At 53.6% G+C, this 57671-nt stretch carries 50 protein-coding genes and 1 tRNA gene (2 of these 51 running past the window's edge); 6 read left to right on the forward strand and 45 right to left on the reverse strand.

What is annotated here, in order from left to right:
* On the forward strand, positions 1-774 hold the 3' portion of the coding sequence (gltA, locus tag P1U45_RS13130) for a citrate synthase (RefSeq protein WP_022695474.1). The gene continues 531 nt to the left of window position 1, outside the view; the window shows 774 of its 1305 coding nt (coding positions 532-1305); its start codon lies beyond the left edge, outside the window; its stop codon occupies positions 772-774.
* Positions 775-825: 51 nt separating this feature from the next.
* On the opposite strand, the gene lpxB is transcribed toward gltA, so the two are convergent.
* The 40 genes from lpxB to glmS all read right to left on the reverse strand — a co-directional run bounded on the left by lpxB (position 826) and on the right by glmS (position 45349).
* Positions 826-1977 carry a lipid-A-disaccharide synthase gene (gene lpxB, locus P1U45_RS13135; protein ID WP_301059472.1) on the reverse strand — a complete coding sequence of 384 codons (1152 nt, stop codon included), beginning with the start codon at positions 1975-1977 and terminating at the stop codon, positions 826-828.
* The gene (gene lpxI, locus P1U45_RS13140) at positions 1974-2816 is read right to left on the reverse strand and encodes a UDP-2,3-diacylglucosamine diphosphatase LpxI (RefSeq protein ID WP_301059473.1); all 843 of its coding nucleotides are present in this window, start codon (positions 2814-2816) and stop codon (positions 1974-1976) included. The genes lpxB and lpxI overlap by 4 nt, the downstream gene beginning before the upstream one ends.
* 9 nt (positions 2817-2825) lie before the next feature.
* The gene (gene lpxA, locus P1U45_RS13145; protein WP_301059474.1) at positions 2826-3614 is read right to left on the reverse strand and encodes an acyl-ACP--UDP-N-acetylglucosamine O-acyltransferase; all 789 of its coding nucleotides are present in this window, start codon (positions 3612-3614) and stop codon (positions 2826-2828) included.
* A gap of 5 nt (positions 3615-3619) precedes the next feature.
* Positions 3620-4630 carry a UDP-3-O-(3-hydroxymyristoyl)glucosamine N-acyltransferase gene (lpxD, locus tag P1U45_RS13150; RefSeq protein ID WP_301059475.1) on the reverse strand — a complete coding sequence of 337 codons (1011 nt, stop codon included), beginning with the start codon at positions 4628-4630 and terminating at the stop codon, positions 3620-3622.
* 14 nt (positions 4631-4644) lie between these two features.
* The gene (locus P1U45_RS13155; RefSeq protein ID WP_301059476.1) at positions 4645-5235 is read right to left on the reverse strand and encodes an OmpH family outer membrane protein; all 591 of its coding nucleotides are present in this window, start codon (positions 5233-5235) and stop codon (positions 4645-4647) included.
* A 19-nt stretch (positions 5236-5254) separates the two neighbouring features.
* Positions 5255-7798, reverse strand: a complete 2544-nt coding sequence (gene bamA / locus P1U45_RS13160) for an outer membrane protein assembly factor BamA (RefSeq protein ID WP_301059477.1) — start codon at positions 7796-7798, stop codon at positions 5255-5257.
* 44 nt (positions 7799-7842) lie between these two features.
* Positions 7843-9036 carry an RIP metalloprotease gene (locus P1U45_RS13165; RefSeq protein ID WP_301059478.1) on the reverse strand — a complete coding sequence of 398 codons (1194 nt, stop codon included), beginning with the start codon at positions 9034-9036 and terminating at the stop codon, positions 7843-7845.
* Positions 9037-9056: 20 nt separating this feature from the next.
* Positions 9057-10229, reverse strand: a complete 1173-nt coding sequence (dxr, locus tag P1U45_RS13170; protein WP_301059479.1) for a 1-deoxy-D-xylulose-5-phosphate reductoisomerase — start codon at positions 10227-10229, stop codon at positions 9057-9059.
* Positions 10229-11062, reverse strand: coding sequence for a phosphatidate cytidylyltransferase (locus P1U45_RS13175; RefSeq protein WP_301059480.1), 834 nt, complete (start codon positions 11060-11062; stop codon positions 10229-10231). The genes dxr and P1U45_RS13175 overlap by 1 nt, the downstream gene beginning before the upstream one ends.
* A complete protein-coding gene (locus P1U45_RS13180; protein ID WP_301059481.1) occupies positions 11059-11796 on the reverse strand; it encodes an isoprenyl transferase in 738 nt (245 codons plus the stop codon). The genes P1U45_RS13175 and P1U45_RS13180 overlap by 4 nt, the downstream gene beginning before the upstream one ends.
* A 20-nt stretch (positions 11797-11816) precedes the next feature.
* A complete protein-coding gene (gene frr, locus P1U45_RS13185) occupies positions 11817-12377 on the reverse strand; it encodes a ribosome recycling factor (protein ID WP_293608062.1) in 561 nt (186 codons plus the stop codon).
* Between the two features lie 10 nt (positions 12378-12387).
* Positions 12388-13131 carry a UMP kinase gene (gene pyrH / locus P1U45_RS13190; RefSeq protein WP_293608063.1) on the reverse strand — a complete coding sequence of 248 codons (744 nt, stop codon included), beginning with the start codon at positions 13129-13131 and terminating at the stop codon, positions 12388-12390.
* A gap of 68 nt (positions 13132-13199) precedes the next feature.
* A complete protein-coding gene (gene tsf / locus P1U45_RS13195) occupies positions 13200-14114 on the reverse strand; it encodes a translation elongation factor Ts (protein WP_301059482.1) in 915 nt (304 codons plus the stop codon).
* A gap of 42 nt (positions 14115-14156) precedes the next feature.
* Positions 14157-14948 (reverse strand): 30S ribosomal protein S2, encoded by a 792-nt coding sequence (gene rpsB / locus P1U45_RS13200; protein ID WP_363258523.1) that lies wholly within the window; start codon positions 14946-14948, stop codon positions 14157-14159.
* Positions 14949-15085: 137 nt separating this feature from the next.
* A complete protein-coding gene (gene dnaE / locus P1U45_RS13205) occupies positions 15086-18511 on the reverse strand; it encodes a DNA polymerase III subunit alpha (RefSeq protein WP_301059483.1) in 3426 nt (1141 codons plus the stop codon).
* Between the two features lie 42 nt (positions 18512-18553).
* The gene (locus P1U45_RS13210) at positions 18554-19252 is read right to left on the reverse strand and encodes an ABC transporter ATP-binding protein (RefSeq protein ID WP_301059484.1); all 699 of its coding nucleotides are present in this window, start codon (positions 19250-19252) and stop codon (positions 18554-18556) included.
* A 4-nt stretch (positions 19253-19256) separates the two neighbouring features.
* Positions 19257-20561: a lipoprotein-releasing ABC transporter permease subunit gene (locus P1U45_RS13215; protein ID WP_301059485.1), complete on the reverse strand. Its 1305-nt coding sequence runs from the start codon at positions 20559-20561 to the stop codon at positions 19257-19259.
* A complete protein-coding gene (proS, locus tag P1U45_RS13220; protein ID WP_301059486.1) occupies positions 20558-21880 on the reverse strand; it encodes a proline--tRNA ligase in 1323 nt (440 codons plus the stop codon). The genes P1U45_RS13215 and proS overlap by 4 nt, the downstream gene beginning before the upstream one ends.
* A gap of 67 nt (positions 21881-21947) precedes the next feature.
* On the reverse strand, positions 21948-22199 hold the full coding sequence (locus tag P1U45_RS13225; RefSeq protein ID WP_301059487.1) for a DUF1467 family protein: 252 nt from the start codon (positions 22197-22199) through the stop codon (positions 21948-21950).
* Entirely contained in the window at positions 22199-22609 is a 411-nt protein-coding gene (gene mce, locus P1U45_RS13230) for a methylmalonyl-CoA epimerase (protein ID WP_301059488.1), read from the reverse strand. The genes P1U45_RS13225 and mce overlap by 1 nt, the downstream gene beginning before the upstream one ends.
* Before the next feature lie 24 nt (positions 22610-22633).
* The gene (locus P1U45_RS13235; protein WP_301059489.1) at positions 22634-24304 is read right to left on the reverse strand and encodes a ribonuclease J; all 1671 of its coding nucleotides are present in this window, start codon (positions 24302-24304) and stop codon (positions 22634-22636) included.
* A gap of 5 nt (positions 24305-24309) precedes the next feature.
* Positions 24310-25080 (reverse strand): type III pantothenate kinase, encoded by a 771-nt coding sequence (locus P1U45_RS13240; protein WP_301059490.1) that lies wholly within the window; start codon positions 25078-25080, stop codon positions 24310-24312.
* Between the two features lie 3 nt (positions 25081-25083).
* Complete coding sequence (locus P1U45_RS13245; RefSeq protein WP_301059491.1) at positions 25084-25851, reverse strand: biotin--[acetyl-CoA-carboxylase] ligase; 768 nt, start codon at positions 25849-25851, stop codon at positions 25084-25086.
* A 6-nt stretch (positions 25852-25857) separates the two neighbouring features.
* A complete protein-coding gene (gene nuoN / locus P1U45_RS13250) occupies positions 25858-27276 on the reverse strand; it encodes an NADH-quinone oxidoreductase subunit NuoN (protein ID WP_301059492.1) in 1419 nt (472 codons plus the stop codon).
* Between the two features lie 6 nt (positions 27277-27282).
* A complete protein-coding gene (locus P1U45_RS13255; protein WP_301059493.1) occupies positions 27283-28839 on the reverse strand; it encodes an NADH-quinone oxidoreductase subunit M in 1557 nt (518 codons plus the stop codon).
* The gene (gene nuoL / locus P1U45_RS13260) at positions 28839-30959 is read right to left on the reverse strand and encodes an NADH-quinone oxidoreductase subunit L (RefSeq protein ID WP_301059494.1); all 2121 of its coding nucleotides are present in this window, start codon (positions 30957-30959) and stop codon (positions 28839-28841) included. Before nuoL ends, P1U45_RS13255 begins: the two co-directional genes overlap by 1 nt.
* A 13-nt stretch (positions 30960-30972) precedes the next feature.
* Positions 30973-31281 (reverse strand): NADH-quinone oxidoreductase subunit NuoK, encoded by a 309-nt coding sequence (nuoK, locus tag P1U45_RS13265; protein WP_022695499.1) that lies wholly within the window; start codon positions 31279-31281, stop codon positions 30973-30975.
* A gap of 1 nt (position 31282) precedes the next feature.
* Positions 31283-31876, reverse strand: coding sequence for an NADH-quinone oxidoreductase subunit J (locus tag P1U45_RS13270; protein ID WP_301059495.1), 594 nt, complete (start codon positions 31874-31876; stop codon positions 31283-31285).
* A gap of 71 nt (positions 31877-31947) precedes the next feature.
* A complete protein-coding gene (gene nuoI, locus P1U45_RS13275) occupies positions 31948-32433 on the reverse strand; it encodes an NADH-quinone oxidoreductase subunit NuoI (protein ID WP_293608077.1) in 486 nt (161 codons plus the stop codon).
* A 14-nt stretch (positions 32434-32447) separates the two neighbouring features.
* On the reverse strand, positions 32448-33539 hold the full coding sequence (gene nuoH / locus P1U45_RS13280; protein WP_301059496.1) for an NADH-quinone oxidoreductase subunit NuoH: 1092 nt from the start codon (positions 33537-33539) through the stop codon (positions 32448-32450).
* Positions 33540-33548: 9 nt separating this feature from the next.
* A complete protein-coding gene (gene nuoG / locus P1U45_RS13285) occupies positions 33549-35666 on the reverse strand; it encodes an NADH-quinone oxidoreductase subunit NuoG (RefSeq protein WP_301059498.1) in 2118 nt (705 codons plus the stop codon).
* 5 nt (positions 35667-35671) lie between these two features.
* The gene (nuoF, locus tag P1U45_RS13290) at positions 35672-36976 is read right to left on the reverse strand and encodes an NADH-quinone oxidoreductase subunit NuoF (protein ID WP_022695504.1); all 1305 of its coding nucleotides are present in this window, start codon (positions 36974-36976) and stop codon (positions 35672-35674) included.
* A gap of 45 nt (positions 36977-37021) precedes the next feature.
* Positions 37022-38062: an NADH-quinone oxidoreductase subunit NuoE gene (gene nuoE, locus P1U45_RS13295; protein ID WP_301059499.1), complete on the reverse strand. Its 1041-nt coding sequence runs from the start codon at positions 38060-38062 to the stop codon at positions 37022-37024.
* On the reverse strand, positions 38062-39255 hold the full coding sequence (locus P1U45_RS13300; RefSeq protein WP_293618073.1) for an NADH-quinone oxidoreductase subunit D: 1194 nt from the start codon (positions 39253-39255) through the stop codon (positions 38062-38064). Before P1U45_RS13300 ends, nuoE begins: the two co-directional genes overlap by 1 nt.
* Positions 39255-39866, reverse strand: a complete 612-nt coding sequence (locus P1U45_RS13305) for an NADH-quinone oxidoreductase subunit C (RefSeq protein ID WP_027441730.1) — start codon at positions 39864-39866, stop codon at positions 39255-39257. Before P1U45_RS13305 ends, P1U45_RS13300 begins: the two co-directional genes overlap by 1 nt.
* 10 nt (positions 39867-39876) lie before the next feature.
* Positions 39877-40449 carry an NADH-quinone oxidoreductase subunit B gene (locus P1U45_RS13310; protein ID WP_022695508.1) on the reverse strand — a complete coding sequence of 191 codons (573 nt, stop codon included), beginning with the start codon at positions 40447-40449 and terminating at the stop codon, positions 39877-39879.
* The gene (locus P1U45_RS13315; protein ID WP_022695509.1) at positions 40449-40823 is read right to left on the reverse strand and encodes an NADH-quinone oxidoreductase subunit A; all 375 of its coding nucleotides are present in this window, start codon (positions 40821-40823) and stop codon (positions 40449-40451) included. Before P1U45_RS13315 ends, P1U45_RS13310 begins: the two co-directional genes overlap by 1 nt.
* 279 nt (positions 40824-41102) lie before the next feature.
* A complete protein-coding gene (locus P1U45_RS13320) occupies positions 41103-42119 on the reverse strand; it encodes a GDP-mannose 4,6-dehydratase (RefSeq protein ID WP_301059502.1) in 1017 nt (338 codons plus the stop codon).
* Positions 42119-43468 (reverse strand): phosphoglucosamine mutase, encoded by a 1350-nt coding sequence (glmM, locus tag P1U45_RS13325; RefSeq protein ID WP_301059503.1) that lies wholly within the window; start codon positions 43466-43468, stop codon positions 42119-42121. The genes P1U45_RS13320 and glmM overlap by 1 nt, the downstream gene beginning before the upstream one ends.
* A gap of 48 nt (positions 43469-43516) precedes the next feature.
* On the reverse strand, positions 43517-45349 hold the full coding sequence (glmS, locus tag P1U45_RS13330; protein ID WP_301059504.1) for a glutamine--fructose-6-phosphate transaminase (isomerizing): 1833 nt from the start codon (positions 45347-45349) through the stop codon (positions 43517-43519).
* A 221-nt stretch (positions 45350-45570) separates the two neighbouring features.
* On the opposite strand from glmS, the gene P1U45_RS13335 reads away from it, so the two are divergent.
* A complete protein-coding gene (locus tag P1U45_RS13335; RefSeq protein WP_301059505.1) occupies positions 45571-46455 on the forward strand; it encodes an acyl-CoA thioesterase II in 885 nt (294 codons plus the stop codon).
* Between the two features lie 17 nt (positions 46456-46472).
* On the opposite strand, the gene P1U45_RS13340 is transcribed toward P1U45_RS13335, so the two are convergent.
* Together P1U45_RS13340 and P1U45_RS13345 are read right to left on the reverse strand one after the other, a co-directional pair.
* The gene (locus P1U45_RS13340; RefSeq protein ID WP_301059506.1) at positions 46473-47654 is read right to left on the reverse strand and encodes a glycosyltransferase; all 1182 of its coding nucleotides are present in this window, start codon (positions 47652-47654) and stop codon (positions 46473-46475) included.
* A gap of 232 nt (positions 47655-47886) precedes the next feature.
* Positions 47887-47962: transfer RNA gene (locus P1U45_RS13345), tRNA-Val, on the reverse strand.
* Between the two features lie 157 nt (positions 47963-48119).
* Here P1U45_RS13345 and purU point away from each other — a divergent pair.
* Positions 48120-48974 carry a formyltetrahydrofolate deformylase gene (gene purU / locus P1U45_RS13350; RefSeq protein WP_301059507.1) on the forward strand — a complete coding sequence of 285 codons (855 nt, stop codon included), beginning with the start codon at positions 48120-48122 and terminating at the stop codon, positions 48972-48974.
* A 9-nt stretch (positions 48975-48983) separates the two neighbouring features.
* Here purU and P1U45_RS13355 read toward each other — a convergent pair whose 3' ends face one another.
* From P1U45_RS13355 to P1U45_RS13365, 3 genes are all read right to left on the reverse strand, one after another.
* Positions 48984-49715: a peptidase gene (locus tag P1U45_RS13355; RefSeq protein ID WP_301059508.1), complete on the reverse strand. Its 732-nt coding sequence runs from the start codon at positions 49713-49715 to the stop codon at positions 48984-48986.
* Between the two features lie 133 nt (positions 49716-49848).
* On the reverse strand, positions 49849-50868 hold the full coding sequence (locus P1U45_RS13360; protein WP_301059509.1) for an alpha-E domain-containing protein: 1020 nt from the start codon (positions 50866-50868) through the stop codon (positions 49849-49851).
* A gap of 6 nt (positions 50869-50874) precedes the next feature.
* Positions 50875-52284, reverse strand: a complete 1410-nt coding sequence (locus P1U45_RS13365) for a circularly permuted type 2 ATP-grasp protein (RefSeq protein ID WP_366145002.1) — start codon at positions 52282-52284, stop codon at positions 50875-50877.
* A 137-nt stretch (positions 52285-52421) separates the two neighbouring features.
* Between P1U45_RS13365 and P1U45_RS13370 the strand changes: the two genes are divergently transcribed.
* From P1U45_RS13370 to P1U45_RS13380, 3 genes are all read left to right on the forward strand, one after another.
* Positions 52422-55754 carry a transglutaminase family protein gene (locus tag P1U45_RS13370; protein WP_301059511.1) on the forward strand — a complete coding sequence of 1111 codons (3333 nt, stop codon included), beginning with the start codon at positions 52422-52424 and terminating at the stop codon, positions 55752-55754.
* Between the two features lie 253 nt (positions 55755-56007).
* Entirely contained in the window at positions 56008-57012 is a 1005-nt protein-coding gene (locus tag P1U45_RS13375; RefSeq protein WP_301059512.1) for an efflux RND transporter periplasmic adaptor subunit, read from the forward strand.
* On the forward strand, positions 57009-57671 hold the 5' portion of the coding sequence (locus P1U45_RS13380) for an efflux RND transporter permease subunit (RefSeq protein WP_301059513.1). Its footprint extends 2463 nt past the window's final position; only the first 663 of its 3126 coding nucleotides appear in the window; its start codon is at positions 57009-57011; its stop codon lies off the right edge, out of view. The genes P1U45_RS13375 and P1U45_RS13380 overlap by 4 nt, the downstream gene beginning before the upstream one ends.

Raw genomic sequence — 57671 nt, forward strand, 5'->3', positions numbered from 1 at the left:
GCGGCACGCGCATACAAATACTCCGTAGGCCAGCCATTTATCAGCCCACGCAATGACCTCAGCTATTCTGAGAACTTCCTGCGCATGTGCTTTGCTGTTCCTGCAGAAGATTATGAAGTGAACCCGGTGCTTGCAAAGGCTATGGATAAAATCTTCATCCTGCACGCCGACCACGAGCAAAACGCATCTACATCAACTGTCCGTCTTGCGGGCTCTTCTGGCGCTAACCCATTCGCATGTATCGCCGCTGGCATTGCATGCCTCTGGGGACCAAGCCATGGCGGCGCAAATGAAGCTGCACTCAATATGCTCCGTGAGATCGGCTCTGTTGATCGCATTCCTGAGTTCGTTCGCCGGGCGAAAGATAAGAACGATCCATTCCGCCTCATGGGCTTCGGTCACCGCGTCTACAAAAACTATGACCCGCGTGCGAAAGTCATGCAGAAGACCTGTCACGAAGTTCTGGACGAACTCGACAAACGTGACGAACCGCTTCTGCAAGTTGCTATGGAGCTCGAGAAAATCGCGCTTGAGGACGAGTACTTCGTTGAGAAGAAACTTTATCCGAACATCGACTTCTATTCCGGCATCACTCTGAACGCTCTCGGCTTCCCGGTCGAAATGTACACTGTGCTCTTTGCACTGGCGCGTACAGTTGGCTGGATTGCACAATGGGAAGAGATGACAACAGACCCGACACAGCGTATCGGCCGTCCACGTCAAATCTACACTGGCGCCACAGAGCGCGATTACAAGCCAGTATCCCAGCGATAACTCGCGGGGCATTCCCGAACAAAAACGCTCCCCTCGGGGAGCGTTTTTTTTTTATTTTATGAGGTCGATTAACGTATCAGCGGCTATCTCGGGAGCCGGCTTGCCACCTAGCCCCATTCTTTCCAGTGCCTCAAATTGTTCGTGAATCTGATTTGCACGCTTCTGATCATTCATCAGTAGCTCACTAACAGCGTGAGACAGGTTTTTAGCGGTCAGCTGGTCCTGCAAAAATTCGGGCGCGACCTCCTTATCGGCGGCAATGTTGAAGAGTGTTGCGTAGTCGGGTTGATAAAGGAACTTGTCTGCCAGGAACCAGGTCAACGGCCCCATGCGATAAGCAACGACCATGGGGCACCCTTGAGACGCTAGTTCAGTGGTAACGGTCCCTGAGCAAGCTAACGCCACGTCAGCTGCGGACATCAAGTCGGCTTTCGCGTCGACTCGGGTTTCGTAGTGAGTATCGACTGGCCACGGAAGAGTTCCGTCCTGAACAAGTTCAGCGACGGATTTAGACACCAGAACCACTGGCTTCAAGTTAGGTCCAAAGCGCTGAACAAGTCGTGTCGCTGCAGCCGCTAGCGTTGGCGCCGTTCTGGAAATTTCAGATTTTCTGCTTCCTGGTAAAATCAACAACAGGCGCTGATCGTCTGCTAGTCCCAGCTCAGTCCGGTACGCCTCGCCATCGCCCGGTTCGAGCCGATCCAGTGCGGGGTTTCCGATTACGGTGCATGGTAGGCCAAATGGCTCATAATACGGAACTTCCATCTCGTGGATACAGAGCAAATGATCCACAAGTTTCGCCAAGGTCTTCGCGCGGCCTGGGCGCGTCGCCCATACCTGGGGACCAACTAGCTTAATCAGTTTAATATGTGGCGCTCGCTTTTTGAGCCTTTGAGCAACGCGTAACATAAAGCCCCAAGAGTCGACCAAGACGACGGCTTTGGGATCATTTCTTACAATGAAGTCCGCTGCAGCATCGGCAAGTTTTACGACCTGAGGGTAGACCTTCAGACCTTCGAACAGGCCTAGAACTGACAGCGGAGACACATCTATCGGTGAGGATAACTCAACCGTCTCGAGAGCGTTTCCACCGATCGCTTTGATTTCTAGATTTGGCAGCTTCGTTCGCAAAGACTGGATTACCCCGACCGAGAGGTCATCGCCTGACGGTTCGGCTGATACGAAGATCAGATCACAGCTCACGGCCAATCACCGTTCTCGCGAAGCGAAACCAATGCAACCCCTAAAGAATCGGCAAGTGATTTCAGTTTCTCAACCTCGACCCAAAGAGCCGAATGTTCAACGGCCGCAACAACCTTCAATCCAGCTTCAGCTGCCTTGGAAACTGTGGATGGCCCGATCGTTGGCATATCGACGCGCTTATCCTGCATCGGTTTAGGGCGCTTCAGCAGAGCGCCTTTGCGCTCGTCTTCCGTTCCGCGAATTTCCACGGGAAGCCTCGCGACACGCCGCAGCATTTCGTCAGTTCCTTCCTGCGCCTCTACCGCAAGTACTAAACCGCTACACACAACTGCGCCCTGCCCAATATCGAGATCGCCGATGGCGCCCGCTATCCGGTAGGCTTCTTTGATATCAGCTTTTTCAGAGTCTGTAACAGCCACGCTGTTCAACACGCCTGCCGGCTGGGTAAGCCCATCCAACAATTCGTGCGCACCAATGACCTTAAAACCTTCCGATTCAAAAATCATAATGATGGAATTCAGGAGCGCATCGTCGCCGCGCCGCGCCGCCGATATAATTTTTGGAAGAAGCGATACGCCTTTTAAGTCGGGCTTCAGCGACGAAAAATCAGGTCGTTTAACGTTTCCAATAAACGAGACTGTTTCGCAGCCTCTGGCGCGGAGCGTCGATAGAACTTTGCCGATCTCCGCGATTCCACAAACCTCATGATCGAAATTCCGAACCCAGTCGCTCTCGAACCCTTTGAGTACGATGATGAATGGCGCGTTCCCGGCATCTTTGTGATGCTCGGCGATCATACGAGGCACGTCGCCCTGCCCCGCGATGAGTGCTAGAGACATAACCTCTCCTTACGCAGTACAGAGCTTTCTGCCGGAGCGTGGATGCTCTACAAAATCCACGATCTTCAAAGCAGCCTCTTCGCCAGCAAACTTTTCGCGAACGTTGGCTAGACGCTCTTTGAATGTGCCCTCGTCTCCAAGGAACAGATGGTGGTAAACTTGTCGTATCGCCTTGAGGTCTCCACGGGAGAAGCCACGACGCGTCAGCCCTGTGGCATTCAGAGTTGCGAGCCTGGAATCTGTGCCCTCAGCAACCGCGTAGGGTATGACATCGCCTGTGAGCATACAGCCAGCTGCGATGAAAGCGTGATCGCCAACCCATGAGTTTTGATGGATGGCTGCGCCGCCGCCCATCCAGACCTGATCGCCAAGGTGCGCATGTCCGCCGACCATTGAATTTGGCGCGAGAACGCATTTATTGCCAAGTTTCGCGTCGTGGCCGATGTGGGAATTGACCATTAGAAAACAGTTTTCACCAAGGCGTGTTGCCTCTCCGGATCCCGGTGTCGCGCCGTGAACAGTGACGTTTTCTCTAAGGACACAGCCCGCCCCGATGATGCAGCTATAGACGTCGTCTTTCACGCCCAAGATCTGAGGCTTCATTCCCACCGTAACTGATGGATACAGTTCACAGCCCGCGTGAATTTCAGAATTCCCATCTACCACTACAAACGAGTGAAGAAACACATCTTCATGGATTATAGCATGAGGGCCTACAGTGCAGTATGGCCCGATCCGCGCACTCTCGTGGATCTGTGCCCCGTCCGCAATGATGGCGGTTTGATGGATGTCAGCCATTGCGGCTAGTCCTTTTTGTTTTTCTTTTTGGCGTTGAGGCTAACCCAGGCGACTTCCCGCCAGAACTGTTTAATAGGCTGCGCAGGAGCACCGCCCCAGATTTCTCCAGCAGGAACCGATCGGAGTACTGCTGAATTGGCAGCAAGTTTCGCGTGATCTCCAATTGTCACATGATCGCTCAATCCTACCCGACCACCCATTTGTACCCAATCCCCAATTTCAACAGACCCTGACACACCACCAAAAGCTGCCATCAGGCTGTTTCGTCCCATGTGAACGTTGTGGCCGATATGAACAAGATTATCGAGCTTGCTGCCCTCGCCGATGACGGTGTCATCAAACGCGCCGCGGTCAATGCACACGTTGGACCCAATGCCAACTCGGTCTTGGATAACCACACGTCCAAAATGAGGAATGGCGCTGAGCCCTTGATCATCCGGAAACAAACCGAAACCCGAGCCGCCCAACACTGTATTGGATTTCACAGTTACATCATTTCCTATCAGCGTGGCTTCGATGACCACGTTGGCGCCGATTTTACATTTACGCCCGATACGAACCCCTGGGCCCACGACAGAATGCGGGCCAATTTCCGTCCCTTCACCAATCTCAACACCGTCACTTACAATGACGGTAGGATGAAGATTGGCATCGTCCGCGACACTGGCGGGACCAAGCCCCGTTCCCGCATTCATAACGGTCCGCTGCCGGAGGAAGGCATTCACTGACTGCACAAACGATTTTTGCGGGTTTTTCACCAGAATTAGAGTGAGCGTTGGTGGCAGCGATTCAGCGAGTTTTTCTGTCGTAATGCAGGCGCCATAGAGGTCATCCTGTTCCGGAACATCAACTTTTCCGGATGCCAGAAATGACAAAACTCCGGCTGTCGCTTTGTCAGCCGGAGCGATTGTTATGAGTTCCTGATCAACGTCGCCACGGACGTCACCGCCCGTGAGGGCCGCAACATCTGCTACGGTTAGGTCCCTCAGCGTGTGATAGAAACGCAGGTCATGCATTTGAGGTTGTCAGCCTATTGAGCTGGAGCTGCAGACTGATCTGGCAGCGTTACGCGTGTCACCGGAATTGTTGGTGATGTGCGATTCAGCTCTTCAATCACCTCATCAGTGATATCAGCTTCAGGCGCGACTTGATAAACGCCCTGCCCGTTCAGCACGACCAATGCACCGCGTGCAGCCCGAATACCTTCAACAGCGGTACGCATACGTTCGCCAAACACCTGAAGCGCTTGAGCTTCGGTTTGCTGAAGCTCCTGGGAGCGACGTTCTGTTGTTGCCATGTGTTGTTGCAGTCGACGAGAGTAAGACTGGAACTGTTGGAGTAGAGCCGGGTTAGCTTCAACCTGCTCGCGCGTCATACCAGCCGCTTGGGAATCAAGAGACTCGCCCTCGGTCTGAAGTGCCTGTTGCTGTGGCGCGAGTTCGGCCTGCATAGCGGCGCCGATTTGTTCAACTTTGTTGAAAATGTCTTGTCCACCAAGGCTGTCACGAACAATGCGTGATGGATCAAGAACGAGAACAGTTTGTGCTGTTGCCAGTGGTGCGACGACGGCCATTGCGATTGCAATACCGAAAGCCGTCACGGCCGATTTGAGCTTAAACATGAACTAAAACCTTTTAACTTTAGAATTGAGTAGACGTGCTGAAGCGGAATGTCTCCGTCCGGTCGTACTCTTCACTTGCCAGGATCTGGGAGAAGTCGAACCGGATTGGTCCGAACGGTGAATCCCAGAATATGCTGATCCCCGCAGCCGCCCTGAGCGATGCTTCATCCTCTGTACGAAGAATTTGGTAGCCCGTCACGTCACCATTTGCATCTGTGACTTCAAACACCTGCTCTGGAGTGCGGTCCGCTTCGTCGAGCAGACCCACAGTACCGAATTCGGTGAACAGTGACGTTCGAATACCGTATTCTTCCGGGAGGAAATTTGGAACGGCGAGTTCGAGCGTACCGACGGCATACATTTTACCACCAAGAGAGCTCTGATTACTCGCACGACGAACGTTCGTGACGTTACCTGTCGTATCCATGTCGATGATCACGTCACGTGGACCGAGGCCTGCGACGTCAAATCCACGGAAGGTATTACCGCCGCGGAAGAAGCGGTTGTTAATACGCAGATCATCATCATTGAACGATGATACGTAACCACCGCTGAATCGGAGTGACGCAATAAAGTCTCTCCAAAGACCGCGGTACAGCGTAGCTGCACCTTCCGTTTTCACGTAGAAAACGTCACCACCAAAACCGGCAAATTCCTGGCTGAAACCAAGGTCGAAACCACGTGTCGGACGGATTGGGTCGTTACGGCGGTCCCAGCTGAAGCTGTAGCCCACGATAGACGACAAGTCAGTGCGTTCCTGGCGACAGAGCGATGTGCGATCAAGGTTCGCTAGATCACACTGGTCGACGATCTGGCCACCCGTCGGCACGTTCGCGGGAACTGGTTCGACAGAAACAATGAAGAACGGGAAGTCGGTATCACGGACAATTCGACCGTTGGCATCAATCACGATATCGCGGTCACGGATCTGAACGTCGTCCTGACGCAATGTGTAGCGCAGGTTCATATTCATACGGTCAGTCAGCGGGAAGCCAATACGGCCACTCGTACCAATAGTCTGGGTCTCGTAATCCGCGATATCGAGGAAGTCAGTTCGTGTAGAGAACACGTCCAGACCCGCAACAAGGTCACGGTCGAGGAAGCGTGGCTCTGTGAAACGGAAATCAATTGTTTGCTGACGAGAGCTCGTCTGGATACGGCTTGCCAGATACTGGCCGCGACCGCGCCAGTTACGTTCTGTGAAGTTCAAGTCGAGCAGGAATGCGTCGACAGACGAGAAGCCCGCCGCGAAAGACACCTCACCGGTCGGGCCTTCAGTCACGCGCACATCTACTTCTGTACGGTCTGGCAGAGAACCAGGGTTTTCTTCGATTTCTACATCCTCGAAGAAGCCGAGGCGACGGATACGGTTACGAGACTGGTCAATCAGGACTCGGTTGAACGCATCACCTTCGGAAATACGCATTTCGCGACGGATAACCCTGTCGAGCGTACGTGTGTTCCCTACGATGTTGATACGCTCAATGTAAACGCGAGGACCTTCATCGATGGCGAATACGATGTTTACTTTACGTGTCTCTGGATCGCGCTCGATACGAGGACGAACATCCACGAACGCGTAACCAGCAATACCGGCAGCGAAGGTCAGAGAATCAACCGTGTCTTCGATCAGATCGCCACGGAACAACGTACCTTCACGGATCGGAATAATGGCTTCAAGCGTGTCTGAATTCAGCTTGTCGAGTGCGGTTTCAACCGTGATTTCACCGAAGTCATACTGCTCACCCTCATCGATTGTGAACGTGATGTAGAAGTCTTCCTGGTCTGGTGTCAGTTCAGCAACGGCAGAAACAACCCGGAAGTCGGCATAACCCTGGTTTGCATAGAATTGGCGCAGAAGCTCGCGGTCATATTCAAGGCGGTCTGGGTCATAGTTGTCGTTTGAGCTGAAGAAGCGCCAGAAACGGGACTGACGCGTTACAATCTCGCTGCGAAGTCGACGGTCTGCATAAACCTCGTTGCCGATAAAGTTGATCGAGCGAACCCCTGTCACCGGACCTTCTGTGATTTCAAAAATCAGATCAACACGGTTTTGGTCCAGAGGGACGTACTGAGGCGTGACATCAACGGAAAAACGGCCTGAACGTCGATACACTTCCAGAATACGCTGGACGTCAGCCTGAACTCGCGCAGCTGTAAAGACGCCGCGCGGAGCCGCCTGAATTTCCTCGCTCAGCTTTTCGTCGTCGTGAGCGCGGTTACCTTCAAAGATCACCTGGTTAATGATCGGATTTTCGACGACCTGAACAACGAGATTATCCCCGTCGCGCGCGATGATAACGTCAGCAAACAGGCCGGTTTCGAACAGAGTCTTCAGGGAAAGGTCGACACGTTCCGGATCGAACGGCTGCCCCGGCTCCAGAAGCAAATATGATTCGACCGTTCGCGCTTCAATACGTTCGTTACCCTGAACGATCACACGACGGATCAAGTCGGAACTTGCCGCCTGAGCATGCGCTTCCGGCGCCAGCAGACCACCAGAAACGGTCGTACCAGCGATAATGGAAGAGAGCGCTACTGCGCTGGCTAAAATTGACCGCATGACTTACCCGTTCCTATCAAATCAACATGCCCCGAGAGTACAAACTACAACCCGCGGAAAACCTCAAGAAGTCCAGCCTCTTCAAAATCACCAAGAGTGATGAAAATTGCCAAAGCGGCAAGAAATAAGAGGGTCACAAACTTTGACTTCAGCAGTAGCTCTTCTGAGAGCCCTTTCCCAGTTACGGCTTCGTAAGTGTTGATGACCACCACCCCGCCATCGAGAATCGGTAACGGCAGAAGATTGAAAAAACCGACCGCTACAGAAATGAATGCAATTAGCTGAAGGTTACTCATCAACAGCATGTAGAGTCGCGTACCCAAGCCGACCTGCTCGGCCTCAAGCGTTGTACGCGCCATGTTTCCAGCGACACTTGCGATACCTACCGGCCCCGACAATTGCTGCAGCGATTCCCGTCCTGTGACGATGCGCCCGAGCATATTCACTGACGAGCTAATCGTTGAAAACGTCTCGGACACGCCGTACCCGACTGCCGCGACCGGATTGAGGTGATTTCGATCAACGATCTGCCGCGCGAGTTCTACACCGATATATCCCGTACGTTCGGTGATACCGAGTTCGTTCTGCAGCGTTTCCCGCCTAGGCGTCAACGTAATGTGAACCGTTTCGGCCCCACGCAGAACTTCTATGTTCACTTCATCGTTCGCGGACATTTTAATTTCCTCGAGGATGACCTTCTGGCGATCCGCAGCGCGTCCATTGACGGCAACAAAGATATCGCCCGGCTGGAGACCGGCCTCTTCAGCCACTGAATCTTCAAAAACTGAATGAACTGAAAGACGTTGAACCGGGTCGCCCAAAACCATTCCGATAACGGCAAAGATACCGATCGCCAGGATGAAATTGGCAAAAGGCCCTGCGAGCGCAACGATAATTCGTGCGCCTGCGCTCAAATCAGTAAAGGGCCGACCCTTGGGCTGATTTTCAGGAGGCAAGTTTCGGCCGTCGCTCTCTACGTCCCCGCCATTCTCGATAAGCCCATCCTCAGCTACGAAATTCACAAACCCGCCAAGCGGCAGCCAATTGAGGCGCCAACGCGTATTGTTCTTGTCGGTCTTTTCGTAAACCGATTTCCCAAATCCCATGGAAAAGGATTCAACAGCTGCGCCGAAATATCTGCCGGCCCAGTAATGACCAAGTTCATGGATCACGATCACAATTGAAATCACAATCACAAACATCACAGGATAGAGAAGGCTTTGAAGCAAAAGCGACATAAAGAGATGGATTTCCCGTTTTAGTTCTTCAGACGCTTTTCAACCCAGGTCCGAACGATTTCGGTGACCTGCAAAGCATCGTCCACAGTCGAAACATTGTGTGGCATTTCCGAGCTCTGCCTGTCCAGTGCCCTGTGCAGGGAATACTCTACAAGCGCAGAGATATCCAGAAAACCGCATTCCCCATTGAGGAATGCTTTTCCTGCGTATTCATTCGCAGCGTTGAAGACGCACGTTCCAATGAGACCGGCATCAGATGCCTGCCGCGCAAGGTTTAATGCGGGAAATCGTTCATCGTCGGGCATCCGGAAATCAAGACGTGCCAGCTCAGCGAGATTTAGACGCTTCACATCCGTACGCACACGCCCCGGAAGGCCGAGCGCATAGGCGATAGGCGTTTTCATATCAGGCGTGCCCATCTGAGCGATTACCGAGCCATCAGAGTAGGCAACCATAGAATGGATAATCGACTGAGGATGAACCAGAACTTCAATCTGGGATTGGGGAATGTCAAAAAGATAAACGGCCTCAATGAGTTCGAGACCTTTATTCATCATGGTCGCACTATCGAGAGAGTTTTTAGCACCCATAGCCCAATTTGGGTGAGCTAGTGCCTGCTCTGGTGTGGCCGCACGAATAATATCCAGGCTCGCGTCGCGAAACGGGCCGCCGGACGCCGTCAAAGTAAACTGTTCGACTTTCTGCGATCCATCGAGGCATTGCAGGATAGCATTGTGTTCGGAATCTACCGGGATAATCTTCGAGCCGGATTTCTCGGCGCTCGCCTTCATGATCGGTCCTGCACAAACCATCGTTTCTTTGTTTGCGAGCAGGACGTCAGCGCCGGAATCAATCGCAGCCATTGTGGGCAGCAGCCCGCAAGTCCCGGATATCGAAGCCATGACCTTATCGACCGGGCGCGAAGCTGCTTCTATAACCGCGGCATCGCCGGATGCGACCTCTATATCATGGTCAACAAGGGCGGATTTTACAGTCAAAAACTGGCTTTCATCCTGGATCACGACCGTTTTCGGACGAAAGGTCTTAGCTTGTTCAATGAGAAGCGACGCGTTGCGACCACCGATCAACGCGTCGACTTCAAACGCCTGATCGCCAACGGAATTCGCATAGGAAATCACATCCAGGGTGGAGACGCCGATGGATCCGGTAGACCCCAGAATTGTTACTTTCATTATCTACCCAACCCTAGCGCATGTTCCGGAAAGGAGGGATCAATACCGAAAGCAATGGCGTGCGCAACCAGAACCGCCGAAAAAGAATCGAGCCGGTCCAGAATTCCGCCATGACCAGGAATGATGCTACCCGAATCCTTCACCCCGAATGTTCGCTTCCAGCGTGATTCTGCGAGATCGCCCAATTGAGCGATAGCGCTAACCAGGCCGATATATATGATCCAGTTGAACAATTGACCTTGCATAAGGCCCGCACACAGAGCGCCAAACAGCGCGGTACAAATCACGGCACCGGCAGCGCCGGACCAGGTTTTGTTCGGACTATTGCGGGGTGCGAGCTGCGGACCTCCAAATCCCCGGCCCGCAAAATATGCCGCGATATCTGTGATCCATACTGAACTCATAACAATAAGCGTAAGGTACAATCGCCCGTCGTCTCGTGCTCTCAATTCCAGTAAACCGTTTACGGCGAGCCCGATAATCAGCGCCCCGCCAACCAGCCAGATCGCAGATGACACCCCAGACGTTCTGATAGTTATATAAGCTAAAATGCAAAATAATGCCGCTATGGCGGCAGACGGCAAGAGCTGGAAATAAGCTATAGAAATTGCAATCAGCAAGCCTGCAGCGACCACATGAGCAACATAGTTCAGCGCACGCTCGGTTGTGACGATCCAGACTTCGCGCCACATGAGTAGTGCACACGCAAGCCCCGCAGCCAGCAGAACAACCCCACCGCACCACACGACGAACAATCCAGCAGGAATCATCAAAGCTGCAGAAACTACCCTCAGCGAAAGTGTGTCTCCGCGACGAGGATCTGACGTATTCATTCCGATTGTAGCCCGTCCACCGTCAGGCCGCCAAATCGGCGCTCTCGCGATTTATACGCATTGATGGAGTTAATCAGTTCCGTATCGGAAAAGTCTGGCCAGAGACAGTCCAGGAACATCATCTCGCTGTAAGCGATCTGCCAGAGCAGGAAATTACTTAAGCGAAACTCGCCGCTAGTGCGGATCAATAAATCAGGGTCTGGAATGCCGGCAAACCAAAGTCGTGACGCAAAGACATTTGAATCGATTTCTTCTGCATTCATTCGACCCGCTTCGACGTCGCTTGCCAGCGCCTTTGCAGCCTCCACTATCTCGTCGCGCGAACCATAATTGAAGGCGATGTTCAGCTGAAAACGAGTGTTGTGGTTTGTCTTTGCTTCGGCCATTTCGATGAGCGATAGAATATCATCTGGCAGCCCCTTTCGAGACCCGAGAACGCGTACCCTTACCCCGTCTTTTGCCAGTTTATTCAAATCCTGGCTTACGTATAATCGCAGGAGCGCGAAGAGAGAGGAAACCTCTTCGGCCGGACGCTTCCAGTTTTCTGACGAAAAAGAAAAGACCGTTAGGTGCTCAAGATCGAGGTTTCGACAGGATTCCACAGTACGACGAAGCGCTTCGACACCGCGCTCATGGCCTAGCTGACGCGGCAACCCGCGCTGTTTCGCCCAACGCCCATTGCCATCCATAATGATGGCAATGTGTTTAGGTCCGGAAACATCAGGGGAAGCCATAAAACCCGTCATACAGGGTATTATACCTGCATGATCTCTTCTTCTTTGGCCTTGAGGGCCTCATCAACGCGTTTGATGTACTGATCGGTCAGCTTTTGCACATCCTCAGAAAAGACCTTCTGTTCGTCTTCACTGATATCGCCGGCTTTTTGCATTTTCTTCAGGGAGTCCATGCCGTCGCGGCGCACATTGCGTACGCTGATACGAGCTTGCTCAGCATACTTGCCTGCAATCTTTGCAAGTTCGGCACGGCGCTCTTCGTTTAACGGCGGGATTGGAATTCGGAGGTTAGTACCATCAACTACTGGATTGAGGCCAAGCCCCGAATCACGAATAGCACGGTCCGCCGCACCTACATTGACCTTGTCCCAGATATTCACGGCTAACATGCGCGGCTCTGGTACGGAAACGGAACCGATCTGGTTCAAAGGCGTCTGCGCGCCGTACGCCATGACAGTGATATTATCGAGCAGGCTGGCAGATGCACGGCCTGTACGGAGGCCACCAAATTCAGTTGAGAGAGCTTCAAGTGCTTTCTCCATGCGCTTTTTCAGCGCCTTTTCATCATATTCTTCTGACATGTTCCTACCCTTAGGTATTCGAAATAACCGTGCAAACACCCTGCCCCGTCAGGACGTTATGCAGGGAACCTTCTTCATGAAGGTTGAAAACCACGATTGGAATGTTGCTATCACGTAACAGGCTAACAGCGGAAGCGTCCATGACACGAAGATCACGCGCCAGTACGTCCTGATACGTTAGTTCATCATATCGATCCGCATCAGGTACTTTTTTCGGGTCTGCCGAATAAACGCCATCAACCTGCGTTCCTTTCAGCATCGCATCGCACCCCATCTCCGCCGCTCGAAGGGCTGCGCCGGTGTCTGTGGTGAAATATGGATTGCCTGTTCCCGCAGCGAAAATAACGATGCGGCCCTTTTCCATATGACGGATTGCCTTGCGACGAATGAACGGTTCACACACTGTATGCATAGGAATGGCAGATTGCACGCGCGTTGGAACACCAATCGCTTCGAGCGCGGACTGCATTGCAAGCGCGTTCATAACGGTCGCCAGCATGCCCATATGGTCCGCCTGCGCGCGCTCCATTCCCTGAGCAGCGCCCGCCAATCCACGGAAGATGTTACCGCCACCGATAACCAGACAGATTTCAGCGCCGGCCTTGACCGACGCTGCAATCCCTTTGGCAAACCTGCCACAGGTTGCCATATCTATGCCGAAGCCTGTGTCGCCCATGAGGGCCTCTCCTGAAATCTTCAGGAGAACCCTTTTATACCGAAAATCTGATCGAGAAGTTTCTGTGGTCTCGTTCATATGTTCGGCTCCTTTGGCAACTTCAGATAGCTTTGCCGGATTCGGTGAAACCAATCCAGCCGAATTGGCTAGCCTTTAGTCGCTGCGGCTACTTCAGCAGCGAAATCAGACTCTTCTTTCTCGATGCCTTCACCAAGCGTAACACGCTTGAAGCCAACGAGTTCAGCTTTCTGAGATGTCAGGAACTGAGCAACTGTTTCGTCTGGATTCATCACGAACTGCTGCTCGACAAGCACCACTTCTTTGTAGAACTTCTGCAGACGACCAACGATCATTTTTTCAATCACGTTGTCCGGCTTGCCAGACTCACGAGCTTGTTCTGTAAGAACCTGCTTCTCGCGAGCAACCAACTCTGGATCCAGCTCGTCAGTCGTCGCAGCAGCCGGGCTCGTCGCTGCAATGTGCATCGCTACTTTACGACCAGCTTCGGCGAGTTCGTCAGCAGACGCTTCACCCTTGAGAGCTACGAGAACACCAATACGACCGAGGCCATCAGCCGCCGCACCGTGGATGTAGTTCGTGACGACGCCTTCAGGCGACTCAAGCTTTTCAACGCGGCGGAGCGTGATGTTCTCTCCGATTGTTGCGATCAGACGCGTGATCTGATCAGAGATCGTGCCTTCGCCTTCAACAGCCGGTGCAGCCAGCAGAGCTTCTGATGAGCCATCTGTTGCGAGTGCAGCTTCGGCGAAACCAACCAGTGATTTCTGGAAGCCTTCGTTACGCGCAACGAAGTCAGTCTCAGCGTTCAGCTCGACGAGGACGCCGGTTTTCTTGTCTGCAGAAACGACTGCAGCTACCAGGCCGTCAGCTGCAACGCGGTCAGCTTTCTTAGCGGCTTTAGAGAGACCTTTCGCACGCAGCCAGTCGATAGCTGCTTCAACGTTACCTTCGTTCTCTACGAGCGCTTTTTTGGCATCCATCATGCCCGCGCCAGTTTTCTCGCGCAGGTCTTTGACCAATGCAGCGGTAATCTGAGCCATGTCAAATTTGCCTTTATCTTAGGGGTTACTAAGCGTCAGTGATTATTCGGTTGCTTCGCCAGACTCAGCAGCAGCAAGGTCAGCTGCAGCAACGTCTGTGAGGTCTTCGGACTCGCCAAGGTCGATACCGAGACCAGCAGTAGACTCAGCAAGGCCGTCGAGAACAGCGTCAGCAATCAGGTTAGCATAGAGCGAGATCGCACGAGCCGCGTCGTCGTTGCCCGGGAATGGGAAGTCGACGTCGTCTGGGTCGCAGTTCGTATCAACAACAGCGATTACAGGAATACCAAGCTTTTTAGCTTCTTTGATCGCGATTTGCTCTTTGTTCGTATCGATTACGAACATCAAGTCAGGCAGGTCGCCCATATCCTGAATACCACCAAGTGCACGTTCAAGCTTTTCACGCTCGCGCTCACGGTTGAGAAGTTCTTTTTTCGTCAGACCGGAAACGTTACCGCCTTCAGAAAGAAGCGCTGTGAGTTCTTTGAGGCGCTTGATTGAGTGAGCAACAGTCTGCCAGTTGGTCAGCGTACCGCCGAGCCAACGGTGGTTCATGTAGTACTGAGCGCAACGTTGCGCAGCTTCAGCAACAGGATCAGCCGCCTGGCGTTTTGTGCCAACGAAAAGTACACGGCCGCCTTTAGCAACAGTGTCACGGACCTTTACGAGCGCTTGGTGAAAAAGCGGCACAGTTTTAGAAAGGTCGATGATGTGGATGTGGCTACGCTCACCATAGATGAATTTCTTCATCTTAGGGTTCCAGCGGTGAGTTTGGTGGCCAAAGTGTACGCCAGCTTCGAGGAGCTGAGCCATAGTGAATTCAGGCAGTGCCATTTTTATTTTCTCCTATCCGGTTAGCCGCCGCAGGCATAGCCGGGTCACATGACCCAGCACCGGATGCACGAAAGTGCTGCCCGCGTGTCGGAATAGGCGTGGCTTATACAGAGTTTAGGCGTTCTGGCAACCCGCGATTACGCAGCAAGTTCACGTACGGCACGAACGCCCGGAGCAGACTTCAAAGCCTGAGCCGCAGCGGTGCCAACAGCGTACTTCCCGGGCAAGCTTACCAGTGCAACCCGGTTACCCGAAATCGGCACCTCAACACGAAGTTCGCCGCGTTCATGCGTACTCAAATTCACGAGGTGTTTTGACACCTCAACAAAGGTCGCGGGATCCGTTCCCGGAAGAAGGCTTACAATAAGCCCCTTAGGCGCACCAAGAGCCGCCTTTTCCAGCGGGATGGCACCGTCGACCGTTAGCCGTATCTCGTCGTCTTTCACGCGGGGACGGATTCGGACAACCACAGACGCGCCCGTCTCGATAACGTCTCGGATATCCATCAAGGTTTCCGGAGGCACCATAGCTTCGAACTCGCCGGTAGGATCAGAGAACGTGACCCAAGCAAACTTGCCGCCAGACTGGGCTGGCCGTTCATTCTTGGCCCGCACGATACCCATCATCTCCAGAGAGCCTTTCTCACGAGCCGCTGTCTGGATATCCATGGCGAAGGTAATCCTGTCTCTGGCGCCTGCGAGAAGTAGTCCGTCGAGCGGGTGGCCGCTGAGATAAAAGCCGACTGCCTTGAACTCATGAGCCAGAAGCTGGGTCGAACTCCATGCAGGCACTTTTGGTATCGGCGCGCGTGTCTGTGATTTGTCATCTCCGAACAGACTATTCTGGTTTGCTGCACGATCATCAGCTGCTGACGATGCCGTGGCGACTAGAACATCGACAGCCGCGAGCGCACGCGCCCGATTTGGTTCCAGCGAGTCAAACGCGCCTGATTTAGCGAGAGACTCCAGACATTTTCTGTTGATCAGACGCGGATCGACACGCTCTGCGAAATCATGAAGGCTATCAAACGGTCGCTCTTTGCGGATTTCGCAAACATGCCTCATCGCTTCCATACCGACGCCTTTAATCGCGCCGAGAGCATAGATGATCGAGCCATCGCGAACATCGAAGTCCGGATTGCTAAGATTGATATCCGGCGCCTGCACAGTGATATCCAGACGCTTCGCTTCCTGGAAAAACGCTGCTAGCTTATCCGTGTTTTGGATATCGAGGCTCATTGAAGCCGCGAGAAATTCGATCGGGTGGTTCGCTTTCAGGTAACCCGTCTGGTAAGAAATCGCAGCATACGCAGCCGCGTGAGATTTGTTGAAGCCGTAACCGGCAAACTTCTCCATAACATCGAAGATATGGCTGGCCTGCTTCTCCGGAACGTCCTTCTCAGCAGCACCTTCGATAAAGCGTTTACGCTGCTTGAGCATCTCCTCGACTTTTTTCTTACCCATAGCGCGGCGAAGCATATCCGCTTCACCAAGCGAGTAGCCCGCAAGCTCCTGCGCCATACGCATAACCTGTTCCTGATAGACCGGAACGCCGTATGTCTCTTCAAGGATAGGTTTCAGAAGCGGGTGATAATAGTCCGCATCGACACGTCCGAATTTAACGTCGACGAACTGCGGAATGTTATCCATCGGGCCCGGACGGTAGAGAGAAATGATCGCGATCACGTCTTCCATTGAACCCGGCTGCACTTTCTTCAGGGTATCGCGCATACCCTGCCCCTCAAGCTGGAATACACCCAGCGTATCGCCTACAGACATTAGCTGATAGGTCGACTTGTCGTCATAGGCGCGCCACGCCTTCGGCATGGACGTTTCCGTCTCATTCAGGAATTTGAGCGCGCGGTGGATGACGGTCAGCGTTTTCAGGCCAAGGAAGTCGAACTTAACGAGTCCGGCCTGCTCAGCCCATTTCATATTGAGCTGGGTCGCCGGAAGGTCTGAACGTGGATCGCGGAAAAGCGGCGTCAGCTGAACGAGTGGCCTGTCGCCGATAACGACACCGGCGGCGTGCGTACCACAGTTCCTGTAAAGCCCTTCAAGCGCGAGCGCTTTTTCCAGCATTTCACCGACCAGAGGGTCGCGATCTTTTTCTTCATCAAACTTCGGTTCGTCCGCGATCGCGTCTTTCAGCTTTGGCGGCTTTGCGGGATTGAAAGGGATCAGTTTGGAAAGTCGATCCACCTGCCCGTAAGGCATCTGCATAACGCGCCCGACATCGCGCACCACAGCCTTCGCCTGAAGTGTACCAAAGGTGATAATGGATGCGACGCTGGCTTCACCATATTTGTCACGCACATAGCGGATGACTTCACCACGGCGCTCCTGACAGAAGTCGACGTCAAAGTCAGGCATGGACACACGTTCAGGGTTCAGGAAGCGCTCGAAGAGCAGTCCGAAACGAAGCGGATCAAGGTCTGTAATGAGCAATACCCAGGCGACCAGAGACCCCGCACCTGAACCACGACCTGGGCCAACAGGAATATCGTGCTCTTTGGCCCATTTAATGAAGTCAGATACGATCAGGAAGTAGCCCGGAAAGCCCATATTCTCGATGATCCCAAGCTCGTAATCGAGACGATCCTGATAATCCTGTCGTGTGCCGTACATTTTTTCGACTTCGGCAAGGCGTCGTTCCAGACCTTCATTCGCCTGTGCGCGAAGTTCATCGGCTTCGCTACGACCAAACCCGCCATCGAAGTGCGGAAGGATCGGATTTCGCAGACGCGGGCGAACAGCGCACCTATGAGCAAGGTCTATAGTGTTCTCAATAGCCTCAGGAATGTCGGCGAAGAGCGCCTCCATCTCATCGGACGATTTCAGATAGTGCTCTTCTGTGATCCGATAGCGTTCAGTCTGGCCAACATAGCTACCGTTACGAATACACATGAGCGCGTCATGAGCTGCATGGTCTTCGCGCTTTAAAAATCTTGCATCCTGAATGGCGATGAGCGGCAATCCAAGCTCATACGCAGCTTCGATGAGCATCGGCTCGCTCTGAATTTCTTCAGGTTCGTCATGTCGCTGAATATCGACATAACAGCGGTCAGGATAGGCATCAGCTAGCCTCTTCAGGGAGGATAAAACTTGCTCATACTTCCCGCGGTAAGCCGCTTGACCTGCCTCCCCATACGCACCGCCAGAGAGCGCAATCAATCCCTCGGTCTTTTCAAAAGCGTGATGCTCCTTCAGAACCGGAACGCCATCTTCACTCTCGAGGTAAGCAGCCGAAGCGATTTCCATAAGACGTTCATAGCCCGTCTCATCTTTGGCATAGATTGTAAGTTTGTAGGGTTGCGCATCATGCAGTGCCGGCAGCACATCAAATGCGACGCCAACAACAGGCTGCACTCCAACACCCGCCAGATATTCTGAAATTTCTAGCGCACCGAAAAGGTTGTTGTGATCGGTAACGCCAACGGCGGAGACTAGATTGTCTTCAGCCCAGGACTTCAACGCACCGGACGTAATCATACTCTCCAGAAGAGAGAATGAAGAACGCACACCGAGGTGAACAAAGCGCGGAGTTTTATAGCTTTCAGACATCATAATCTTCCTGACCTTTAACCATCATGGAAGAAAACGGTCTCAGCCAGAAGCCTTCGCAGGTTCGAAAGTTGTGAGTTTCCCGTCCTCAAGGGTCAGTACACGGTCCATATACTGGGTCAGCGCGAGGTTATGGGTCGCGATCAACATGGCCAGACCTTCAGTCCTGCCGGTTTCAATTAGCTGCTGAAACACGCTTTCCGTTGTTTTTGTGTCGAGGTTACCCGTTGGTTCGTCGGCAATTAGAATCTTAGGACGGTTCGACAAGGCACGCGCAATTGCGACCCGTTGTTGCTCACCGCCAGACATTTCCATTGGCTGGTGATTCAGCCTATGACCAAGCCCCATCTTTTCCAACAATTCTACGGCACGCTCGCGCGCTACATTCCGGTGGACGCCCGAGAGATAAAGCGGAGCTGCGACATTATCGATCGCATTGAACTCCGGAAGCAGATGGTGGAACTGATAGACAAACCCAAGGCGAGTGCGCCGCATGAGCGTCCGCTGACGGTCGTTCAGCTTCAAACAATCTTCGCCGTCGAGGAGCACAGAACCATCGTCTGGTTTTTCAAGCAGACCTGCTGTGTGTAAAAGCGTCGACTTGCCCGAGCCGGACGGCCCGACAAGCCCCACAAGCTCGCCGCGGCTTAGTTCAAGGTCGATACCTTTGAGAACATCTACGGCGTTTTCGCCTGCCCGGTAAGTCCTCACCACCGAGGAAAGCTGTAATACAACGCTCATAGCTCTACTCCGACCTCAAGGCTTCGACGGGATCGAGCTTGGCAGCATTCCATGCCGGAAGCACGGACACGATTATCGACACCAAAAAGGCATAAGCTGACGCAAAACCGACTTCAGACCAATCGATTAGCGCCGGAATGTAAGGCAGACCGTAAACATCCGGATTCCAGATTGCATTGCCGGTAAGCATATTCAGGAAGTCCTGAATTGGCTCGATATTGAAGCAGAAGAGCAGCCCCAACGTCAAACCGAGCACCAGACCGGACACACCAAGAATTCCGCCAATCATCAGGAAGGCGCGAAGTATAGTGCTGCGGCTTGCGCCCATCGTGCGCAAAATCGCGACGTCACGCGCTTTATTCTTCACGAGCATCACGATGCCTGTAATGATGTTCAAAGCGGTGATGGTGATCAGGACAGCAAAAATCATTCGCATCATGCTGCGCTCGACTTCCAGCGCGCCGACAATGCCGCGGTACAACTCTTTCCAGGATTGAGTCAGCATGCCTCTCGGAAGGATTTCCCTCTGTAGCGTTTGAAGCACAACATCGACGTCCTGCGGGTCATTTATCTTCAGCTCGACAATCGGATAGCGATCGCGCGAATTAAAGAACAGCTGAGCCTGCTCTAGCGGCATGATGATCAGAGAGTCGTCGAGCGGGTTTGCGTTTCCTGAGAAGACTTCAAACACACCTGCAATGTTGTACACTTTGCGCCGCGGAATGACGCCGCCCATAGTCGCAGCGCCTTCGGGAGCGATCAGAGTGAGTGAATCACCGGCCGTCACATATAGAGACCGGGCCAAGCGCTCTGAGATGATGATGTCATCACCGCCAAAACGCCCGTCACCAAAGGTCTCCATGCTTCCGCGGTAAAGATCACCTTGAAGAAATTCAAACGCATCAGTGTCGCTTGGACTGATCCCCCGCACATATGCCCCACGCGCGACAGCATCCGAAGATGCGAGAACGGCCCCTTCAACAATCGGTACAGCGCTGCGCACATCATCTCTCGCTTCAAGCTGGATGATCAGATCGTCGATGTCAGTTGCGAGGTTTTGTCCGGAATAAACGCGAATGTGCCCGGAGTTACCAAGAACACGGTCAATTAGCTCTGCACGAAACCCGTTCATGATCGACATGACGATGATCAGCGCTGCGACTGCGAGCGCAATACCGACCAGAGACAGAATGGACACAATCGCAACACCGCCGTGTTCACGGCGCGCGCGGATATATCTGAACGCGAGCGAACGTTCGTAATATCCGAACGGTCTGTCTTTGAGTGCTTCGGGAGCTACCGAGCTCACGCTAACGCTTTCAGTTTATTGATGGCAGCTTCGAGTGACATTTCTTGAGCTTCTCCCGTAGCGCGCGTCTTCAACTCAACTACGCCTTTTTCCAGTCCCTTCGGACCGATGACTAAGACGTATGGAATACCAATCAGTTCCATTGAAGAGAGCTTTACACCAGGACTGGCATCACGATCGTCATACAACGGATCGAAACCAGCTTTCTGAAGCTGTGCATATGCGTCAGAACCAGCTGTCTGAATTTCTTCAGACTTGGCTTTCACGGTTACGATACCGACGTCGAAAGGCGCTACAGACTTCGGCCAGATTATGCCTTTTTCGTCGTGAGACGCTTCGATAATGCCGCCAACCAGACGCGATACACCAACACCGTAAGAGCCCATTTGAACCGGAACGCTCTTACCTTCCGCGTTCATGATCTCCGCTTTCATCGGCGAAGAGTATTTGTCGCCGAAGAAGAAGATATGACCGACTTCGATACCGCGAGCGGATACGCGCCGGTCCTCTGGAACAGCTTCGAACTCGGACACATCATGCATCTCGTCGGTTGCAGCGTAATACTGGGTACGTTTGTCGATTTCAGTTGTGAGGTCACCGTCAAAATCGAAATCAATACCCGGCGCAGGGACATCAAGAAGCGCCTTATCAAGGAACACTTCGCTTTCGCCGGTTTCTGCGAGAATGATAAATTCGTGGCTTAGATCGCCGCCGATAGGGCCGGTATCCGCCTTCATAGGCACAGCCGTCAGGCCGAGCCGGTCGAACGTATTCAGATATGCGCAAAACATCTTCTGATAGGACCGGCGAGCCGCGTCCGCATCAATGTCGAAAGAATAAGCGTCCTTCATCAGAAACTCACGACCACGCATCACGCCAAACCGAGGGCGGATTTCGTCACGGAACTTCCACTGGATGTGGTACAGGTTTAGGGGCAGCTGTTTGTAGCTACGCACATAAGACCTGAAAATATCCGTAATCATTTCCTCATTGGTCGGACCAAAGAGCATTTCACGATCATGGCGGTCGGTAATGCGCAGCATCTCCTTACCGTAATCGTCATAACGACCACTTTCCTGCCAGAGCTCGGCTGGCTGGATCGTCGGCATCAGCATTTCAACGGCACCCGCACGATCCATCTCTTCGCGCACGATCGTCTCGATCTTACGGAGCACCTTCAGGCCAAGCGGCAGCCAGCTGTAAATGCCCGCACCGTTCTGACGGATCATACCCGCCCGAAGCATGTATTGGTGCGACAGGATGGTCGCCTCGGCTGGAGTTTCCTTGAGAACAGGCAGGAAATAGTTAGAAAGCTTCATAATGCCATTCGCTGTAAAAGAATATCTTGCTGATCTAGCGCTCGTCTGAGGCGCGCGCAATCAGCTTCTACCAGATACGATCCGGTTCAGGGAGAATTCCGCTGATCGCGATAATAAAGCCGATCAGCGTAACCACCGCGGCACCGATAGTCGCCCATATCGCTTTCTTCCAAAGATTTGCGGCCTGAGGTGCGCCGGGCTCTGTTCCGTCGTCTGGCACATAGTCTTCATGCTGGCCGCGCACGCCAATTGGCAGGACCGCCAGAAAGACCATCCACCATGAAATCAGAAAGACAACGGAACCAGAAAAAATACCCATCAGTGTTTCGGAGTTTCCATTAGCTCGATCAGCACGCCATTCGAGTTTTTCGGATGGATAAAGATAATCGGCGTTCCGTGCGCACCAATGCGCGGCTCGTTCAGAACTGTCGCGCCCTTAGCTTCCATTTCACGCTTGGCTTCGTGAATGTCTTCCACTTCGAAACACACATGATGCTGGCCACCCTTGGGGTTCTTTTTAAGGAAGTTCAGGATCGGGGAATCGTCACCCAGCGGCTCAATCAGTTCGATCTGGCTGTTTGGGAGATTCACAAAACAGAAGCGCACACCTTGCGAAGGCATTTCGCCTGGCTCGGTAATGTCTGTTACGCCATACAGTTCACGATAGGTTTGAGCCGCTTCCTCAATGGAAGGAACCGCAACGCCTACATGGTTGAGTGGACCGATCATGTTTCCCCGCTTTCAGTCTGTTGATTATCCCCGCAGGATCGAAACATCGATCAGCGGACGTTTTCCAAGCTCACGCTCGCCTACTTTGCGTAGCGCGCGGATAAGTGAACGCTCGACCGTTTCATCGTCAAGCCTCGCCTTACGCTTGAGACCATCTACCGCATTTTCAGCAGCCTCATCGAACGCATCAATTGTTTCGTCGAGCGTTCGGCCATCTGGCTCTGAATAGCCCCGCACAAACACTTCTGGGCCATCGATGATGTCCGCGTTGTCATCAAAACAAATGGCAACGGTAACATGGCCTGCGAATGAAAGCCGGCGTCGCTCCTGGATACCCTGAGCGTTTTCTGGGATCAGACGATTGCCGTCTAGGAGCAGACGACCGGTCGGCACCTCATCAACGATCTTTGCGCGCCCTGGTGCAAGCCGAATGACGTCACCATTCTTGGGTGTAACCGCCTCTGACACCTGTAGAGACTTCGCATAGTCGGCATGTTCGAGGATGTGGCGACGCTCACCGTGAACAGGTACAGAGATGCGCGGACGCACCCATGAATACATCCGACGCAGTTCGTCACGGCATGGATGACCTGAAACGTGAATGTGCCGCATGCGGTCCGTGATGAGCTTCACGCCTTTTTCGGCAAGAGCATTCTGCAGATCGAAGATCCCACGCTCATTGCCCGGGATGACACGGGACGAAAAGATTACCGTATCACCTTTGTTCAGAGTGACATGAGGGTGGTTGCCTTGTGCAATACGAGAAAGCGCAGCGCGAGGCTCACCCTGAGACCCCGTGCAGAGGTAAAGAATGGCTTCCGGTGGCAGGTAGCCAGCTTCTTTCTCATCAACGAATTCGGCACAATCTGCCAACATGCCAACCGCTTTTGCGGCTGCCGTAATGCGATGCATGGATCGGCCTACGAGGCAGACATGGCGTCCATTCGCTTCGGCGGCGCGAACAATACTTTCAACCCGCGCAACGTTGGATGCAAATGCCGTAACGGCCACCCTACCCGTCTGCTCTCCGATCAGGTCGACGAGTTCATCACGGCAACTGCCTTCTGATCCGGCTTCACCTTCCTCGAACACATTAGTCGAGTCACAAACCATGGCGAGAACGCCCTCATCGCCCATCTTCTCAAGGACAGTCGAATCAAACGGTGCACCAATTTGCGGATCAGGGTCGATTTTCCAATCACCCGTATGAAGAATAGTGCCCGCGGGCGTCTTGATCGCGAGACCGTTCGGTTCCGGAATTGAGTGTGTAAGCGTGACGTACTCGACCTCAAACGGGCCAGCTTTCACCTTGCCACCGAGCGGGACAACGTTGAGCTTTGCTTTATCGATTACGCCTGCGTCATTGAGCTTGTGGCGTATCAGTTCTGCGGTGAACGGCGTTGCGTACATCGGCTTCTGGAAGCGGTGCCAGAGATGCCCGACAGCACCGATATGATCCTCATGCGCATGCGTAAGGAAAATCGCTTCAATATTATCGCGCTGCTCTTCAATGAAGCCTGGGTCCGGAATAATGACATCAACACCGGGCGTTCTTAGGTCACCAAAGGACACACCCATATCAACAATAATCCAGCGCCGGTCATGCATCGGACCATAAGCGTAGGCGTTGAGGTTCATTCCAATTTCGTTGCAACCGCCAAGCGGCAGGAACAGGAGTTCTGCTTTATCTGTCATATGTTCTATTTTTTATTCCGGCGGTAAATCTCAAGTAGGCCACGGATTGTGACATCAGGATCGTAGATATCGATCTCTTCGCTCTCACCTTCAAATAGTGATGCAACACCGCCTGTTCCAATCACCGTCATCGGTTCTGTGTACTCTGCCTTAATCCTACGGATAAGACCATCAATCAGATCAAGATAACCGAGGAAGATACCAGACTGCATCGCAGACACTGTGTCCTGTCCGATCACCTGGGGTGGTCTTTGAATTGCGATACGTGGCAGGCTGGCAGCGGCATCATGAAGTGCACGCATGGACAGGTTTATGCCGGGAGAAATGATCCCTCCTTCAAAACCACCATCAGCGCCGACAATGTCAAACGTCGTCGCCGTACCGCTATCCACTACGATCAGAGCACCTTCATGTTGCGCATGTGCGCCAACGGCGTTCACCAGACGGTCGGCCCCCACTTGCTCTGGTCTGGAGATCCGGATTGGTACGCCTAGCTCAACCGAAGCTTCACCAATAAACATTGGTTCGATATCCAGGTAACGGCGCGCAAGATTGCGAAAATTGAAACGAGCTTGCGGAACCACAGACGAAATGATGCAGGCGTCTAAATCGCCAAACGGAATACCATCCATCCGGCAGAGTTGTGTCAGCCATACCGCATAGTCATCGGCTGTCTTTGTGCTATCGGTTGCGCTACGCCACTGTGCGACCCACGATGCCCCGTCATGAAGCCCGAATACTGTGTTCGTGTTGCCGACATCGATCGCCAGAAGCATGGCTTATCGTTCCTTCACAAGCTCAACATCACCGGCCGTGATCGTGACGACCTCGCCGGTTGAGGTGTTCAGACACATATGACCGTGCTCGTCCAGCCCGTGAAACTCACCTTCAATGGTTTGATCGCCAAGTTTTGAGCGACAAATTGCACCAATCTGATCTGTCGCCTTCATCCAGTCGTCGATCACCGAAGACATGCCGAACTTGGAAAACTGCGTAAGGCGTCTACGTAAACATCCATCAAGCACGACCAGGGCAGTTTCAGGAGGCACCGCAAGATCAGGTAAAACATTTGCGAGACTGACGGTTGCATAGTCAGGAATATCCGGCGCAAAGGCGAGGTTGATCCCGATGCCTATAGACAGCCAGAATTGCTTAGTCTGAGACGATCTGCCGCTTTCGAGCAGTATGCCACTGAGCTTGGCACCGTCGATGCGCACGTCATTGGGCCATTTAAGTCCCGGAATGAGCCGTCCCTGACTGAGTTCGATGACCATATCCCTGACGGCCAGCCCAATGCTCAATGAAACGCCAGCCACTGCGGGAGACAAGCCGTCAATCGGGATGAGGGCAGTCGTGTAGAGATTTCCAGTTTCGGATACCCACTTGCGCCCAAGGCGTCCGCGCCCAGCCGTCTGCGCTTTGGCCGCGAACCATAGAGGCTCCTGAACGCCTTCGACAGCACGTCGCCCGGCTAGAGCAGATGTGCTGTCGATTTCATCATACCATTCAACTGGCCAGGCATTCGCCAGAGCGTTCAGCTGGAACACTGGCGCTTAACCGAGCGAGAAGCTGCCACCGGCGAGTGACATCATCCAACCGATAACTACGGTGAAAACCGGGAAAGCAAGGATAGTGGCTGCACTGACCGTGATGCCGACAGTGCCGGACATGTTTTCGAACGGTGCAAGCTTGTCGCCACCCCACATGATCATGATGATGCGGAGATAGTAGCCGAGCGAAACGACTGACGCGATCACGCCAATAATCACGATTGGCCATAGACCCGCTTCAACACCAGCCTGGAACACAACCAGCTTACCAAAGAAGCCGCCCAGAGGAGGAATACCCGCCACAGAGAACACAAGAGCTGTCATACAGACTGCGAGCCAAGGCATTGTGGACGAGAGGCCTGAAAGCTCGGAAATGTCTTCGACCATGCCACCACGACGGCGCATTGACAAAAGCACACCAAAAATCCCGAGCTGGGACAACGCATAGATCACCATATAAACAAGCAGAGCTGGGCCGCCGATTTCTTCACCTGCGGCGAGCGCAATAAGCGCATAGCCCATATTGCCGATTGAAGAATACGCAAACAGGCGCTTCAGATTTGTCTGGCGCAGAGCACCAAAAGCACCGATCAGCATGGATGCACCAGAGATAATCAGGATGACATCCTGCCACTGGTCAATTGCGTTTCCGAAGGCCTCGAACAGGATGGTCGCAAAGACAACCATAGACGCAAGCTTTGGCGCTGACGCGAAGAATGCGACAACCGGTGTCGGCGCACCTTCATATACATCCGGCGTCCAGACGTGTAGTGGCGCCGCAGATACTTTGAACGCAAGACCGGTAATCAACAGCACAAGCCCGAACACGAGACCAATACCGAACTCGGCCTGCGCAATAGCGTCATAGTTCGTCGAACCAGAGAAACCGTACACAAGCGATGCGCCGTAGAGGATCAGACCGGATGCGAGCGCACCAAGTACAAAATACTTCAGACCCGCTTCAGAAGACCGCTGGCTGTCCCGGTTGAACGCTGCAAGCACATAAGATGATAGGCTGAGCGTCTCGATGCCGAGGTAAAGCGTCATCAGATCGTTAGCAGAGAGCGTGATGCCCATACCGAGCGACGCGAAGATCACCAGAAGCGCGTACTCATAACGGATAAGGCGCTCTTTCACGAGATATGATTCCGCGATCAGAAGAGCCACACCCGCGCAGAAGTAACAAACCGCTTTAGCAAGGTTCGTGAAACGATCCGTTTCCCAAAGTCCGTTGAATGCAACGCCGCCTTCAATGTTGAAGAGCGAGAGCGCACAAGCACCGAGAAGGATCAGCGCGCCGGCCTTGATAGAAACCGTTGCAAAACGTTCGCGAAGAACAGCACCAAGAACAACCGCGACCAGACCCGCAAATGCGAGGTAGAGCTCGGGCGTAGCTGCTGCGAAGATTTCGTCCCAGTTCATGGTCAGTTATCCAATCAATCCAGATACGGCAGCCATGATAGGCGCCACGCTGAGTTCAGTGATGTCAAAAATGATCGCGGGGAATACACCAAGTACGATCGTAGCGATGATGAGCGGTGCGAACACAATTGCTTCTGTGCGGTTGATGTCCTTGATGCCTTCGAGCTTCTCGTTCGTCATCACACCGAACACCGTCTGACGATACAGCGTGAGCATATAAACGGCAGAGAAGATCACACCGAGCGCAGCACCCGTAGCGGCCCAGGTTGAGGCCTGGAAGCTGCCAGCCATGGTCAGGATTTCACCGACAAAACCGCTTGTGCCTGGCAGGCCGACATTCGCCATCGTAAAGAGCATGAAAATTGCTGCATAGACCGGCATCTTGGTGACGAGGCCACCGTAGAATTTGATCTCACGCGTGTGCATACGGTCATAAATGACACCGACGATCAGGAACAGTGCGCCTGAAATCACGCCGTGCGAGATCATTTGGAAGATAGCACCCTGAATACCGATCTCAGTGAACGAGAAAATACCAAGCGTCACAAAGCCCATGTGAGCGACAGACGAATAAGCAATCAGCTTTTTCATATCCGTCTGACGGAACGCGACCAGCGACGCATAGACGATCGCGATAACGCTCATCGCAAACACCATAGGCTGGAAATAGACGCTGGCTTCAGGGAACATAGGCAATGAGAAGCGCAGGAAGCCGTAGCCGCCCATCTTCAGCAGAACACCCGCCAGAATAACAGAACCCGCGGTCGGCGCTTGCACGTGCGCGTCCGGAAGCCAAGTATGCACAGGCCACATTGGAAGTTTAACAGCAAACGATGCAAAGAATGCGAGCCACAGAAGATGTTGGACCCCAAACTTTCCGTCTTCGACAGCAAAGATCTGCGGAATAACTGTCTGCAATTCGACGATATCTGACGTGCCCGCTTGCAGGTACATAGCGATAACCGCGAGCAGCATGAACAGAGAGCCGAGCAGCGTGTAGAGAAAGAACTTGAAAGATGCGTAGACACGCTCTGCGCCGCCCCAAATGCCAATGATAATGAACATCGGGATCAGGCCAGCCTCGAAGAAGACGTAGAACAACATCAGATCGAGCGAACAGAACACACCAAGCATCAGCGTTTCAAGGAACAGGAACGCAGCGACGTACTCGGTCACGCGGTGCTTTACACTACCCCAGCTAGCCAGGAAGCACAGCGGCGTCAGGAAGGTCGTCAAAAGCACCAGCAGAATGGACATGCCGTCGACGCCCATCTTGTAGCGAATACCGCCGACAACTTCACCCGCCTCATTCAGCGTGCCGCCGAACCAGGAATGATCTTCAACAAGCTGGAAGCCCTCAACGCCCGGCTGGAAGTAAGCCAGTGCAATAATCGAAAGAACAAACGTCGCAGCGCTGACAACCAGACCGACGAGGAAAGCTACACGAGACTCTTCTTCAACTGACGTCGCATTAGACGCCGTGACTTTCCGAACCCACAGGAGCAGAAGCGCCCCGAGAGCCGGTGCAAAAATCATGAAGGAAAGGAGCGCAAAGTCGCCCATCAATTCGCTCCTGCTACGTTAATTAGAATGACTGCACCGAAGACAGCAGCGGCACCGAGAATGACGAAGGCATAGTGATACAGATAGCCTGTATGCATCGCCGACAGACGGCTTGCGCCCCACTTTGCCAGTCCACTCAGACCGTCCGGACCAAAGCCGTCGATAATCTTGCGGTCACCGACTTTCCAGAAGAAGTCGCCCAGCATCTTCGTACCGCGCACGAATGTCGCCTGATAGATCTCGTCGAAGTACCACTTGTTCGCGAACAGAGCGTGCAGAGGACCGCCCGTATCGGCAATTCGCTTACCGAGGCCACGGTTAAACAGATACGTGAAGGTCGCGATCAGGAAACCGAGGATCGTAACGACCAAAGGCGCCCAGAAGACCCAGCCCGGGTTAATGCCGCCATGAGCAACATCATATTTATCATGCAGAACATGGTTTTCAGGGGCTGCATAGATCGCACCGCTCCAGAACTCTTCGTAGTGGTGGCCCACAAAGGCATCATAGAAGAAGTAACCCGCAAACACGGCGCCTACACTCAGAAGAATTAGCGGAACCAGCATGACAAGCGGAGACTCGTGAGGCTTGCCGCCATGAGCATGGTGGTCGTCTTTATGGCCATCATCGGCATGAGCATGCGCATCGTCATGATGATCCGCTTCTGCCATCGGTCCGTGGAACGTCATATAAATGAGGCGCCATGAGTAGAAGCTTGTCAGCAGAGCCGCAATGATACCGAACCAGAACGCGAGCTGTGCGAATGACACACCGGAGATACCCGCTGCAAACGCCGTTTCAATGATGGCGTCTTTAGAGAAGAAACCTGCGAAACCGAATTTCGTGTGCGGAATACCAAGGCCGATAATCGCAATCGTACCGATCATCATTGCAGCGTACGTGACCTTCATATACTTGGCGACGCCACCCATACGGCGCATGTCCTGCTCGTGATGCATACCGTGAATAACCGAACCGGCACCAAGGAACAGAAGCGCCTTGAAGAAGGCGTGTGTGAACAGGTGGAACATAGCCGCCTGATACGCACCGACACCCGCCGCAAAAAACATATAGCCCAGCTGAGAACAGGTCGAAAATGCAATCACGCGCTTGATGTCGTTCTGCGCCATGCCGACCGTCGCAGCGTAAAGAGCTGTCACAGCACCAATCAGAGCAATGAAGCCGGAAGCATATGGGGCGTACTCATAGATCGGCGAAAGCAGACACACGAGGTACACACCCGCCGTCACCATGGTAGCGGCGTGAATGAGCGCTGATACTGGTGTCGGGCCTTCCATCGCGTCTGGTAGCCAGACATGCAGGAAGAACTGAGCTGACTTACCCATCGCACCAATGAAGAGCAGCACACCGATAAGCTCCAGAACCGGAACACCATACCCAAGGAAGTCGATAGACGCGTCGCGTGGCGTGGCCGCTTCAGCGAAGCTCACGATAGGCGCAACGTGCTCGAAAGTGTTCTCTTTGATCGCTTCAAGCATCGGGTTGAGTTCAACGGTACCGAACACGAAGAACGCCGCCATGATGCCGAGCGCCAGACCGAAGTCACCAACACGGTTTGTAACGAACGCTTTGATAGACGCACTGTTCGCGCTGTCCTTGTGGAACCAGAAACCGATAAGCAGGTAAGACGCGAGGCCAACACCTTCCCAACCGAAGAATATCTGAATCAGGTTGTCGCCAGTCACAAGCATGAGCATCATGAACGTAAAGAGCGACAGATATGAGAAGAAACGCGCTTTATGCGGATCCTCAGACATATAACCCCAGGAATAAAGGTGCACGAGACCGGAAACGCTCGTGATGACGGCCATCATAACGATGGACATAGCGTCGACACGGATTGCCCAATCGGCATGGAACTGACCAACGTCAATCCAGCGTGCAAGATGGATTATATGCTGGAAATGATGATGCGCGTCATGGTGCCCGCCAAAAGCGTAGGCAAAGAGCTGATACAGCGACAGAATGCCGGCAGAGCCGACAGTAATCGTCGTTACGAGCATCGCAACACGGTCACCGATAAAGCGCTGGAACAGACCTGCTATGGCTGCCGCAATGCCCGGTGCGAGCACGATGAATAAAATTAGGGGGTCAGGCAATGTCATCTGTTTATCAGCCCCGCATGAGATTGACATCTTCCACAGCGATATCGCCGCGGTTTCTGAAATAAGTGACCAGGATCGCAAGGCCGACCGCGGCTTCAGCAGCCGCTACGGTCAGAACCAGCATTGCGAAAATCTGGCCTTTGATGTCGCCATTGAACGCGCCGAAAGCGACGAGATTGATGTTCACCGAGAGAAGCATAAGCTCCAGCGACATCAGAATGACGATGATGTTCTTCCGGTTTACGAAGATGCCAAAGACACCGATCGTAAACAGCGCTGCAGACAGCGACAGATAATGGGCGAGTGTCAGTTCCATATCAGATCCCCTGTCCCGGACGGACGTCCTTGAGTTCAACGGCATCCGCACGCTTACGGCCTGTCTGTTCTTCAACAGACTGACGGCGCACGCCCGGACGGTGACGCAGTGTGAGTACGATCGCACCAATCATAGCGATAAGCAGGACGATGCCAGAGATCTGGAAGAGAAGCAGATAGTCTGTGTACATGACCTGACCGATCGCTTCGACGTTCGTTTCTGCGTTCGGGCTTGCATCAAATGCTTCCGGACGGCTCGCGCCCATCGCGCTGGCGACGAGAGCGATCTCCGCAAAGAAGACTAAAGCAACCACGCCGCCAAACGGCGCGTAATTGAGGAAGCCCTGTTTCAATTCCACGAAATCGACATCGAGCATCATCACGACAAACAGGAACAGAACCGCGACGGCGCCTACGTAAACAACGATGAGCAGCATAGCGAGGAATTCTGCACCGATCAGAACAAGAAGGCCCGACGCTGTGAAGAAGGCCAGGATAAGGAAGAGTACAGAGTGTACCGGATTACGTGCCGCAATCACACAGAAAGCGGCAATCAGTACAATCGCTGAAAGAATGCTGAATGCGATGACTTCCATATCAGCCCCCTAAGCCGATGGCGTTTCCGCCGTTAAACGCGTTACCCACAACAGGTCCTATCTTTTTGCCGTTATCGATACGGCGCATCGAGTTCGAGATTACGTGCAATCTCACGCTCCCAACGATCACCATTGGCGAGCAATTTATCTTTGTCGTAGAAGAGCTCTTCACGAGTTTCAGTCGCAAACTCGAAGTTCGGGCCTTCAACGATAGCATCTACCGGGCAAGCTTCCTGACAGAAGCCACAGTAGATGCATTTAGTCATATCAATGTCGTAGCGTGTCGTTCGACGTGAGCCGTCATCACGAGGCTCCGCCTCAATCGTAATTGCCTGCGCCGGACAAATCGCTTCACAAAGCTTACATGCGATGCAGCGTTCCTCGCCATTTGCGTAGCGACGCAGTGCGTGCTCGCCACGAAAGCGCGGAGACAGCGGGTTCTTCTCAAACGGGTAGTTGATAGTCGCTTTACGACGGAACAGGTACCGGAAGCCAAGCCCCATCGCACCGATGAAGTCGAGAAGAAGGGCTCCCTTGAGGGCTTGTGCAATTCTCATCAGATCATCACTTCCTAAGCAGCCGCTGCGTTTGTGTAGACGACAAAGCCACTGATTAGCAGCACTGCCACGAGAGACGTCGGCAGGAAGATCTTCCAGCCAAGACGCATGAGTTGGTCGTAACGGTAGCGCGGCACGAGCGCACGAACGAACGCAAACATGAAGAACACGAAAGTCACTTTCAGAGCGAACCAGAATGCCCCGATCAGGCTTTCAAACGTGCCGGTACCCAGGAGGCCTGCCAGCGAGTTCTCGTCGAATAGGCCGAGATCGCCCACCGGAGAATGCCAACCGCCGAGGAACAGAACGCTCGTCATCGCGCACATCAGCGTGATTGCAATCTGCTCACCCAGATAAATAAGCAGGAATGGCGTGCCGGAATACTCAACCTGATAACCTGCGACGAGCTCTGACTCAGCTTCCGGAAGGTCAAACGGTGGACGGTTCGTCTCAGCCAGCGCCGAGATGAAGAAAATCACCATCATCGGGAACATAACGATAATCGTCGGGAGCTTGAAAGCGTACCAATTCCAGAAACCGCCCGTCTGGGATTCAACGATGGTTGTGAGGTTCATAGAGCCGGACAGCAGAATAACCGTAACGAGAACAAAACCAATAGAGACCTCATAAGAGACCATCTGTGCTGCCGACCGCAGGCCACCGAGGAACGGATATTTCGAGTTCGACGCCCAACCGGCCATGATCACGCCGTATACACCGAGTGACGACATTGCGAGCAGATAGAGAACACCAACGTTTAGATCAGAAACGACCCAGCCTGGCGCAATCGGAACAACTGCCCAACAGATCAGGGACAGCGTCGTCGCTAGGATCGGTGCGATCATGAAGACCGTTTTGTTCGCACCGGCCGGAATGATCATTTCCTTCAGAACAAACTTACCGAAGTCGGCAAACGACTGAAACAGACCAAAGGGGCCAACAACGTTCGGTCCCTTACGGAGCATGGTGCCCGCGAGAACCTTACGGTCAAAATAGAGAAGGAAGGCAATCGCCAGAAGAAGAACGACAGTTACCAGCAGGATTTGCCCGAGCGAAAGCAGCACGAGCAAAATCGGGTTTTCTGTCCATCCGAGAAACTGTTCCATGACGAGCCCCTACTCCGCTGCTGCGGAGACCTCCAGAGTTTGCTTCTGCAGTGAACACTCAGCCATAGTAGCTGACGCACGTGCGATCGGATTTGTGAGATAGAAGTCGCCGATCGGACAGAAGACCGGATCGTCCGACAGCGATTCTGTAGCCGCAGGCAATGGCGCAGACAGAGCTTCGGCACCGGCATTACCAGGGGCGAAATTCATGCCCGCGAAGCTTGGCACATCTTCACGTAGCGCATCACGAAGCTGGTCAGCGCTGTTGTAAGGAAGCGTTTTACCGACGAGATCAGAAAGCGCGCGGAAAATCGCCCATTCTTCTTTCGCAGCACCTTTAGTCTGAACGGCAGCCGTCGTCATCTGAACGCGGCCTTCTGTGTTCACGTAAGTCGCGGTTTTTTCAGTGTAAGCGGCTGTCGGCAGAATAACGTCTGCGCGGCTTGCGCCTGCGTCACCATGGCTTCCGAGATAGACCACGAAGCTGTCACCGAATTGCGACATCGGAACTTCATCCACCCCTAGAAGAATGACCGTATCGAGGTCTGCGCAATTCGAAGCAAGATACTCCGAAGCGGACTTAGCGCCCTCACCCGGCAGGAATCCGACATCCAGAGCGCCAACACGAGACGCAGCGTTGTGAAGTACACCGAAGCCAGCCCAGGCATCGTCGCCCGAAGCGATCGCGCCGCATTCGAGCGCGAGGTCATGAGCTGCTTTCAGCGTAGCGTAACCGCCATCACCAACAAGCGCCTGCTCACCAACAACGATCATTGGCTTTTTCGCGTTCTTCAGAACGTCGCCGAATGCACCAAGGTCCTTCAGTCCTGACGTGGATGACGCAACATGCGTGTAATCATAGGTCAGGTCATGCGGTTCGCCGATAAGGCCAACTTGCAGATCATTCCAGAGCCATGCCTTACGAATGCGCGCGTTCCAAACTGCTGCCTCAACACGAGGATTGGCGCCAATAATGAGAAGCGCATCTGCTTCCTCTACACCCATAAGCGTTGAATTCAGAATGTAGCTTTCACGCGGCAGTGTTTCACCAGACGGTGTGACACCCAATTGCTGACCTGACAGCCGACAGTCGAGCGCTTTTGCGCCAACTGCTGTCATCAGGTCTTTCGCTGCTTTCATACCTTCTACGCAAGCAAGGTCACCTGCAAACGCTGCAATACGGGATACGTCACCTTTGAGCTTCTCTGCGACGACCGAAAGCGCTTCGGACCAGTCAGCCGGGCGCAGTTTACCGTTTTCACGAACATAAGGCGTATCAAGACGCTGGCGACCGAGACCGTCCCAAACAAAACGGGACTTATCTGACAGCCACTCTTCGTTCACTTCCTCATTCACGCGCGGCATGATGCGCATAACTGCAGCACCTTTAGCGTCGACGCGAATTGAGGAGCCGATAGCGTCCATAACGTCGATAGACTCGGTTTTGCGAAGTTCCCAAGGGCGCGCATTAAACGCGTAAGGCTTGGACGTCAGCGCGCCAACCGGACACAAATCAATCACGTTGCCGGAAAGTTCGGATGTGAGAGACTGCTCGAGATATGTCGTGATCTCTGCATCTTCACCTCGGCTGATCATGCCGATCTCTTCAACGCCAGCTACTTCCGCAACAAATCGAACGCAACGCGTACACTGGATGCAGCGCGTCATGATTGTTTTGACGAGCGGCCCCATATTTTTGTCTTCGACCGCGCGCTTATTCATCTCATAGCGCGAGTCAGAGCGACCATAAGCGACGGCCTGATCCTGCAGGTCACACTCGCCGCCCTGGTCACAAATCGGACAATCAAGCGGGTGGTTGATGAGCAGGAATTCCATCACACCGTTGCGAGCGTTCTCGACGTATTCGCCTTTGGTATTGATGTTCGGAGGTGACCCATCAGGGTTCATCCGCATATCACCAACTGTCTGCGCACATGAGGCAATCGGCTTCGGTGCGCCCTCCCACTGAACGAGACACATGCGGCAGTTACCTGCCACAGAGAGACGTTCGTGGAAGCAGAAACGTGGAATCTCAGCACCCGCTTCTTCACACGCCTGAAGGAGCGTGTATTCGCGAGGAACTTCGACTTCTTTGCCGTCAACGACGAGTTTAAAGGTATGTGACATATGCCTTACTCCGCCGCCACGCTGGCGCCCTGAACGAGGGGCTTGCCAATTCGATAATTAGAAATGCGCTCTTCAATCTCGTGACGGAAGTGACGAATGAGGCCCTGAACAGGCCATGCCGCGGCATCGCCGAGTGCGCAGATCGTGTGGCCTTCAACCTGACCAGCTACGTCGAGCAGCATGTCAATTTCTGAATGCTCAGCTTCGCCGCGCGCCATACGTTCAAGAACGCGCCACATCCAGCCAGTACCTTCACGGCAAGGCGTGCACTGGCCACAGCTCTCATGCTTGTAGAAATAGCTGATACGCGCGATGGCCTTCACGATGTCCGTGGAATTATCCATGACGATCATACCGGCCGTACCGAGGCCAGAACGAACTTCACGGAGCGCGTCAAAGTCCATCAAAACCGTGTCGCAAATCTCACGCGGCAAAAGTGGAACGGAAGAGCCGCCCGGAATAACCGCTTTCAGATTTTCCCAGCCGCCACGAACGCCGCCGCAATGCTCTTCGATGAGTTGCTTCATCGGAATAGACATCGCTTCTTCGACGTTGCACGGCTTGTTTACGTGACCGGAAATACAAAAGACCTTAGTGCCCTTGTTGTTGTCACGACCGAAGCTGGAGAACCATTCCGCGCCGCGACGCAGAATAGTCGGCGCAACGGCAATAGACTCAACGTTGTTCACAGTTGTCGGGCAACCATAGAGGCCAGCATTCGCAGGGAATGGCGGCTTCAGACGCGGCTGACCTTTCTTGCCTTCCAGGCTTTCCAGGAGCGCTGTTTCTTCACCGCAGATGTAAGCACCTGCACCGTGGTGAATATAAACATCGAAGTCCCAGCCATGGACGTTGTCCTTACCGATCAGCTTGGCTTCATAAGCCTCCTTGACGGCCGCTTCCATACGCTCGCGCTCATAGATGTACTCACCGCGAAGGTAGATGTAGCAAGCGTGAGCACGCATTGCGTAAGACGCAACAAGGCAGCCTTCGATCAGCAGATGCGGATCATGGCGCATGATGTCTCGGTCTTTACAAGTACCCGGTTCAGACTCGTCGGCGTTCACCACGAGATAGTGCGGGCGATCACCAACTTGCTTCGGCATGAAGGTCCATTTCAGACCTGTCGGGAAGCCAGCGCCGCCGCGACCGCGCAGACCGGATGCCTTGATCTGATCACAGATCCAGTCACGGCCACACTGCAGCATATCGCGCGTCAGGTGCCATGCACCACGCTTTTTAGCCGCCTCCAGAGACCAGTCTTCCCGGCCGTAGAGGTTAGTGAAAATGCGATCCTTGTCCTCAAGCACAGTTGCGCTCCTTCAAGGTTGCAAGCGGATTACGGGTCATAACGATCATGACTTTTTCTTCTCCGCCAGTTCCTGAGCCTGCGGGATCCAGCGCTCGCGCGCGACCCGGCCTTTGAAGCTCAGATACTCATCAATCCATGCCATTTCTGGCTCGCCCCAGGCAGCGATCTGTTCGAAATAGAACACACCAAGGGAGTTAAGCTTTTTGACCAGAACGGGTCCAATACCTTTGATCGTTTCAAGGTTGTCTGCCTCGCCCTTCGCAGGTGCTTCGACAACTTCCGGGCGCTTTTTGTCATCGGTCTCTTCTGGAAGCTCGGCAGTTGCTTCGACAGCTGCATCAGCAGCTTTCTTCTCAGCTTTCACTGTCTTAGCTTTTTTGACCTTAGCTGTCTTCGCGCCGAGTGGCTGAAGATCGGACTCTGGAAGTTCGGACGGCGCATTGGGCAATCCGCTGATACCGGCAGGAACAGAACCATCGTAAAGCGCGCTATCGATCAATGTTATGGCGTCACCCTCAGGCGCGGAGCGTTCACGTGCGACGAAATTACCCGGCTCAACTGCAACGCCGTTCTCAAGTTTGTCGATAATCTCTGCAAACGTGTCCGACGTCAGGTCTTCATAGTAATAGTCATTGATCTGGACCATCGCGCCATTCACGCACGCGCCCAGACACTCGACCTCTTCCCATGACAGGCGGCCAGACTCGTTGACCTGAAAGGCTTTACCAATCTTGTTCTGGCAAATCTCTTTGAGGTCATTCGCACCGCGCAGCATGCAAGGCGTCGTGCCGCAAAGCTGAACGTGGAACTTACCAACGGGCTGAAGACGGAACATCGTGTAGAAAGTCGCGACTTCATACACACGAATGTATGGCATTTCGAGGCGCTCTGCGACTTCGCGCATTGCTGGCTCAGACAGCCAGCCACCATTATCCTTTTGCGCAAGCCACAGAAGCGGGATTACCGCTGAACGCTTGCGGTCTTCAGGATACTTCGCGAGCCAGAATGAGATTTTGCCTTCTGTTTCAGACGCAAACTCAAACGTGTCACCGCCAGCTTCCAGATCAAAACGACGAACAGCCATTAGCGGTCAATCTCCCCGAATACGATGTCGAGAGACCCCAGAATGGCAGAAACATCAGCCAGCTGGTGTCCTTTAGACAGGTAATCCATTGCGTGCAGGTGCGGGAAACCCGGAGCGCGGATTTTAAGACGATATGGACGGTTAGTGCCATCCGAAACGAGGTACACGCCGAATTCGCCCTTCGGAGCTTCGACTGCGGTGTAAGTTTCTCCAGCAGGAACTTTGAAGCCCTCTGTGTACAGTTTGAAGTGGTGGATGAGAGCTTCCATTGAGCGCTTCATTTCACCACGGCGTGGAGGTGCAATCTTTGAGCTCTCTGCAAGCACAGGGCCCGGCTCCATCAGCTCAATACACTGGCGGATGATTTTCACTGACTCGCGCATCTCTTCCATGCGGCAGACATAGCGGTCATAGCAGTCGCCGTGCTTCCCGACAGGAATCTTGAAGTCGAGTTCGTTATAGCACTCATAAGGCTGCGCGCGACGCAGGTCCCAGGCCATGCCCGAACCACGAACCATGACACCTGAGAAACCCCAATCGAGAGCGTCCTGAACAGACACAACGCCGACGTCACAGTTACGCTGCTTGAAGATACGGTTATCCGTCAGAAGACCTTCCATATCGTCGCAAACCGGCAGGAACTCATCGCAGAACTTCAGGATATCATCGAGAAGCTCGGGCGGGAGATCCTGGTGAACACCGCCCGGGCGGAAATAAGCCGCGTGCATGCGTGAACCACATGCGCGCTCGTAGAATACGCAAAGCTTTTCGCGCTCCTCAAAGCCCCATGTGATTGGCGTCAGCGCGCCAACATCCATCGCCTGTGTGGTGATGTTAAGAATGTGGTTAGAGATACGGCCGATCTCGCTGTAGAGAACGCGGATCAGGCTTGCACGACGCGGCACTTCGAGACCAAGAAGTTTCTCGATCGCCAGACAGTAGGCGTGCTCCTGGTTCATTGGCGCTACATAGTCGAGGCGATCAAAGTACGGTAGAGCCTGAAGATAGGTCTTGTACTCGATCAGCTTCTCTGTACCGCGGTGCAGAAGACCGATGTGCGGATCAACGCGCTCAACGATCTCGCCATCCATTTCAACAACCATACGCAGAACGCCGTGCGCCGCAGGGTGCTGAGGACCAAAGTTGAACGTAAAGCTACGATCGTCAGGATTGTGGGCTTGTCCGTCAGCCATCACTCAGCTCCCTCGGTCGCTTTCTCATCACCCGGAATGACCGCCTGAGCGCCTTCCCATGGTGAGAGGAAATCAAAGTTACGATATTCCTGAACGAGCTTAACCGGCTCATATACGACACGCTTTTCTAGTTCGTCGTAACGAACTTCGACATATCCCGTGAGCGGGAAGTCTTTGCGCAACGGATGCCCCTCGAAACCATAGTCTGTGAGGAGGCGGCGCATGTCTGTGTTGCCGGCGAACAGGACGCCATACATGTCAAGCGCCTCACGCTCGAACCACTCCGCACATGGGAAGATTTCCACGATGCTTGGAACCGCTGTTTCTGCGTCGGTGCTAACTTTTACACGAATGCGTTGATTCATTCGCATGCTGAGCATGTGGTACACGATCTCGAAACGCTCACGTCGCTCAGGGAAATCCACGCCACATACGTCAATCAGAGTTTCAAAGCGGCACTGGCTGTCATCGCGCAAAAACTTGATCAGAGATCGAATCTGGTCGCGCACACAATGGATGGTGAGTTCGCCGTGCGTAATCTCCCAGCGCTGAACCGCATGCGGCTCGGCGTGAGCAATGTGATCAGCAAGATCGTTCAGAGTCTCGTCCACGTCGTTCACCTTATCGCTCGATCGTGCCTTCGCGACGGATCTTCTTCTGAAGCTGAAGGAGACCGTACACGAGCGCCTCGGCCGTCGGAGGACAGCCAGGAATATAGATGTCTACAGGAACGATCCGGTCGCATCCTCGAACGACCGAATAGCTGTAGTGATAATAGCCGCCGCCATTGGCGCACGACCCCATTGAGATCACGTAGCGAGGCTCAGGCATCTGGTCGTAAACCTTACGGAGCGCTGGAGCCATCTTGTTTGTCAGCGTACCGGCTACAATCATCACGTCAGACTGACGCGGCGACCCACGAGGCGCCATACCGAAGCGCTCGAGGTCATAGCGCGGGTTACCCGCATGCATCATCTCGACCGCGCAGCATGCGAGACCGAAAGTCATCCACATTAGCGAGCCTGTACGCGCCCAGGTGATCAGATCATCTGCAGCTGCGACGAAGAAACCTTTATCCGCGAGCTCATCGCTCAGCCCCGCGAAAAACGGGTCGTCACCACGAACTGGACCAGCGCCTTCGACGCCAGCCCGACCGCCTGATAATGCGGGGATGTGATAGTCTTTATCAGCCACTATTCCCACTCCAGTGCGCCAGAGCGCCACTCATAAATGAAACCGACGGTCAGAACGCCGAGGAAGACGACCATGGACCAGAAGCCGAAGACGCCAATCGTCCCGAGGCTAACTGCCCACGGGAAGAGGAAAGCGACCTCAAGGTCGAAAATAATGAAAAGGATGGCGACAAGATAGAAACGGACGTCGAACTTGAGACGCGCATCGTCAAATGCCTCAAAACCACATTCATACGCGGAGAGCTTCTCCGGGTCCGGCTTAGATGGCGCCAGAATGGTCGAGACGAGCAGGAAGGCGAAGCAAAGCCCTAATCCGATAACGAGGAAGATTATCACTGGCAGATAGTTCAGAAGAACAGGTTGCAGCTCGTTCATGTCGATTCAGCCCTTCAATGTTCCATGCTGGTTATTCAGGTTTTCGTCAGGTTTCAACCACGCAATTGCCTATCTTCGATAAAAGACCTTAAAAAAATTCCAGAAGTCCTGCTGGAAGGCAGGTTTCCGCAGGTGCACCACCACCCGGAAACGAAACTTACATCAAAATAGACTTTAAGCGTTGTCGCCTTAGCAACGGAGCTAGATCACTCTCACAGCAGTACAATGTTTAATCTGAAAATCAGGCCAGACAAAAGTCATACACTGAAGCAGCTCAGCCTACCCTGCACGCGATAAGTCAGCCGCCACCATCATCTCAACAAGCGAATTAAACGGCGTCTGCGCTGACCAGCCGAGCTTTTGTTCAGCCCGTTGAGGATTACCGATCAAACCGTCAGGGTCCTGCGCTCGATAGAATTCAGGCGCCACCGCTACCATGGTTCGCTCTGTTTTCGCGTCCACAGCGATCTCATCAATACCGTCGCCCTGCCAGCGTAGTTCGATCCCCAAATAGGCGGCACCAATATCGATCCAGTCCCGAACACAGTGAAACTGCCCGCTCGACAGAATATATCTGCTGGGAGCTTCATTCTGTAGCGACAGCACAGCCGCTTCCATGAAATCATCCGCATACGACCAATCTCGCCGCGAGTTGAGGTTGCCAACACGCAACACAAACTCCGGATCCCGCGCGGCCTCAACCATTCCCATAGTGACTTTGCGGCTCAGAAAACGCTCGGTTCGCAACGGTGATTCATGATTGTAGAGAACACCTGAAACCGCAAACACGCCTGCAGACCGCGCATCAGCCACAATGTCGTCGGCAATTACTTTGGCCTCAGCGTAAAAGTTTTCTGGATTTACCGGCGTCTTTTCTGTCTGCGGCCCGGTGATTTCGTTGCCGAAAATCTGTGCGCTGGAAGCCTGAAAAAAACGAACTGAGCCTTTGGAGTCTGTAGCGGAATCCAGCATCACCCGAACAATTTCGCCATTTACGAAGAGCGTCTTTTCGCGGCTCACGTCTGCTTCTGCGAGCGAGGTATAGCCGGCGAGATTAAAAATCCAATCAGGCTCAGTCTCTCGGATGACTTGCTGGACCGACTGCGCATTATCAAGGCCGCACGTGACCAACCTCACCTGTTCGCAGATACCAACGAACTGTAGTCGCCATTTGTCGCTCAGCTGAGCGTTTTGGCAGGTACCAGTTACGTCAAACCCAAGATCGAGAAGTCTTTTTGCGAGATAAGCACCATCCTGACCGGTAATACCGAAGATGAGCGCTTTCTGCTTCGTCATTACTGGGCGTCCGCTTTCAGGATTTCCGCGATAATTTCGCCTACTGCGCGCTCAGCGTTTCCACGCTCATAGGCCTCAGCCATAACCCGAATAAGCGGTTCAGTACCCGACTTACGCACAACAACGCGACCGGAATCACCCAAAGTCTCAGATACGCTCTCAATCCTGGCTTTCACACTCTCAGCGGAAAGTGGGTCGTCCGACTGATAGCGAACATTCTCCAGAAGCTGCGGCACAGGTTCAAACACCGACAGAACCTTTGATGCTTTTTTGCCTTCGCGAACCATGATGGACAGAACCGCGATTGCGGCAATGATGGCATCGCCGGTCGTCACATGGTCAGCGAGAACCACGTGCCCTGATTGCTCTCCACCTATTGAGAAACCACCTTCCCGCAAGCGTTCTACAACATACCGGTCGCCTACCTTGGTTCGCTCCAGTTTTATGCCTTCACGCGAGAGTGCACCTTCCAAACCAAGATTCGACATTATCGTTGCGACAACCGTGTCGCCTGCAAGTCGCCCCTGCGCTTTGGCGTCAATCGCTATGGCCCCCATAATCTGGTCACCATCTGCAACTTCGCCGTTTTCGTCGACAACAATAATGCGATCCGCATCGCCATCAAAAGCGATTCCGACATCGGCAGAATGAGTACGAACCACCTCCGAAAGCCTCTCAGGGTGAAGAGCGCCGCATTTGGTGTTGATGTTTACACCGTCAGGTGTGTCGGCAAGCATTATTACTTCAGCACCCAACGATCGGAAAACGGGTTCCGCGGCGCTCACGCCTGCACCATTGGCAGCATCAATCACGACCTTCAAGCCACTGAGGCTCGCGTCCGGCCCGGCCGTCCGGACCGCAAAATCCGCATACGACGATACGTCGAATTCGGCATCAACGATACGACCGAAGCGTTCTGCAGGAACCGTACAATCAAATCCGGGGTCTTGAATGATGGCTTCGATCTCGTCCTGCTGGGCACCTGAAAGCTTGTAGCCATCCGGCCCAAAAACTTTCACACCGTTGTCGTGAAAAGGATTGTGGGACGCGGTAATCATCAGACCCGCCGCCGCACCATTCTGAACCGTCAGCCAGCCTAGCGCTGGTGTTGGAAGCACATCTACCAAAGCGACATCTGCTCCTGCATTCAGGAGCCCGGACACGATCGCAGATTGGAGGATTAAACCTGATGCACGAGTATCTCGCCCAATAACGACGACGGGACGATGAACGGCTTTACGAAGCGTGTATCCGAGCGCCTCTCCGAATCTCAAAAACATATCGGGGCGTATCGCGCCCATATTTACCGTTCCACGAATTCCGTCTGTGCCGAACAGCTTTTCCGCCATTTGATCCCCGCTGATACTTTTTACGACCAGAGATACTGACTCTCGGCGCTATTCAACAGTCACAGACTTGGCGAGGTTGCGCGGTTGATCGACATCTGTGCCCCGCATGACGGCGGTGTGATAAGCGATGAGCTGCAAAACAACCGAGTACACGAATGGTGCCACGATTGATTCGCACGCTGGAATCTCAAGGCTTGCAGTCGGCACATTACCAGCGAGTTCGACCCCCTTACGATCAGAGAGAAGCAATACCGGCCCTTTACGCGCAGCAACCTCCTGCAAGTTCGACAGTGACTTCTCGAACAGCTCGTCTGTAGGCGCAATAAACACAATCGGGGTTTTGTCGGTAATCAGAGCGATTGGACCGTGTTTAAGTTCGCCCGCACCAAAACCTTCTGCGTGAATATAAGAAATCTCTTTAAGCTTCAGAGCACCTTCCAGCGCGAGTGGGTAATGCACGCCACGCCCGAGATAGAACACATCATCAGCTTCAGCGATAAGCTCGCAAACGGAATAGATCTGGCGATCCAGATCCAGCGTCTCGTCGACGAGATCAATGATAGAAAATACAGATTTATTATAACCTGCGAACTCTTCATCGGTGATCACGCCCCGTGAGTGCCCCGCATGGATCGCAGACGCCAGCAAAGAGAGAAGCTGCGCAGTGAAGGCCTTCGTACTTGCGACACCGATTTCAGGTCCTGCCAGCGTTGGCAGAACGACATCCGCCTCCCGCGCGATAGTCGATGTCGGCACGTTTACGATCGCAATGGTTTTGACGCCCTGCTCCTTGCAATAACGAAGTGCCGCCAGTGTATCGGCCGTCTCACCTGACTGCGAAACAAAGATCGCTGCGGAATTTGGCGCAAGTGCCGGTTGGCGATATCTGAATTCAGACGCGATATCTGTTTTGCATGGAATGCCGGCAAGCTGCTCGAACCAGTACTCAGCCACCCTCGTGGCATAGTGCGCCGTACCGCAGGAAATCAGGTAGAGACTGGATACCGTTGAAAAATCGAGTTCTTCTTCACCAGATTTAGGGAGACTAACTGTTCCGCGCGCAGGATGCGTGTACGCCTTCAGGGTACGGGTCAGCGCTTTCGGTTGCTCGAAAATTTCTTTCAACATGAAGTGCGGATAATTGCCTTTGTCAGCAACACTGTCCTCAGTTTCGACAGTCTGGACGGGACGCTCGACCGGCTGATCGTTCATATCAAAGATTTCATATCCGGTGCGAGTCAGAACGCACCAATCGCCCTCTTCGAGGTAAATCACCTGATCGGTAAAGGGAGCGATTGCGAGAGCATCCGATCCCAGAAACATTTCATCCTTACCGACACCAATCACGAGTGGGCTGCCCTGGCGGGCGCCGATCATCATGTCGGTGTGTCCTTCGAAAATCATGCTCAGAGCATAAGCGCCAGTGAAACGCTTCAACGCTTTGGAAACCGCTGTTTTCGGGTCGTCGCCTTGTTTCAGAAATGTGCTGATGAGCACTGCAACGGTTTCACTGTCCGTTTCCGTGTGGAACTCATAGCCGGCGCCTCGTAGTTCCGCCTTCAGCTCCGCGTAATTTTCAATGATACCATTGTGGACAATGGCCACGCCGTCAGCTGAGTGAGGGTGCGCGTTACGCTCACTTGCTTCACCATGTGTCGCCCAACGAGTGTGACCGATCCCCGTGAATCCAATAAGAGGCTCTTCGCGAAGCTTGTCTTCCAGAGACGCAATTTTGCCAACGCTCCGGCGGCGCTCAATGCCCTCGGACAGAACAACCGCAACACCTGCACTGTCATAACCACGGTATTCAAGACGCTTCAGCGTCGCAACGAGACGAGCCGTTACTGGCGCCATGCCTACGATACCAATAATTCCACACATGCAGCTAATACCTCTTGTCCAACAAACGCATCCCGTGCCCGGAATGTGCCAACAATCTATGAATATTGTGCAGACAAAAAGGTAAGAATGCAGCAAGCGCGTTCACCTTTTCCGACAAAGTGTAGCGCTACGTCATCTTGTTTTGCTTCCAGAAATCCGACTAAGGAAGCTAGAAAGACGTTCAGTAAACGCGTCGCGCTCTCGATGAATTGGAGAATTGCTTGGCTACCGAAGGCAAAAAAATCGATCCGGTCGATGAACTGGTCGGAATTCTGGACCTGGAACGCATCGAGGTCGACCGATTTCGCGGATTCACGCCACCTTCGCGCTCTATCCGTATTTTTGGCGGACAGGTAATCAGCCAGGCTCTCGTTGCGGCCTGCCGCACGGTTGATGGCCCGATCTGCCATTCTCTACATGCTTACTTCATCCGCCCGGGTAATCCTGAGGTGCCCATCCTGTATGAAGTCGACCGCGCTCGAGACGGTAAAAGCTTCGCGACCCGCCGTGTAATCGCGATCCAGAACGGCGAGCAAATTTTCAACCTCGCAGCGTCATTTCATACCAAAGAAGAAGGCTTTGAACACCAGCAGGACATGCCTGATGTTCCCGCACCGGAAGACCTCACATCAGAGGCCGAACAGCGTCTCAGCATGGCCCAGCAGCTGCCGGAGCCAATGAAATCTGCCTTCATGGCAGAGCAGCCCATCGATATTCGATCCGTAAAGCCGCAGAACATCATCAATCCGCAAAAACTCGATCCAGAGAACTTTACCTGGATAAAACTCAAAAAGCGGGTCGCTGCGGACGATCAGCATACGCACCACACTATTCTCGCATATGCCTCCGACATGTCTCTGCTAGACACCTGTGTTCGTCCGCACGGTGTAAACTTTTTCAAGGGTGCACAGATGGCAAGCCTTGATCACGCCATGTGGTTCCACGGCGACTTCCGCGCAGATGAATGGCTTCTCTACGTGCAGGAAAGCCCGAAAGCCTCAAATGGAAGAGGAATGAATTTCGGGCGCATCTATCGCCGTGATGGTGTTCTGATCGCCACGGTCGCACAGGAAGGGCTTATTCGCCCTTACAAATCCAAACGCTGAACTCAAGTCAAACGAGCTCAGGCGAACTGCCTGAGCTCGTCAGATGCGAAGAGCGGCTCATTCGGAGTAACATCACTCCAGTCCTGAGAGAGTTTCGCGAGTTGGCTACGCATGCCCAACCCCTGATCTATGGACACGGTTTCTGCCGCTCTCAGGAAGGCTTGCACGACTGAGCTGAATTGAACTTCAGCCCAACGACGTTCGCCATCCGCCATCCGGCCATAAACGTCATCACTCTCCTTGATACGGATAAACCGGTAATCAATCAGCGCATCCTTCTCCGCCGCCATGAAGTCCATATTACCGGACCAGCCCGTTGCGTAGGCCTGGCGCCCCGTAGACACCGCTTCAGCGAGCGCGAGGCCATAGCCTTCAGAGCGATGGGTGGAGATGACGCAATCTACATCCGTCCACAGCTCGGCGAGCTCTTCCTCAGGCAGTTTTTTATCTATCCACTGTACATTTGGCGCGCCGTCGATCCATCCGCGGATGGTCTGGCGCTGCATCTCTGAAAGTGACTGCGTCTTTACTTTAAGCAGGAATTCGGAACTGTCCCCGAAGGCATGTCGGAAGGCGCGAATGGCTGCGCCAATGTTCTTACGCGACAGACTGGATTTACCGTCCATCTGAACAATGAAATTCCGCGCATATTTGTTTTTTGGCGGACCGAGCATCTGCACAAGCCCACTCGTTTCCACCGGATGGGTTCTGCGAATCACATTTTCCCGAAGTTCGCCGAAACTATCCTTCACAAATGTGCTGGGAACGATGATCTGATCAAAAACTTTAGAAATCTGTTTCCATTCTTCCGGCAAATCTTCCAGCTCCCACGCCCAGTACCCAAGACGCGGCCCTGTAGGCAGTTTCATCGGGTTGGTCTTTGCAAGCGTCGCGAGCGCCTCAGGCGCATTGCAATGCATGATCCAGCCAAAGTCTTTTGGCGCATCAAGTTCGCAACCGAACATACCCTTGGAGTGGAGAAAGTCGTTGAGTCTGTGCTTTACGACCTGAAAGCCGAGCTGCTCGAGCTTGTGTACGGTAAGGTCAGCGGAACGCGCTACGCCGAACGTATCCCCAAAAAAACCGGAGACCACGAAACCGCGAGGCCAGAATGTATTGTGACTATGCGAAAGATCACGCGTAAAAACGTGACGGGCCGTCCTCAGAATTCCGCGGATAGCCAGATCTTTCAACATCATCCCAATACCCAGCATGCATTACTTAAACACAGTACATAGCGGGAAAGTCGACAGATGGTATCCCTGTCAGACACAAGCGTCGTCATGTCATCAAATCCCCGCATGCCACATTCTGAACACAAATGACGTGCGATGAAAATCTTTAATCCCGATTTTCTACAGAACCCGACAGCGCCATCATCACCATTTCCGGTTCGGAGATGGTGAAATACGATTGTGTTTCAGGAGAAAATGGTGGGCGGTAACGGGCTCGAACCGCTGACCCTCTCGGTGTAAACGAGATGCTCTTCCAACTGAGCTAACCGCCCTGAGCGGCGCACAAATCATCAAAATATCGCTCGGGTCAAGAGGTTATTTTCATTTCCATGCAAAGAGTTTGATTTTCCACGATGGCACTTGGCCAAATTTGTGGATATTTACCCTTCCGGCGCCTCGTCGCTTTGTTGAATTATCTCGGATTCCAGCATGCCAAAGAGCTACATTCTCACCCTCGCTTGCACCGATCGCTCGGGAATCATTGCGGCTGTCTCCAACGTTTTGCTGAATCACTCGTGCTTCATTGCGCGCTCTCGTTCATTCGGTGACGAAGGGACAAAGACGTTCTTCCTGCGGCTGTCATTTCAACCGGAGAACGATTCGTTTTCTCTGGAACAGCTTCAGGCCGAACTTAAAGAAACAGCTGCCCGACTGGACGCCGACTGGGATATAGAGCCCGAAGAGCGCAAGATGAAAACGCTAATCATGGTATCCAAGCTGGATCACTGTGCGAACGCGCTGCTGTATGGCGCTCGCATTGGCGAGCTACCGATAGAACCAGTAGCGATTCTTTCAAATCACCCTGACCTCGCACCGACACTCCAGCACTGGGGGCTACCGTTTCATACCGTGCCTGTCACGCCAGACACCAAACCGCAGGCGGAACAGGCGATGTTCGATATCATCGAGCAAACCGGAGCCGAGCTAACGGTTCTCGCGCGCTATATGCAAATACTATCGAATGATGCGTGCCAACAGCTTTCAGGAAAGTGCATCAATATTCACCACTCATTCCTGCCAAGCTTCAAAGGGGCACGTCCATATCATCGTGCGCACGAACGTGGTGTGAAGATGATCGGCGCCACAGCGCACTACGTCACCGCAGACCTCGACGAAGGCCCAATCCTCGCGCAGGTGACGCAAGACGTGGATCACTCTCATTCCGCTGGAGACTTTGTTGCGATGGGCCGCTCGCTTGAGGCAACCGCGCTAGTGCGCGCCGTAAAAGCTCATGCCGAAAGACGGGTCTTTTTAAACGGTCTGAAAACAGTCGTTTTCGCCTGACGGGGCGCTTTAGACGTCCATCAACCGCATTTGGGAAAAGGCGTTCTTGAGCGCATTCGACCAGGCCTCACTGAAAGCAAAGAACCGAGGATCGTCGGCATCGATCCGTCGTTGTTGTTCGAACATCAACGAGTTTGTTCTCATGACCGCAAGGTCCAGCGGCATGCCTACCGTCAGGTTGGATCGCAGAGTCGAGTCCATAGACAAGAGTGCGCAGATCACACCGTCCTGAATATCAGTATCCACATTGATGACGCGATCGAGAATTGGTTTGCCGTACTTATGCTCACCGAGTTGGAAGAACGGCGAATCTTCAGTGGCCTCGATGAAGTTACCGGCCGCATACACCATAAACAAACGTGGAACCCCGCCCACGCGCTGACCAGCAACAAGAATCGACGCCCCAGAGTCGACGTTACGCGCCGTGAGGCCCGGTCCATAGCGAGCCTGAACCTTGCGCATCGTATCCCCTACAACCTGCGCAACCTCAAACATACTTGGCGCTGAGAAGATCGTCGGCTCGTTGGGGTTAGGTGCATCAAGCCGTTCATTGATCTCGCTGATAACCGCCTGCGTAATCGCCAGATTACCCGCTGTCATCATCGAGATAGCGCGTTCACCGGGCACCTGCCACGTGAACAGCTTTTTCACTCGCGAGATGTTATCAACACCCGCATTGGTTCTGGTATCCGCCAGCAGCACAAGGCCCTGATTGAGCTTGATACCAACACAATACGTCATTGAGGTCTCCTCGCGATTGCTCTGTTCTTATAAATCGCAAGCAACGCTTCTACGCCTTCGTCTGGCATTTTCAAGCAGCAAAACTAAAAGCTTTACGTGAGTAACAAGGCGAACTGTCTTGTAATTTTGCCAGTTAAGTGCCTTGAGACTGAGTCTGCCCGATAGTTTCAACTTTCTCTTCATTGTCTTCCACTTTCAAAGGCGGAGCAAATGCGAAAGAAAGCCCGATCTCATGAGACAGATTACCTACGCTTTCGATAAACCATGTAAGGTATTCGTGCAGGCCATCAGTGAGAATCTGTTCGATGTCCGCAGTGCGAAGCCCACTCAACATCACTTCCGCACGAATACGGCATGACGTTTGTCGATCGTAATATTCTTCAAGTTGGGTAAGCGATTGAACGACCCTGTACAGGCTATAGCTCAGTGATCTCGGATTCACTTCATTCTGAATAAGGAATGCTGCAACACCATCGCGGGTTACGTCAGACTTGGTCACAAAGTGATAAGCCCGCTGAACGCCGACCGCCTGCAATAATGAAATCCACTGATAATGGTCTAGCGTGCCGCCGATCGCCCCCAGCGACGGCAGCAGCACGTGATACTTCACATCCAGAATACGCGCGGTTGCATCGGCGCGCTCCAAGTGACTACCGATTCGTAGAAACTCAAGGCCATCATCACGCACAAGCGTGCCTTCCACAGAACCTCTATATTGAGCCTGACAAACTTTCACCCAATCAACGAACTCTGCCAGATATGCTTTGCGCGTTCGAAGCATACCTATCTGTGTAGGCAGCTCGTTCCAACCAGAGTTCAGGCTATTCCAGACCTCGGAAGTCAATCCAAACCGGATTGCACGCGCATTTTCGCGGGCATTTCGAAAACAGTTATAAATACTGGAAGGATTGTCAGGATCAGCGACAAGATGCTCAACGGCCTCTTCTCGAGTGGCGTGATCAAGGTCGCCCTTAAACGTCCCCCCCGCTCCGGCCGCAATCAGAATGGAAGACCATTCATTCGCTAGCGGGCGTCCGGATTCGTTCGGCAGCGTCACCATTCGGCGTGCGGTATCGATAAGACGGGCGACATTGTCTGCACGTTCCATCGAACGCGCAATCCAGAAGAGGTTTTCAGCTACACGACTAAGCATCTTTTCCTACTCCGTCAGAACCCAGGTATCTTTAACGCCGCCGCCCTGGCTGGAGTTGACCACCAGCGAGCCTTCACGAAGTGCAACCCTTGTGAGCCCGCCGGGCGTCACCTGACTGATGTCTCCAGTCAAAACGAATGGACGGAAATCCACATGACGTTCCGCGATGCCTTCTTCTACTAGCGTTGGGCAAGTCGACAGCGACAAAGTTGGTTGCGCAATAAATGCCGAAGGCTTGGCTTTGAGACGTTGCGCATATTGTTCGCGTTCTTCAGCGGTTGATTTCGGGCCGATCAACATGCCGTACCCACCCGAACCATGCACTTCCTTCACAACGAGATGTTCGAGATTTTCGAGAACATGACTGAGTTGCGATGGTTCACTACAGCGGAAGGTTTCAACGTTCTTCAAAACAGGCTCTTCGCTCAGATAGAAGCGGATCATGTCCTCTACGAAACAGTAAATAGCCTTATCGTCCGCCACACCAGTGCCGGGCGCATTAATGATGGTCACGCCGCCCGCTTTGTAGGCGCGTATGAGCCCCGGTACGCCAAGCATGGAGCTTGGATTGAACTGCTCCGGATCCAGAAATGCGTCATCAATCCGGCGGTAGATAACATGCACGCGCTGCGGGCCGCGCGTCGTTCGCATATAGACCTTATCGCCGTCTACGAAGAGGTCAGACCCCTCAACGAGCGGAATACCCATTTCGTCGGCGAGGAAGGAGTGCTCATAATAAGCGCTGTTAAAGTGTCCCGGCGTAAGAATAACACTGACAATACCGCCATCATCCGCCGCATTCATAGGCGCAACGCTTTCCATGGTCTGGCGCAGCATGTCTGGATAATATTCGACCGGCGCAACGTCCCCGTTCATGAACAGCTCTGGGAACAGACGCGCCATCATACGGCGGTTCTCAAGAACATATGAGACGCCCGATGGTGTGCGGCAATTGTCTTCAAGGACGTAAAATCCGTCCTCACCGGTGCGGATCACATCGATCCCTGAAATGTGAGAGTACACATTCTTCGGCGGCATGAAATCACGCATAACCGGCTCATAGGCCTCGTTATTGAAGATGATTTCCGCCGGTACGATACCTTCTTTTACGATCCGTGCGGCACCATAAACGTCGGCGATGAAGGCGTTCAGTGCTTGAGCACGCTGGACGACACCGCGCTGCAGAACATTCCATTCTGATGCGGAGAAAACGCGGGGGATCACATCAAACGGAATAAGGCGCTCGGGATCACCGCCCTCGCCGTAGACCGCAAATGTGATTCCGATTTTTCGAAACAATGTCTCAGCTTCTGAGGAAGCCTGTTTGAGGTCATCTATCGACTGACTTTTCAGCCAGGTATCAATTTGTTGATACTCGGGCCGCACCAGCCCGCTCTGAGTCATCTCACTGAACATTTAACACCGTAAACCATTACTCCATTGCCTATGAAGCTGGCACGCGGCTGATCATTTACCAAGACAAAGACCGAAAAAAATCGCGTAATTGATTGTTTTGGTTGCAGGCCGTCCGATTTAGGCGTTAGCCATGCCTTATGACTATACGCATTGGCCTTACGCACCGCACTTCGTATTCCTACGACAAACCTGTCAAAATGGGGCCGCAGACAATCCGGCTCAGGCCAGCGCCTCACTGCCGCACGCCGATCGTCAGCTACAGCCAGACGATTTTGCCGGAAGATCACTTCATTAATTGGCAGCAAGACCCGTTCGGGAATTACCTTGCCCGTATCGTTATTCCTGAAAAGACGACGCAGTTCTCTGTAGAGATCGATCTTGTCGCTGACATGATAGCGATCAACCCGTTCGACTTCTTCCTTGAAGACAGCGCATCCCACACGCCTTTCACGTACGACGACGAAACTAAGAAGCAGCTCCAGCCCTATCTCGAAACTGACACGACAGGACCGGAGTTCGAGAAGTTTCTCGTGCAGGCGAAAAAGATCTGGGGCTCCAAGCAAGGTGCAGCGACTTCGACCGTAGATACGCTGGTGGCTCTCAATCAGCTTGTAGAAGCCAAAATTGACTACACCATACGTATGGAACCAGGGGTTCAGACACCTGAAGAAACACTCGCATTAGCGAAAGGCTCATGCCGGGACTCCAGCTGGCTACTGGTCAATATCTGTCGACGCCTCGGCCTCGCTGCACGATTTGTTTCCGGCTATCTGGTGCAGCTGACTGCTGACATCGCGTCCGTCAAAGGTCCATCCGGACCGGAAGTTGATTTTACCGACCTGCATGCCTGGGTCGAAATCTATATCCCGGGCGCTGGCTGGATCGGTCTGGACCCAACTTCAGGCCTGTTTGCCGGTGAAGGACACATCCCGCTTGCGGCGACACCCGTGCCATCATCAGCAGCACCAATTTCCGGGGGTCTGGAACCTTGTGAAGTCGAATTCGACTTCGAAATGAAGGTCGAGCGCCTGATTGATCCTCCGCGTCACTCCAAGCCGCTGAGCCCTGCGCAGTCAGATAAGATCAATGTTGCCGGCCGTGCAATTGATAAAATCCTGACCGATAATGATGTCCGTCTTACCATGGGCGGAGAGCCAACTTTCGTTTCAGAAACCAACCGAGATGCGCCAGAATGGACCACAGATGCCGTTGGTCCGGAAAAACGCACATATGCAGACCAACTGATCCGTCGCCTGAAAAAGAAATATGCGCCGAATGGTCTTCTCACTCACGGGCAGGGAAAATGGTATCCCGGCGAGCCGCTTCCGCGATGGGCATTCACAGTTTATTGGCGCAATGACGGAGAACCTCTGTGGCGCAATCCCGATCTGATCCAAAAGGAAGAGGAACCGGCATCTTTCACCTCCGAGGACGCCGCAGTGCTTGCGCAGACAATTGCGACACGCCTCGATCTGGCGCCGGAATGTGCCCAACCGATTTATGAAGACCCCGCTGAAATTGTTCTCGGTGAGAGCAACCTTCCGATCAATCTTGATCCGGAAGACCCGAAGCTGAAGAAATCAGAAGAACGCCGCACACTGGCACGCGCGTTTGAACAAGGCCTTGGAAAGCCAAAAGGCTTCGTTATCCCACTTCAGACCCAGCAAGCTCGCAACAAACAGGGCCGGATGTTCGAATGGATGACTGAAATCTGGGAAAGCCGCCGCGGAAAGCTCTTCCTTGTACCGGGCGATAGCCCAGCAGGTTTCCGTCTCCCTCTCAAATCACTTCCTGAACTGGACGCAAGTCTCTATCCGGGGCTTATTCCTCTCGATCCATTCGCGATCGAAGGCGAAATCGCCGCTCCACAAAACCTGCCTCCGCGCCTGCAGAACAAGACATCTGGCGACGCTGGCAAACGCGTTGTTCCAGAACACACCCCTGAACGGGAGTTCGTGCAGACCGGAGTACGCACCGCGATGTCGGTGGAACATCGCGATGGGCACCTTTGCATATTCATGCCACCGGTCGTCTCAACCGAAGCGTTTCTTGATCTCATCTATGCGGTGGAGGAAGCCGCGTCTCAGACAGGCCTGCCGGTACGCATTGAAGGCTACCCTCCGCCTCGCGACCCACGCATCAGCGAGATCAAGGTGACACCAGACCCTGGCGTTATTGAAGTGAACGTTCAGCCTACCTCGACCTGGGATGAACTCTCAGACCTGACACGCACGCTTTATGAGGACGCACGCCAGTGCGGACTGGATTCCTCCACCTTCCTCGTCAACGGACGACCTACTGGCTCCGGGGGCGGTGCGCACATCGTAATGGGCGGCGCGTCACCAAATGACAGCCCGTTTCTACGTCGTCCTGACCTGTTGGCCTCGATCATCAGATACTGGCAGAATCATCCTGCCCTCAGCTACTTTTTCGCTGGCACTTTCATCGGTCCGACAAGTCAGGCGCCTCGCATCGACGAAGCCCGCCATGATCAGCTGTATGAGATGGAACTGGCACTCAAACAGCTTCCACCATCTACGGAACAGGCACCACCATGGCTGGTCGACCGTGTTTTGCGCCACCTGCTTGTCGACACGACCGGCAATACACACCGCTCCGAGATCTGCATCGATAAGCTCTACTCTCCGGATGGTCCGACAGGACGCCTTGGACTAGTAGAATTTCGCGCATTCGAGATGCCTCCGCACGCCGAGATGAATCTGGCTCAGCAACTCTTGCTGAGGGCGCTCATCGCATGGTTCTGGACAACGCCTTACACAGCGCCACTCAAACCGCTCGGGACCGCACTGAATGATGAGTTCATGCTACCTGCAATTTTGCGCGCAGACCTGAACAACATTCTTCGCGAAGTCTCCGAAGGCACTGGCGTACAGCTGGACCCAAGCTGGTTCGATGCACACATGGAGTTCAGGTTCCCGAAAATCGGCAACGTCACGTATGACGGCATCGATATTGAGCTGCGCCACGCGCTTGAGCAATGGAACGTGTTGGGCGAGGAAGGCGCAATTGGAGGCACCGCCCGCTTTGTAGACTCCTCTCTGGAACGCATACAGGTAACCGTCACCGGCGATCTCGGATCGAGACAACTGCTCTGCAACGGTATCGTTATACCGCTGTCAAAGATCCCAGGCAGCGACACCATGATTAGCGGCGTTCGTTTCCGGACCTGGCTACCAGCGTCTTGCCTGCACCCAACAATTCAGCCTCACGGTCCACTAACTTTCGACCTGTACGACAGCCGGATTGGACGCTCCATTGGTGGATGCACTTACTTCCCAACGCATCCGGGCGGACGAAACTTCGATACACGACCGATCAATGCTCTTGAGGCAGAAGGCCGGCGAATCGCATCATTCACGGAAACCGGCCATACAGCGGGGCAATTCACGCCGCGCTATATCCAGACGGATCCGCGTTTCTCCTCTACGCTCGACCTTCGCTGGTCGTAAGAGATCACACATCCGTTACCGCGTCGGATTTCCCTTATCTGACGCGACGGAAACCCTAGGTTCACTCGTATAGTGATCTAGAACGTTCGATCACGCGTAGAAATGCCAACAGGCACTCTGACTATTTGAAGGAAACACTGTGCGTTTGATGTCACCAATGCGCCTAGGCCTCATTGCGATTCCCGCCCTATTCCTCGTTGGATGCTCCGATAACAATGCATCGACGGGTCCCTCCATGGGAGGCGGGCGCGAAATGCCCGCGACACGAATTCTAGCCGAACGCGTGGAATTTCGTGCTGACCGCGAGCAAATCGAGTCCGTCGGGACAGCCCGGGCACGTCTCGCTGCAACCATATATCCCCAAAGCTCCGGCGAAATCGTGTCAGTCAGCTTCACTTCCGGTCAGTACATCGAAGAAGGACAGGTACTCGCGCGTCTGGACAGCGCTGAAGAACGCCTTCGTGTCGCACAGGCCAATGTGACACTTCAGAATGCACAGCAACTTCTCGCACGCTATGAACGTATCGATGTCGACGGTGCAATTTCGGAAAGCCAGATTGATAGCGCGCAGACAGCAGTTGAAGCAGCTACAATCGATCTGAGACTGGCTGAGGAAACCTTGGCGGACCGCACAATACGCGCGCCATTTTCAGGCTATGTCGGACTCACAGACATCGATATCGGTGCGACTGTAAACCAGCAAACAGAGATTACCCGCATAGATGACAGAACAGAACTGTTCGTGGACTTCGCACTGCCTGAACAGGTCTTCGGTCGCGTCAACGTAGGTGACACTCTGCCCATGCGCCCATTCGCAGCTGCAGAACGCGACATCGAAGCTATTGTCGCTTTCGTGGATAGCCGCATTGATGCCGATCGTCGCTCTTTCATGGTACGTGCGGCAGTAGACAACAGCGCTGACGATCTTCGTCCCGGGATGAGTTTCCGTGTAGAATTCTCGCTACCCGGCAATGATTACCCGGCCGTTCCCGAGGCATCTATCGTCTGGGGCGGCGATGGCGCTTATCTCTGGAAGGTCGTGAACAATCAGGCACAACGTGTTCCCGTGACGATCGTGTCTCGCGATAACGGCTATGCGCTTGTCCGCGCTGAACTCAGTGAGAACGATATGATCATCACAGAGGGCGTCCAGAAAGTTCGCCAAGGCTCATCAGTCTCGGTTGTGCAGCCTACAGCCAATAACGCTATTCCGGTTGCTGAAATCCGTCGATCAATCACGGGCGCAGCAGTACAATGATCCGCGCGCCTAAATCCGGCTTGCCCGAGCTAGCGGTCAAACGTCCACTGCTGATTACCGTATTTAACCTGCTCATCGTCTTGGCGAGCGTTGCGGCTCTGTTTGGCGTAGAAGTCCGCGAACTGCCGGACGTTGACCGTCCAATCGTTTCGGTCACGGCAAGTCTTCCGGGTGGCGCACCTGAAACAATGGACGCCGACGTTACCAGCGTGCTTGAGGGCGCGGTTGCAACGGTTTCTGGCGTCAAAGAGATAAACGCTTCAAGTGAAGAAAACTCGGCCCGCGTCCGGATTGAATTTAATCCGGGGGTGGATCTCAACTCAGCAGCTTCCGAAGTACGCGAAGCAGTGAGCCGGGTACAGCGCCGCTTGCCTGACGGCGTGGAAAATGTCTTCGTGACCAAAGCAGACAACGACGCACGCCCAATGATGCAGCTTGCTGTCGTGTCTCAGGAGTATCCCGAAGACGAGCTTACTCGAATTATTGAAACAGACATTATGCCTGCGCTTCAGGCTATTGATGGCGTGGCAACGCTCAATGAATTTGGCACGCGAGAGCGCCAGATGCGCGTCGTGGTGGACCCACAACGCATGAACCGCTTTGGCCTCACTGTAAGTGATGTCGCAACGGCTCTAAGACTGGCACCTTTCGACGTGCCT

The organism is Ponticaulis sp. (assembly GCF_029210165.1).
Taxonomy (GTDB): domain Bacteria; phylum Pseudomonadota; class Alphaproteobacteria; order Caulobacterales; family Hyphomonadaceae; genus Ponticaulis.

Coding starts and splice junctions, on each gene's coding strand:
- lpxI (WP_301059473.1), bottom strand. CDS start 2,816: ATGTCTCTAGCACTCATCGCGGGGCAGGGCGACGTGCCTCGTATGATC.
- lpxA (WP_301059474.1), bottom strand. CDS start 3,614: ATGGCTGACATCCATCAAACCGCCATCATTGCGGACGGGGCACAGATC.
- lpxD (WP_301059475.1), bottom strand. CDS start 4,630: ATGCATGACCTGCGTTTCTATCACACGCTGAGGGACCTAACCGTAGCA.
- P1U45_RS13155 (WP_301059476.1), bottom strand. CDS start 5,235: ATGTTTAAGCTCAAATCGGCCGTGACGGCTTTCGGTATTGCAATCGCA.
- bamA (WP_301059477.1), bottom strand. CDS start 7,798: ATGCGGTCAATTTTAGCCAGCGCAGTAGCGCTCTCTTCCATTATCGCT.
- P1U45_RS13165 (WP_301059478.1), bottom strand. CDS start 9,036: ATGTCGCTTTTGCTTCAAAGCCTTCTCTATCCTGTGATGTTTGTGATT.
- dxr (WP_301059479.1), bottom strand. CDS start 10,229: ATGAAAGTAACAATTCTGGGGTCTACCGGATCCATCGGCGTCTCCACC.
- P1U45_RS13175 (WP_301059480.1), bottom strand. CDS start 11,062: ATGAATACGTCAGATCCTCGTCGCGGAGACACACTTTCGCTGAGGGTA.
- P1U45_RS13180 (WP_301059481.1), bottom strand. CDS start 11,796: ATGGCTTCCCCTGATGTTTCCGGACCTAAACACATTGCCATCATTATG.
- frr (WP_293608062.1), bottom strand. CDS start 12,377: ATGTCAGAAGAATATGATGAAAAGGCGCTGAAAAAGCGCATGGAGAAA.
- pyrH (WP_293608063.1), bottom strand. CDS start 13,131: ATGAACGAGACCACAGAAACTTCTCGATCAGATTTTCGGTATAAAAGG.
- tsf (WP_301059482.1), bottom strand. CDS start 14,114: ATGGCTCAGATTACCGCTGCATTGGTCAAAGACCTGCGCGAGAAAACT.
- rpsB (WP_363258523.1), bottom strand. CDS start 14,948: ATGGCACTGCCTGAATTCACTATGGCTCAGCTCCTCGAAGCTGGCGTA.
- dnaE (WP_301059483.1), bottom strand. CDS start 18,511: ATGTCTGAAAGCTATAAAACTCCGCGCTTTGTTCACCTCGGTGTGCGT.
- P1U45_RS13210 (WP_301059484.1), bottom strand. CDS start 19,252: ATGAGCGTTGTATTACAGCTTTCCTCGGTGGTGAGGACTTACCGGGCA.
- proS (WP_301059486.1), bottom strand. CDS start 21,880: ATGAAGCTTTCTAACTATTTCCTGCCTGTTCTCAAGGAAACTCCAGCC.
- P1U45_RS13225 (WP_301059487.1), bottom strand. CDS start 22,199: ATGGGTATTTTTTCTGGTTCCGTTGTCTTTCTGATTTCATGGTGGATG.
- mce (WP_301059488.1), bottom strand. CDS start 22,609: ATGATCGGTCCACTCAACCATGTAGGCGTTGCGGTTCCTTCCATTGAG.
- P1U45_RS13235 (WP_301059489.1), bottom strand. CDS start 24,304: ATGACAGATAAAGCAGAACTCCTGTTCCTGCCGCTTGGCGGTTGCAAC.
- P1U45_RS13240 (WP_301059490.1), bottom strand. CDS start 25,080: ATGCTTCTGGCGATCGATGTCGGCAACACGAACACAGTATTCGGGCTT.
- nuoN (WP_301059492.1), bottom strand. CDS start 27,276: ATGAACTGGGACGAAATCTTCGCAGCAGCTACGCCCGAGCTCTACCTC.
- P1U45_RS13255 (WP_301059493.1), bottom strand. CDS start 28,839: ATGGGCGACTTTGCGCTCCTTTCCTTCATGATTTTTGCACCGGCTCTC.
- nuoK (WP_022695499.1), bottom strand. CDS start 31,281: ATGGAACTGACACTCGCCCATTATCTGTCGCTGTCTGCAGCGCTGTTT.
- P1U45_RS13270 (WP_301059495.1), bottom strand. CDS start 31,876: ATGGAAGTCATCGCATTCAGCATTCTTTCAGCGATTGTACTGATTGCC.
- nuoI (WP_293608077.1), bottom strand. CDS start 32,433: ATGAGAATTGCACAAGCCCTCAAGGGAGCCCTTCTTCTCGACTTCATC.
- nuoH (WP_301059496.1), bottom strand. CDS start 33,539: ATGGAACAGTTTCTCGGATGGACAGAAAACCCGATTTTGCTCGTGCTG.
- nuoG (WP_301059498.1), bottom strand. CDS start 35,666: ATGTCACATACCTTTAAACTCGTCGTTGACGGCAAAGAAGTCGAAGTT.
- nuoE (WP_301059499.1), bottom strand. CDS start 38,062: ATGGCTGTTCGTCGTTTTGATCTGGAAGCTGGCGGTGACACGTTTGAG.
- P1U45_RS13300 (WP_293618073.1), bottom strand. CDS start 39,255: ATGGCTGACGGACAAGCCCACAATCCTGACGATCGTAGCTTTACGTTC.
- P1U45_RS13315 (WP_022695509.1), bottom strand. CDS start 40,823: ATGAACGAGCTGCAACCTGTTCTTCTGAACTATCTGCCAGTGATAATC.
- P1U45_RS13320 (WP_301059502.1), bottom strand. CDS start 42,119: ATGACGAAGCAGAAAGCGCTCATCTTCGGTATTACCGGTCAGGATGGT.
- glmM (WP_301059503.1), bottom strand. CDS start 43,468: ATGGCGGAAAAGCTGTTCGGCACAGACGGAATTCGTGGAACGGTAAAT.
- glmS (WP_301059504.1), bottom strand. CDS start 45,349: ATGTGTGGAATTATTGGTATCGTAGGCATGGCGCCAGTAACGGCTCGT.
- P1U45_RS13340 (WP_301059506.1), bottom strand. CDS start 47,654: ATGATGTTGAAAGATCTGGCTATCCGCGGAATTCTGAGGACGGCCCGT.
- purU (WP_301059507.1), top strand. CDS start 48,120: ATGCCAAAGAGCTACATTCTCACCCTCGCTTGCACCGATCGCTCGGGA.
- P1U45_RS13355 (WP_301059508.1), bottom strand. CDS start 49,715: ATGACGTATTGTGTTGGTATCAAGCTCAATCAGGGCCTTGTGCTGCTG.
- P1U45_RS13360 (WP_301059509.1), bottom strand. CDS start 50,868: ATGCTTAGTCGTGTAGCTGAAAACCTCTTCTGGATTGCGCGTTCGATG.
- P1U45_RS13365 (WP_366145002.1), bottom strand. CDS start 52,284: ATGTTCAGTGAGATGACTCAGAGCGGGCTGGTGCGGCCCGAGTATCAA.
- P1U45_RS13370 (WP_301059511.1), top strand. CDS start 52,422: ATGACTATACGCATTGGCCTTACGCACCGCACTTCGTATTCCTACGAC.
- P1U45_RS13375 (WP_301059512.1), top strand. CDS start 56,008: ATGCCCGCGACACGAATTCTAGCCGAACGCGTGGAATTTCGTGCTGAC.